This window comes from Rhodococcus sp. IEGM 1370, assembly GCF_033142325.1.
Classification (GTDB): Bacteria; Actinomycetota; Actinomycetes; order Mycobacteriales; family Mycobacteriaceae; genus Rhodococcoides.
Genome location: NZ_JAWLRY010000024.1, coordinates 1 through 57,671 on the forward strand (window position 1 = coordinate 1; position 57,671 = coordinate 57,671).

The 57,671-nt window shown below is 65.7% G+C and carries 48 protein-coding genes and 2 tRNA genes (1 of these 50 running past the window's edge); 27 read left to right on the plus strand and 23 right to left on the minus strand.

Annotation, left to right across the window (positions count from 1 at the left end; translation table 11 throughout):
* Positions 1 to 91 precede the first annotated feature (91 nt).
* From R4P47_RS21805 to R4P47_RS21860, 12 genes are all read left to right on the plus strand, one after another.
* Entirely contained in the window at positions 92 to 1,570 is a 1,479-nt protein-coding gene (locus R4P47_RS21805) for a sugar transferase (protein ID WP_317785714.1), read from the plus strand.
* 40 nt (positions 1,571 to 1,610) lie between these two features.
* Positions 1,611 to 2,984 carry an O-antigen ligase family protein gene (locus R4P47_RS21810; RefSeq protein WP_317532827.1) on the plus strand — a complete coding sequence of 458 codons (1,374 nt, stop codon included), beginning with the start codon at positions 1,611 to 1,613 and terminating at the stop codon, positions 2,982 to 2,984.
* Positions 2,894 to 3,946 (plus strand): glycosyltransferase family 4 protein, encoded by a 1,053-nt coding sequence (locus tag R4P47_RS21815; protein ID WP_269595838.1) that lies wholly within the window; start codon positions 2,894 to 2,896, stop codon positions 3,944 to 3,946. The genes R4P47_RS21810 and R4P47_RS21815 overlap by 91 nt, the downstream gene beginning before the upstream one ends.
* Positions 3,946 to 5,472, plus strand: coding sequence for a flippase (locus R4P47_RS21820; protein ID WP_317532829.1), 1,527 nt, complete (start codon positions 3,946 to 3,948; stop codon positions 5,470 to 5,472). The genes R4P47_RS21815 and R4P47_RS21820 overlap by 1 nt, the downstream gene beginning before the upstream one ends.
* 273 nt (positions 5,473 to 5,745) lie before the next feature.
* The gene (locus R4P47_RS21825; RefSeq protein ID WP_317785715.1) at positions 5,746 to 6,978 is read left to right on the plus strand and encodes a hypothetical protein; all 1,233 of its coding nucleotides are present in this window, start codon (positions 5,746 to 5,748) and stop codon (positions 6,976 to 6,978) included.
* Complete coding sequence (locus tag R4P47_RS21830) at positions 6,968 to 8,077, plus strand: glycosyltransferase (protein WP_269595842.1); 1,110 nt, start codon at positions 6,968 to 6,970, stop codon at positions 8,075 to 8,077. Before R4P47_RS21825 ends, R4P47_RS21830 begins: the two co-directional genes overlap by 11 nt.
* The gene (locus tag R4P47_RS21835) at positions 8,064 to 9,326 is read left to right on the plus strand and encodes a hypothetical protein (RefSeq protein ID WP_262498396.1); all 1,263 of its coding nucleotides are present in this window, start codon (positions 8,064 to 8,066) and stop codon (positions 9,324 to 9,326) included. The genes R4P47_RS21830 and R4P47_RS21835 overlap by 14 nt, the downstream gene beginning before the upstream one ends.
* An 18-nt stretch (positions 9,327 to 9,344) precedes the next feature.
* Complete coding sequence (locus tag R4P47_RS21840) at positions 9,345 to 10,430, plus strand: glycosyltransferase family 4 protein (protein ID WP_317785716.1); 1,086 nt, start codon at positions 9,345 to 9,347, stop codon at positions 10,428 to 10,430.
* 160 nt (positions 10,431 to 10,590) lie between these two features.
* The gene (locus tag R4P47_RS21845; RefSeq protein WP_317785744.1) at positions 10,591 to 11,121 is read left to right on the plus strand and encodes a giguanylate cyclase; all 531 of its coding nucleotides are present in this window, start codon (positions 10,591 to 10,593) and stop codon (positions 11,119 to 11,121) included.
* A 5-nt stretch (positions 11,122 to 11,126) separates the two neighbouring features.
* Entirely contained in the window at positions 11,127 to 12,056 is a 930-nt protein-coding gene (locus R4P47_RS21850) for an aldo/keto reductase (protein ID WP_317785717.1), read from the plus strand.
* A 193-nt stretch (positions 12,057 to 12,249) separates the two neighbouring features.
* On the plus strand, positions 12,250 to 12,612 hold the full coding sequence (locus R4P47_RS21855) for an STAS domain-containing protein (RefSeq protein ID WP_317785718.1): 363 nt from the start codon (positions 12,250 to 12,252) through the stop codon (positions 12,610 to 12,612).
* Positions 12,613 to 12,766: 154 nt separating this feature from the next.
* Positions 12,767 to 13,663: an SDR family oxidoreductase gene (locus R4P47_RS21860; protein ID WP_317785719.1), complete on the plus strand. Its 897-nt coding sequence runs from the start codon at positions 12,767 to 12,769 to the stop codon at positions 13,661 to 13,663.
* On the opposite strand, the gene R4P47_RS21865 is transcribed toward R4P47_RS21860, so the two are convergent.
* Positions 13,656 to 15,275, minus strand: a complete 1,620-nt coding sequence (locus R4P47_RS21865) for an MFS transporter (RefSeq protein WP_317785720.1) — start codon at positions 15,273 to 15,275, stop codon at positions 13,656 to 13,658. The two genes, R4P47_RS21860 and R4P47_RS21865, sit on opposite strands and share 8 nt — an antisense overlap.
* Positions 15,276 to 15,373: 98 nt before the next feature.
* Positions 15,374 to 15,961: a TetR/AcrR family transcriptional regulator gene (locus R4P47_RS21870; RefSeq protein WP_262498397.1), complete on the minus strand. Its 588-nt coding sequence runs from the start codon at positions 15,959 to 15,961 to the stop codon at positions 15,374 to 15,376.
* A 118-nt stretch (positions 15,962 to 16,079) separates the two neighbouring features.
* Between R4P47_RS21870 and R4P47_RS21875 the strand changes: the two genes are divergently transcribed.
* Genes R4P47_RS21875 through R4P47_RS21885 form a run of 3 tightly spaced genes read left to right on the plus strand, consistent with a single transcriptional unit; the run spans position 16,080 to position 19,269 of the window.
* Entirely contained in the window at positions 16,080 to 17,768 is a 1,689-nt protein-coding gene (locus R4P47_RS21875) for a nitroreductase family deazaflavin-dependent oxidoreductase (protein WP_317785721.1), read from the plus strand.
* Positions 17,769 to 17,809: 41 nt separating this feature from the next.
* Positions 17,810 to 18,760 carry an ABC transporter substrate-binding protein gene (locus R4P47_RS21880; protein WP_317785722.1) on the plus strand — a complete coding sequence of 317 codons (951 nt, stop codon included), beginning with the start codon at positions 17,810 to 17,812 and terminating at the stop codon, positions 18,758 to 18,760.
* Positions 18,761 to 18,780: 20 nt separating this feature from the next.
* Complete coding sequence (locus tag R4P47_RS21885; RefSeq protein ID WP_317785723.1) at positions 18,781 to 19,269, plus strand: SRPBCC domain-containing protein; 489 nt, start codon at positions 18,781 to 18,783, stop codon at positions 19,267 to 19,269.
* Between the two features lies 1 nt (position 19,270).
* Here R4P47_RS21885 and R4P47_RS21890 read toward each other — a convergent pair whose 3' ends face one another.
* A complete protein-coding gene (locus R4P47_RS21890) occupies positions 19,271 to 19,552 on the minus strand; it encodes a Rho termination factor N-terminal domain-containing protein (RefSeq protein ID WP_317785724.1) in 282 nt (93 codons plus the stop codon).
* A 116-nt stretch (positions 19,553 to 19,668) separates the two neighbouring features.
* Between R4P47_RS21890 and R4P47_RS21895 the strand changes: the two genes are divergently transcribed.
* Both R4P47_RS21895 and R4P47_RS21900 read left to right on the plus strand, forming a co-directional pair.
* The gene (locus R4P47_RS21895) at positions 19,669 to 20,787 is read left to right on the plus strand and encodes a hypothetical protein (protein ID WP_317785725.1); all 1,119 of its coding nucleotides are present in this window, start codon (positions 19,669 to 19,671) and stop codon (positions 20,785 to 20,787) included.
* A gap of 59 nt (positions 20,788 to 20,846) precedes the next feature.
* Positions 20,847 to 21,554 carry an enoyl-CoA hydratase/isomerase family protein gene (locus tag R4P47_RS21900; protein WP_283347868.1) on the plus strand — a complete coding sequence of 236 codons (708 nt, stop codon included), beginning with the start codon at positions 20,847 to 20,849 and terminating at the stop codon, positions 21,552 to 21,554.
* Between the two features lie 9 nt (positions 21,555 to 21,563).
* On the opposite strand, the gene R4P47_RS21905 is transcribed toward R4P47_RS21900, so the two are convergent.
* The 6 genes from R4P47_RS21905 to R4P47_RS21930 all read right to left on the minus strand — a co-directional run bounded on the left by R4P47_RS21905 (position 21,564) and on the right by R4P47_RS21930 (position 25,900).
* Complete coding sequence (locus R4P47_RS21905) at positions 21,564 to 22,460, minus strand: universal stress protein (protein WP_269595855.1); 897 nt, start codon at positions 22,458 to 22,460, stop codon at positions 21,564 to 21,566.
* A 114-nt stretch (positions 22,461 to 22,574) separates the two neighbouring features.
* Positions 22,575 to 23,603: an LLM class flavin-dependent oxidoreductase gene (locus tag R4P47_RS21910; protein WP_149406313.1), complete on the minus strand. Its 1,029-nt coding sequence runs from the start codon at positions 23,601 to 23,603 to the stop codon at positions 22,575 to 22,577.
* 82 nt (positions 23,604 to 23,685) lie between these two features.
* Complete coding sequence (locus R4P47_RS21915) at positions 23,686 to 23,856, minus strand: hypothetical protein (RefSeq protein WP_156516187.1); 171 nt, start codon at positions 23,854 to 23,856, stop codon at positions 23,686 to 23,688.
* Between the two features lie 340 nt (positions 23,857 to 24,196).
* Positions 24,197 to 25,378 carry a lipase family protein gene (locus R4P47_RS21920; protein ID WP_317785726.1) on the minus strand — a complete coding sequence of 394 codons (1,182 nt, stop codon included), beginning with the start codon at positions 25,376 to 25,378 and terminating at the stop codon, positions 24,197 to 24,199.
* Positions 25,379 to 25,512: 134 nt separating this feature from the next.
* A tRNA-Lys gene (locus tag R4P47_RS21925) sits at positions 25,513 to 25,586 on the minus strand.
* Between the two features lie 92 nt (positions 25,587 to 25,678).
* Positions 25,679 to 25,900 (minus strand): DUF3618 domain-containing protein, encoded by a 222-nt coding sequence (locus tag R4P47_RS21930; RefSeq protein ID WP_032375974.1) that lies wholly within the window; start codon positions 25,898 to 25,900, stop codon positions 25,679 to 25,681.
* A gap of 77 nt (positions 25,901 to 25,977) precedes the next feature.
* Between R4P47_RS21930 and bcp the strand changes: the two genes are divergently transcribed.
* Positions 25,978 to 26,451: a thioredoxin-dependent thiol peroxidase gene (gene bcp / locus R4P47_RS21935; RefSeq protein WP_317785727.1), complete on the plus strand. Its 474-nt coding sequence runs from the start codon at positions 25,978 to 25,980 to the stop codon at positions 26,449 to 26,451.
* Here bcp and R4P47_RS21940 read toward each other — a convergent pair.
* Complete coding sequence (locus tag R4P47_RS21940) at positions 26,440 to 27,804, minus strand: dipeptidase (RefSeq protein WP_317785728.1); 1,365 nt, start codon at positions 27,802 to 27,804, stop codon at positions 26,440 to 26,442. The two genes, bcp and R4P47_RS21940, sit on opposite strands and share 12 nt — an antisense overlap.
* A 74-nt stretch (positions 27,805 to 27,878) precedes the next feature.
* Positions 27,879 to 29,210 (minus strand): hypothetical protein, encoded by a 1,332-nt coding sequence (locus R4P47_RS21945; RefSeq protein ID WP_317785729.1) that lies wholly within the window; start codon positions 29,208 to 29,210, stop codon positions 27,879 to 27,881.
* Positions 29,211 to 29,626: 416 nt separating this feature from the next.
* Here R4P47_RS21945 and R4P47_RS21950 point away from each other — a divergent pair, with 416 nt between their 5' ends.
* Positions 29,627 to 30,268, plus strand: a complete 642-nt coding sequence (locus R4P47_RS21950; protein ID WP_149406378.1) for a TetR/AcrR family transcriptional regulator — start codon at positions 29,627 to 29,629, stop codon at positions 30,266 to 30,268.
* 77 nt (positions 30,269 to 30,345) lie between these two features.
* On the opposite strand, the gene R4P47_RS21955 is transcribed toward R4P47_RS21950, so the two are convergent.
* Together R4P47_RS21955 and R4P47_RS21960 are read right to left on the minus strand one after the other, a co-directional pair.
* Entirely contained in the window at positions 30,346 to 30,738 is a 393-nt protein-coding gene (locus tag R4P47_RS21955; RefSeq protein WP_008715184.1) for a holo-ACP synthase, read from the minus strand.
* On the minus strand, positions 30,738 to 40,037 hold the full coding sequence (locus tag R4P47_RS21960) for a polyketide synthase (RefSeq protein WP_317785730.1): 9,300 nt from the start codon (positions 40,035 to 40,037) through the stop codon (positions 30,738 to 30,740). The genes R4P47_RS21955 and R4P47_RS21960 overlap by 1 nt, the downstream gene beginning before the upstream one ends.
* Positions 40,038 to 40,472: 435 nt before the next feature.
* Here R4P47_RS21960 and R4P47_RS21965 point away from each other — a divergent pair, with 435 nt between their 5' ends.
* The gene (locus R4P47_RS21965) at positions 40,473 to 41,204 is read left to right on the plus strand and encodes a hypothetical protein (protein ID WP_317785731.1); all 732 of its coding nucleotides are present in this window, start codon (positions 40,473 to 40,475) and stop codon (positions 41,202 to 41,204) included.
* Here R4P47_RS21965 and R4P47_RS21970 read toward each other — a convergent pair.
* The gene (locus R4P47_RS21970; RefSeq protein WP_317785732.1) at positions 41,171 to 41,962 is read right to left on the minus strand and encodes a TetR/AcrR family transcriptional regulator; all 792 of its coding nucleotides are present in this window, start codon (positions 41,960 to 41,962) and stop codon (positions 41,171 to 41,173) included. The genes R4P47_RS21965 and R4P47_RS21970 overlap by 34 nt on opposite strands.
* A gap of 164 nt (positions 41,963 to 42,126) precedes the next feature.
* Between R4P47_RS21970 and R4P47_RS21975 the strand changes: the two genes are divergently transcribed.
* From R4P47_RS21975 to R4P47_RS21990, 4 genes are all read left to right on the plus strand, one after another.
* Positions 42,127 to 42,211 (plus strand) — tRNA-Leu (locus tag R4P47_RS21975).
* Between the two features lie 62 nt (positions 42,212 to 42,273).
* Complete coding sequence (locus tag R4P47_RS21980) at positions 42,274 to 42,930, plus strand: maleylpyruvate isomerase family mycothiol-dependent enzyme (RefSeq protein ID WP_317785733.1); 657 nt, start codon at positions 42,274 to 42,276, stop codon at positions 42,928 to 42,930.
* A gap of 89 nt (positions 42,931 to 43,019) precedes the next feature.
* Positions 43,020 to 43,421 carry a transcriptional regulator gene (locus R4P47_RS21985; protein WP_317785734.1) on the plus strand — a complete coding sequence of 134 codons (402 nt, stop codon included), beginning with the start codon at positions 43,020 to 43,022 and terminating at the stop codon, positions 43,419 to 43,421.
* On the plus strand, positions 43,418 to 43,771 hold the full coding sequence (locus R4P47_RS21990; RefSeq protein WP_317785735.1) for a DUF3817 domain-containing protein: 354 nt from the start codon (positions 43,418 to 43,420) through the stop codon (positions 43,769 to 43,771). Before R4P47_RS21985 ends, R4P47_RS21990 begins: the two co-directional genes overlap by 4 nt.
* Before the next feature lie 2 nt (positions 43,772 to 43,773).
* Here R4P47_RS21990 and R4P47_RS21995 read toward each other — a convergent pair whose 3' ends face one another.
* The 8 genes from R4P47_RS21995 to clpS form a co-directional block, all read right to left on the minus strand.
* A complete protein-coding gene (locus R4P47_RS21995; protein WP_317785736.1) occupies positions 43,774 to 44,583 on the minus strand; it encodes an esterase/lipase family protein in 810 nt (269 codons plus the stop codon).
* 3 nt (positions 44,584 to 44,586) lie between these two features.
* Complete coding sequence (gene rdgB / locus R4P47_RS22000) at positions 44,587 to 45,201, minus strand: RdgB/HAM1 family non-canonical purine NTP pyrophosphatase (RefSeq protein ID WP_317532854.1); 615 nt, start codon at positions 45,199 to 45,201, stop codon at positions 44,587 to 44,589.
* A complete protein-coding gene (gene rph, locus R4P47_RS22005; protein WP_068050410.1) occupies positions 45,194 to 45,979 on the minus strand; it encodes a ribonuclease PH in 786 nt (261 codons plus the stop codon). The genes rdgB and rph overlap by 8 nt, the downstream gene beginning before the upstream one ends.
* 21 nt (positions 45,980 to 46,000) lie before the next feature.
* Positions 46,001 to 46,759, minus strand: a complete 759-nt coding sequence (locus R4P47_RS22010) for a cyclic nucleotide-degrading phosphodiesterase (protein WP_317785737.1) — start codon at positions 46,757 to 46,759, stop codon at positions 46,001 to 46,003.
* A 112-nt stretch (positions 46,760 to 46,871) separates the two neighbouring features.
* Complete coding sequence (locus R4P47_RS22015) at positions 46,872 to 47,501, minus strand: rhomboid family intramembrane serine protease (protein ID WP_317785738.1); 630 nt, start codon at positions 47,499 to 47,501, stop codon at positions 46,872 to 46,874.
* Between the two features lie 59 nt (positions 47,502 to 47,560).
* Positions 47,561 to 48,646, minus strand: coding sequence for a P1 family peptidase (locus R4P47_RS22020; protein WP_269595869.1), 1,086 nt, complete (start codon positions 48,644 to 48,646; stop codon positions 47,561 to 47,563).
* A 9-nt stretch (positions 48,647 to 48,655) separates the two neighbouring features.
* Positions 48,656 to 49,225, minus strand: a complete 570-nt coding sequence (locus R4P47_RS22025; protein WP_068050408.1) for a DUF2017 domain-containing protein — start codon at positions 49,223 to 49,225, stop codon at positions 48,656 to 48,658.
* Positions 49,226 to 49,269: 44 nt separating this feature from the next.
* Positions 49,270 to 49,629 (minus strand): ATP-dependent Clp protease adapter ClpS, encoded by a 360-nt coding sequence (gene clpS, locus R4P47_RS22030; RefSeq protein WP_269595871.1) that lies wholly within the window; start codon positions 49,627 to 49,629, stop codon positions 49,270 to 49,272.
* 58 nt (positions 49,630 to 49,687) lie between these two features.
* Here clpS and R4P47_RS22035 point away from each other — a divergent pair, with 58 nt between their 5' ends.
* Both R4P47_RS22035 and R4P47_RS22040 read left to right on the plus strand, forming a co-directional pair.
* Complete coding sequence (locus tag R4P47_RS22035) at positions 49,688 to 51,037, plus strand: nicotinate phosphoribosyltransferase (RefSeq protein ID WP_317785739.1); 1,350 nt, start codon at positions 49,688 to 49,690, stop codon at positions 51,035 to 51,037.
* Between the two features lie 50 nt (positions 51,038 to 51,087).
* A complete protein-coding gene (locus tag R4P47_RS22040) occupies positions 51,088 to 53,136 on the plus strand; it encodes an ATP-dependent DNA helicase (RefSeq protein ID WP_317785740.1) in 2,049 nt (682 codons plus the stop codon).
* 7 nt (positions 53,137 to 53,143) lie between these two features.
* Here the strand turns inward: R4P47_RS22040 and glgP are convergent, their stop codons facing one another.
* Positions 53,144 to 55,666 (minus strand): alpha-glucan family phosphorylase, encoded by a 2,523-nt coding sequence (gene glgP, locus R4P47_RS22045; RefSeq protein ID WP_317785741.1) that lies wholly within the window; start codon positions 55,664 to 55,666, stop codon positions 53,144 to 53,146.
* Between the two features lie 205 nt (positions 55,667 to 55,871).
* On the opposite strand from glgP, the gene R4P47_RS22050 reads away from it, so the two are divergent.
* Positions 55,872 to 57,671, plus strand: the 5' portion of a protein-coding gene (locus tag R4P47_RS22050; protein WP_149406329.1) for an alpha-1,4-glucan--maltose-1-phosphate maltosyltransferase. Its footprint extends 207 nt past the window's final position; the window shows 1,800 of its 2,007 coding nt (coding positions 1–1,800); it begins with the start codon at positions 55,872 to 55,874; the stop codon falls past the right edge of the window.

Here is a 57,671-nt window from a genome sequence, read left to right on the forward strand (position 1 = left end):
ATTCTCCCAGCTCAGAGCAACATTCTTTCTATCTGACACGCCTCGCCTACACGCCAGCGTGAAAGCCCGAGGCTAGCCACCGGAAGTAGCTGTGCCGAAAACACTGGAATCACCGCGCACTCGCCCGCGGGCCGCCGAGGCCGACACCGTTGCAACCGGTCGCCCCCTTGTGGATCGGCTTCGAGTCGATCCCCTCAACACCGCGATCAGCGTCGCGGTGGATGTGCTCGCTGCAGCCGTCGCTCTGATCGGAGCCTTGCTCTGGCACTCGGGCAGTCTCACCGACACCGGTTGGCTCCCATGGCTGTTCCTGCCACTGCTGATCGGAATCCTCGCCGGAAAGTCGATGTACCGACGCAGTCTCCGGCGCAACTTCCTCGACGAGATCGGTCCTGCCGAAACCGCTGTCGCCTTCGCGGCGCTCGCTCTGCTGGTCGTGATGTTCCTGGCAGACACCGACTACCGTCCCAGTGAGGTCGTGCTGCGACTGTGGTTGCTGAGCGCCTTGACGATCGCGATCGCTCGATTGACACGAGTCGTTCTCCAGCGCACGCTGCGCACCAGGTTCGGATCCGCAGCGCCGACCATCGTGCTGGGAAACGACCCGATCGCGCACCAACTCGTCTCGCGCACAAAGCAGTTCCCGGAGTACGGTCTCGAACCCATCGGTTATGTGGGCGAGGCTCCGGTTGCCGACGTCTCCTCGAACGGCGAGGTGCCCCACCTGCCGCACCTCGGACTCCCCAGCAATTTCGAAACGGTTGCCCGCAAGACCGGTGCCGAGGAGTTGATCGTCACGTTCGCACCGACCGAGGATCGGGAGTTGATCGCCGCCATCAGGATTGCGCATCGGCTCGGTATGCGGGTGTGGGTGGTACCCAGGTTGTACGACGCAGTCGGGGTCAACACGCGCGTCGAGCACATCGGCGGCCTGCCGTTGATGGTGCTCCCGCATGTGAACCCCAAGGGATGGCAGTTCGCTCTCAAAGGACTTCTCGATCGGGTTCTCACCGCGTTCGGGCTTCTGTTGCTCTCCCCCGTCTTTCTGACGCTGATGCTGCTCGTGCGCCTGAGCTCACCTGGCCCGATCTTCTTCAAGCAGGAGAGAATCGGCCGCGACGGATTGCCGTTCGATTGTCTGAAGTTTCGCTCCATGCGGCCTCCACGTGCGTCCGACGCCGAGTTCGAGCGAAAGGCCGGGGACGCACCCGGCGGTGTCGAGGGTGTCGACCGACGAACGCGCATCGGAAAGATCATGCGGCAGACCTCGATGGACGAACTTCCGCAGCTACTCAACGTACTTCGCGGCGATATGAGTCTGGTCGGTCCGCGCCCGGAACGACCCGAATACGTCGACCTGTTCGAGATGCAGATCCGTAGGTACGGGGAGCGGCACCGCGTCAAGGCAGGCGTGACGGGATGGGCTCAGGTGCACGGCCTCCGCGGCCAGACGTCCATCGCGGACCGCGCCGAGTGGGACAACTACTACATCGAGAACTGGTCGGTGTGGCTCGATGTCAAGATACTGTTCCTCACCGTCCTGGCCGTGCTGAAGCGCGCCGAGGACTGATCGTGGTCTCCGCCGAACACGGCCACGTTCTGGTCACCCCGTGATCACGTACGTTGCGCTCGCTTTCGGCGCAGCGGTCGTCCTCGCGCTCGGCTGCGCGGTGGCATCGGCGATCTACCGCCGCCCGCAGCGCGGCGTGCTGTTGCTCGCAGCATTCGTTCCGCTGCACGGCCTTCTGGTTCTGGTGCCCCTGCCAGGGGTGGTGTCGGGCTGGAAGGAAGGCCTGGTCGTCTTCACGGTTCTGTGCGCGTGGTTACGCCGACCGCGACACGTCCGTGGCTCGATGCCTCGGGTCTTCATGCCGTGGTGGCCCGCCGCTGCTGTCTTCGTCGTGTTCGGCAGCGTGTCTGCGTTCGCCACCTTCGGAATTGTCGGCGTGTTCGGCATCAAGGTGACCTTCTTCTACATTCTGCTGGTGGTCGTCATGTGGCTCGCGCCGTTCGACGCCACGGACCGAGACCACCTCGTCTCCGTTCTCATGGGCATGGGCGTGTTCACGTCGGCGGTCGGCATCGCGCAACTTCTGGCCGGGCCAGCCGCACTGGTGTCGCTGGGTTACGAATACGGCACTCAGGTCCGCACATCGGGCGGGCTACTGCGCACGTTCAGTACGTTCAACCTGCCGTTCCCGTTCGGGTTGTACGTGATGTTGGCGTTGCTGGTCGGCGGTGCGGTGGCGCTGGCCGATCCGCGTCGACGGCGAAACATGTTGTTTCTGTGGGCGACTCCGATGATGGTGGTCGCCATGTCGAGTTCGATCGTGCGCGGAGCCATTCTGGGACTCGGAGTGGGGGCGATATACCTGATCGCGGTCCGCTTCCGCTATCTCGCCGCCCCCCTGGCGGTGGCCGCGGTCGCGGTGGCCGCGGCTGTTCCGTTCGTCCCCAACATCACATCGGTGTTCTTCTCGTCGAGCAGCCTCGGTCAGCGCGGTGACGGATGGGCCAACATCATCGCCAGCATCCTGATTCACCCGTTCGGGACGGGGCTGGGATCGAGTGGGTCTGCGGCAGACCGCATTTCCACCGCCGAGGGTGTCGCGTTCACGCAATCGGGGCTCTCGACCAACTACCAGCCCGACAACTACTACGTGAAGGCACTGCTCGAACTCGGACCGATCGGCCTGTGGGCAGTGGTCGCCTTGCTCGTGACGTCGCTGCTGTGGTGCACCCGCCTGTCCCGGGCGCTACCGGGCAACGACGGTGCGCTCGCCCTGGGCGTCGGCGCTTCCATCGTCGCAGCGATGTTCGCCAGCCTCGTCTCGACGTATTTCGAGATCTTTCCGATCGATGTCTATTTCTGGCTCTTGTTAGGAGTGGTGGGATGCGCAGCAGCGCAACACGAATCGTCTTCGGGGCGCTCGCCCTCAGGCCGGGAGGAAGCGGAGTACAGACCTACATTCGCGAGCTCCTGAACGAGCTCCCCCAGTGCCTACCCGATGCCGATCTCGCCGCGTCCGTGCAGCGCGACGCCGTGGGTGAGCTCCCGCCCTCGGTCACGGCGTTGGAACGGCCTGTCACCAGCGGTGCGGCTCGTGCAGTGCTCGGTGCCCTCCCCGTCGGTCGTTGCGATGTGGTGCACGGCCTGGACGTCGACCTACCGTTTCTGACCAAGGCCTTCACGGTTGCCACGGTGCACGACCTGTCGGTCATCGACATGCCGTCGGCCTCCAGTCGGTTTCGCGCGTTGGGCGAACAGAGACTGGTACGGCGCGCACTGCGCCGCGCAGATCTGCTCATTGCGGTCTCACAGTTCACCGCCGATCGAATCAAGGCGGTCAGCGGCCGCGACGCCACGGTGGTCGGTTTGGCACCCGCAGCGTGGGCCGCTGTCCCCACCGACAGCCGGATAGATCTGGTTCGGCGCAAGTACGACTTGCCGGACCGTTTCGTGATGCAGGTCGGAACGGTGGAGCCCCGCAAGAACGTTCAGCTCGTGGCCGACGCGGCGGAGAGTCTCGGAATACCGTGTCTGCTGGCCGGGGCCGGCTCCACCGGTCCCCACGCCCCTCGCAATTCCCGGGGGCTCGGGTACGTCGATGTCGAGGATCTGCCCGGCCTCTACGCTGCCGCGACAGTCACTGCGTACGCCTCTCGGTACGAGGGCTACGGGCTCCCGCCCGTCGAGGCGATGGCGTCGGGCGGCGCGGTCGTCGCCAGTGCCGTCGGTGCCCTCCCCGACGTCGTCGGCGACGGCGCCGTTCTCGTCGAGTCCGAGAACGTGGACGACTGGGTACAGGCGATGAAACCACTCGCTTTCGACGGGGACGCGCGCGCAGCTCTTCTCGACGCGGCAGCCGTAGCCACCCGCGAGATCAGCTGGCGTAGAACGGCGGAGCTCACCGCCGACGCGTATCGAGCCGCGGGCATCGTCTGATGGCCGAGGAGCTCGCGCTCGACGGCACCGAGCAGCCACCGGACTACCGCGCGATCGCAGCGGATCCGAAAGCCGCGGCCAGAGCGACGATTGCCGTTCTGATCAGCAGAGTGATCATCGCGACGCTGGGGTGGGTGGGCAGCGTCGTCGTCGCGAGGTCCCTCGGACCGGACGAGTGGGGCCAGTTCAGCTTCGTCTTCGCGCTGCTGGGCTTGATGTCCGTCGTGACCGATCTGGGGGTCGGACGCGTCGTGCTGGCGAAATTGATGGACGACGATTCCGAGGAAATCGGTCGAACGGCGTCGGCGTTCCTGGCGCTCCGAACCGTGCTCGGTTTGGTGGGGTACGTACTGGCCGTCGCATACGTTCTGCTGCTGCAATATCCGAGCGAGGTGGTCCTCGCGACGGTGGTCGGCGGACTGGTGGTCGTGTTCGCAACCCCGGGTCACGCACTGAGCGTGCTCTTTCAGAGCCGTCACCGCCTGGTACTCGTGGCCGTTGCCGAAAGCGCCGGGCAAGCAATCCAATTGGCGTTGACCGTGCTGGCCGCCGTGCTGGCCCCCACCCTGCTGATCTTCGTTCTCCCGGCCGTGGCCAACGAAGTGTTCAAGTTGGTGACCAAGGGTTTCGGCATCGGCAACCGTTCGATGGGCCTGCGACCGTCGCGGCACATCGACATTCGTCGCTGGGGGCCCTACCTGAAAGAGGCCGTGCCACTCGCGATCGGCTTCGCCCTCACCATCGCCATGCTCAAGATCGACATGCTGATGCTCAGCCTGCTCGACACGTTCGAAGCCGTGGGACTGTATTCCATCGGCTACAAATTCTCGGACATGATCGACACCTTCGTGTTGGCGGCAGTCGCACCGATCAGCACCTTGCTCGTCGCGTCGTGGCCCCACGACACCACCGCATTTCGCGCACGCTCGCGTTCGGCCGCACTGCTGTTCGCACTCTTCGGCGCAATGGCTGTCGCGGCGTTCGTACCGTCGGCCGAGCCGTTGATCGGGCTGCTGTACGGCGAACGGTTCGTCGACGGAGCTCACGCAGCCCGATTACTCGTCATAGGCGCGGCGCTGATGTCGTTGGTGATGCTGGGAATCTTCCTGCTCGCGTCGGCCGGAATGCAGCGACACTACCCCGTGGTGGCACTGGTCGGTCTGGCCCTGAACGTCGGGTTGAATCTGTTCCTGATCCCGCGGATGTCGTACGACGGAGCCGCTGTTTCCACCGTCGTGACGATCGGCACCACTCTCGTTCTGCTGTGGATCGTGATCGCGCGAAGCATGCCCATATCCGGACTGCTTCCCGTGCAATCCATTTCGGTGATACTGGTGGTCACCGCAGCCACTACGGTCGGCGGCTGGTTCCTGGTGCAGCACTATCCGGGCCTGTGGCTGCTCGTCTCGGTTGCGGCAGCCTTGCTGGTCGCACTCTTGCTATACGTGTTCGTCGCCATCGGACTCGTCGAGTCACCACTTCCGGGACCGGCCGAGAAAGGACGTCACCGTGCGCGTTCCGAATGACCATCGACACAACGGACACATCGCCCGATTCGGACCCCGCCCTGCGGAGTCGAAGTCGGGTTTCACGAAGGTAGAAGACCGTTGTGCCCGTTCTTCGAATGTTGTTGATGTGCAGTTTCATTCACGAGCGGCACGGCTACGCGAACGGCATACGAGCCCGGCTATCATCGAGCCTGTCGGCTCCACGAATCTCCGAAGCGGTACGTCCGCTCGCATCGACGACGGAAGGGTACACGGTTGATGTCCGTCCACGATGCCGTACACCGGGGCGACGTGCCCCCACCTATCGACCTCGCGGGACACATGCGAGAACTCGGCCGGGCACTGCTGCCCGCCGTGATCGTTGCTGTGCTGGTGGGTGCGGGCGTGTTCTACCTCAGGAGCGAACTCACCGACAAGCAGTACGCCGCGTCGGTCATTGCCGAGATCGAACCGGCCCAAAGCCTCGTTCCCGGTGACGCGTTCATCGAGCAGATGCGCGCACCGTTCGTGGAATTGGCGACCGATCGCAGCGTGCTCGATCAGGTCCTCACACAGGTCGACTCCGGACTGAACGCTGCCGAGCTGGCGTCGAGCGTAGAACTCTCCCCCGGTACTTCACCTGCACTGCTGACCGTCACGGTGACGACCCGTTCTCCTGAGCTCGCCGCAGATCTGGCTCGCGCGATGGTGTCGACGATGGCAAGTACCAGCACTGCCAACGCGATTCGTGACTCGCGAGAGCGAACCGACGAAGCGCAGTCCGCGATCGACGCGCAACAGGCGCGAGTGGACGCTCTGCCCGCCGACGACCCGAGCCGGCCCGCATCCGTGTCGGAACTGGCCGAACTGCGCACCCGCCTGAGCGAGCTGGAGGCCACTGCGGGCGGAGACCGACTGGTCGTGCTGTCGAACCCCGACCAGAGCACCACACCGGTGTCACCCAAACCGGTCTCGGAGGCACTCGTCGCCGGGCTCGCCGCACTGATCGTTGCAGCCGAACTGATCGTGTTGCTGCGAGGACGTCTCGGACGCAAGCCCTCTCGGTCCTGGGCTCGTCGGGTGTCTCGCAAACACGGAGCGAAATTCGACCCGACGGCGAGCGACACCATGCCGCCCGCCGTGGCCGCGCGGATCGCAGCACTCGAACGCGGCGATAGACCCGTCTCCAGGGGTGCTCGGCACGCTGCGCCCAAGGGCGACAACGTGATCGTCCTGTTGGTCGGCGAGGGCGCTGTGACGGCCTCGACTCATGATCCGGATCGGACAGGCGAACGTCCTCGGGTCACCGAAGAATTCGGGTTGTCGGAGCAGTGGTGGCAGCACACCGACGTGGGCGACGTCGAGACCGTCGTGGTGTTGGTGTCGACACGTGGGCGCGACAAGAAGGCGGCAACTGCCGCGCTGCGGCAGCTCGACGAGTTCGACATTCCCGTGCATCTGGTCCTGCAGAGCAAGAACTCGATCCGACGGGTGGAACAGACCGCGCAGACGATCGCACCGGAAGGCCAACGCCATGCCAGCTGACAGAATTGCCGTCGTACACGAAAGATTCACCGAGATCGCCGGATCCGAGCACGTCATCGAACAGCTCGCGCTGCACTGGCCTGCGGCCGAGGTGTTCGCGCCCATCTCTCGGCCCGCCGGGGTTCCGTCGGGAATCGGCCGGGAGCCGCACACGACCGCCCTCAATCGTGTGTACAACGCGTTGGGCCAACGGTCGTACGCACCCGTTCTGCCGATGATGCCGCTCGCCTTTCGGCGCATGCCGCTCGACGGTTTCGATGCAGTCGTGGTGAGTCACCACGCATTCGCCACTCAAGCCGTGTTCGCCACCGACTCCCCGGTGATCGCCTACGTACACAGCCCGGCACGATGGGCCTGGGACCCCGAACTACGCGCAGGCGAAGGTGGCGGACGAGCAGGAGCAGCGATACTGACGGCACTGTCGGCCGTTGCCCGTCGATGCGAGATCGCTGCCGCCCCGAAACTGAACACCGTGGTGGCCAATTCGACTGCAGTCGCACGTCGCATCGAGGATTGGTGGGGCCGTGACGACGCAGTGGTGGTCCATCCGCCCGTCGACACCGAGGGCTTCGTTCCCGATCCGTCCGTCGAGCGAGAGAACTTCTTCCTCCTCGCCGGACGCCTCGTTCCCTACAAGCGGCCCGATATCGCAGTCCGGGCCGCTGCCGAGGCCGACGTTCCGCTCGTGGTGGCCGGAGACGGACGAGCAATGGACGCCTGCCGTGCACTCGCCGGTCCGAAAACGACCTTCCTGGGCCGAGTTTCACACGAGAAACTCCTCGAACTGCACCGAACGACGCGGGCCCTGTTGATGCCGGGAGTGGAGGACTTCGGCATCGTCCCCGTCGAGTCCATGGCCTGCGGGACTCCCGTGATTGCGCTGGGCGACGGCGGTGCCATGGACTCGGTCGTACCGGGAAAGACAGGAGTGCATGTGCCACCGGGGTCGGACGAGGAAGTCGTCGCCGGATTCGCCGACGCCATGCGCTCGTTCGCTCCCGGAGACTTCGACCGCAGAGAGATTCGCACGTGGGCAGAGGGTTTCTCGAGGGCCCAGTTCCGCAGTCGTATGCAGGAGGTAGTCGATGCGGTCCGCTGAACGCCGATATCGTTCGACCGCACTGGACCGAGTCTTCGCCGACACCCGGATAGTGACTGCCGTCGGCCCCGTTCGTGGCCTGGACATCGAGCGCACACGCGCAACGCTGCGCGCCGCCGAACGTGTCGCCCGGACACCCCACGTTGCGCTCGAACCGCGGTCGGATACACGACAATGGCGCTACCGCAGCGACATCGCCGGAGACAATGTCACGGCCGGCACCGGAGCCACCGACGATCTGGGCCGTATGCTCACCGACATTCGACGGCGAGACGGTGCGAGAGGACCGCTCGAGGTGATCGTGTTCGAGGACCATCTCGCTGTCGACTACTCGCACGGAATCGGCGACGGCCAGATCGGCGTCATGATGCTGGCGGCTTTCTCCGACGACGCCGATGGGACCCTGGTTCCCGCGCTCGCGACAGGATTACCGGCCAGCGCAACGTGGAAAGCGCTGTGGCGTCACTATTCTCGACATCCGAAGACATTGGCGGACTTCTGGAAGTTGCGCGGTCGCCACCGAGCCGAGGCCGACGGCGATTCTGCTCCACGTCGCAGAATCGAGAACTGGGAGTCCGCGAAAGTCAGCCGCGCCGGGTACATGAACCGAACCCGAGTGGACGAACTCAAGCACTGGACGGCCGAGTACATGCCGGGAGCGACCGCCGCGTCGATCTCGACGGCGCTGTGGAGCGCAGCGCTGCGGGCCGAGGGCGTCGACATCGACGATCACATCATGGTGTTGTTCAACAGCAGGCGTTATCTCGATCCGGCGCAGCAGAGTTCGCACGGGAACTTTGCCGTCGGCATTCCGCTTCACCTCCCGTCGGGCACGACACCCGTCGGTATCACTGCGGCAATGCGCGAGGTGATCGAATCGGGATGGCCGATAGCGGTGTTGGGAATGTCGCTACTGCGCGATGCTGCGACGCGATTTCGGTCTTCCGCTCGCGCGCAGACCGATTCGGTCGTCGAGGTTCCCGAGACCTTGAGGTTGGCCGTCAGCGACCTCGGGCGACTGCGCGTCTTCGACCACCTCGATTGGGCCGACGACGGCAGGCCGCCGCAGATGGCGGCATCACTCGAGCCCGACGGCCCGGATGGCTGCACCATGCTCATTGCCGAGATTGCGGGTGGGCGGACCTACACGGCATCGTTCTGCAGCAAGATGATCGACGTCGGTGTGGTGGACGCAGCACTGCGGCGCATGTGCGATGACCCCGTCTTGTTACTCCGAGATGCATTCTGACAGGAACGGGGCTCGATCATGACCGCTGGATCGACGGTGTTGTTCCTGGCCCACACCGGGCAGGTCTCCGGTGCCGAAAAGGTGCTTCTGGATCTGATCGACGAGGCCGAGCGCCGCGGCTACGACACTGTGATCGCATGTCCCTCCGGCCCCCTGACCGACCGAGTGCCCACGGCGACGCGACACATCCCCATCGGCGAACTGGGGCTCGGTGGTGAACGAGGAGCCGCCCGAGGCGTCGCAGCGGCACGCATGTCGGCGCGGTGGGTCACCGCAGCACGCGCGGTGCGTACGGTTGCCCGGGCACCGGGCACCGTCACCGTCGTGAACTCACTCTTCGCGCTCCCGGTCGCACGGCTGGCCCGGCCCCCTCGCGGTGCGTCGTGGCTCGTCCACGACACCATGACCTCTGCCAAACAGCGCGTGGTGGTGCGGTTCGCACGGTCGGCCGTTCGCGTCGCAGTCTCGGTATCGGAAGCCACCGCTGTACCCCTGCGCGCGGCCGGACTCCCGGTCGTGGTGTCACACAACGGAGTTCCATGGCCGGTTCCGCGTTTCGGCGGTGAGCTGCACGCCCCGCCGGTCGTCGGCATACTTGCCCTCCTCACGCCGTGGAAGGGCCATCGAGTTCTGCTCGACGCCGTGGCCACACTCCCCGAGATCCGTGTCGAACTCGCCGGCGGCAGCTTCCCCGGTGATCGTGACTACGTCGCAGAACTTCACGAGCGAGCGTCTCGATCGGACCTCGCGGGTCGTGTCGAGTTCCTCGGGCACACGGACGCGAAATCGGCGCTACAGAGGTGGGACGTGGTCGTTTCCTCGAGTACGTCGCCGGAGGCGGGTCCGTTGTCGGTGCTCGAAGCGATGTCACACGGGCTGCCGGTGATCGGAACCGACCACGGCGGCACCCACGAGTTCCTCGCCGACGGTGCAGGAATTCTCGTCGAACCCGGCAACGTAGCAGCCCTCGCCGCAGCCATTTCCACGGTCATCGGCGATTCGAACCGACGACGCGCACTCGGGGACACTGCGAGACACCGTGTTGCCAGCCGCCACGACATCGGCCGGACACTGCCCGAACTTCTGCACCGTCTCACCGACTGACAGACCGCCCGACCGCGCGTATTCGGTTAGGAAATCGAACGAAGCCGACCCCAGGCCCCGACGGCTGTGTTTGAATCGGGGCCCGATGGGAACGATGGGGGCTGATATGACTCGCGCCGTGACGAGATCCAACGAGCATTATCAATGGTGTATCGGCGTGATGACCAGCCTCGCGTTGACCACCGCCGTCAAACGCATCGTCTCTGCGGCAGCCCTGGCCATGGCTGTGGTCGTGACCCTCGAGCTCGCATTCGGCTACGGAGCCACGACGTCGATCCCCTCGATCGTGCAGTGGACGTGCATGATCGCCGCGTACATCATGGGCGCGTTCTGGTGGTTCGGTCCATGGCCGACGCTCGGGCAGGCGTTCGCCTTCGTCGTCATCGCCAACTTCGCAATTTTCGGTGCCACCATCACGGCAGATTTCGCACCCGAGGTCACGCTCGGAAAATGCGCGTTCCTCATCCCGATCGGCATGCTTGCCGGCTTCTTCTTCGACAAGTGGCGGCTGGCCACCCACATCGCTCTCTGCCTGCTCGGCACCACTGTCGTCGCGGTCTACATCGTCGTCGAGCGCGGTGTGGATACGTTCGTGGCGGTGGTTCTGTGGGCTCCGATCGTCGTCTCCTTCACCGGCTTCGCCCTGCTGCTGCAGGCAACCACCCAATCCATGCGTCTGGAGTTCGAGTAACCGACATGCGAACCTTCCCCCTCCCCCACACCGGGACAGACGTCTCGAGCATCGTGCTGGGGTTCATGCGCATCACCGATCTGGACGACGACCGGATCAGGAGATTGGTGGCCACCGCGCTCGACGTGGGCGTGACGGTGTTCGACCACGCCGACATCTACGGCGGGTCACCGCACACGTGCGAGAAACGATTCGGCGATGCGGTGACGTTGACCCCGTCGCAGCGCGAGCGCATCAGCATCCAGAGCAAGGTGGGCATTCGCGAGGGCTGGTTCGACTTCTCCAAGGACCACATCGTCACCACGGTCGAGGCGTCACTCGGAGCCCTCGGCGTCGATCACCTGGACACCCTTCTGTTGCATCGGCCGGACACCCTCGTCGAGCCGGAGGAGGTCGCAGCAGCGTTCGACGACCTGCACGCGTCGGGCAAGGTTTTGGGCTTCGGCGTCTCCAATCACACACCCGGACAGATCGAGTTGCTGAAAACGGCTGTCGATCAACCGATTCTGTTCGATCAAGTTCAGCTGAGCATCGTGCACTCGCCGTTGATCGCGGCGGGCCTGACCGCCAACATGGGCGCCGAGGACCAGTCGATCGACCGCGACAACGGTCTACTGGACTACGCAAGAACGCGCGGCATCACCTTGCAGGCGTGGTCACCGTTCCAGAGCGGGACGCCGTCCGGCGTGTTCGTGGGCGACCGCGAGAACTACCCGGATCTGAACGTGGCACTGGACGAGATCGCCGACGTGTACGGGTCGACGCCGTCGGCGGTGGCAACGGCCTGGATCACCAGGCACCCGGCCGATATCCAGGTCGTGCTCGGTACCACCAGTCCTGATCGAGTCGTCGAAGCCGCCGGGGGTTCGGACCTACGCCTGACCAGGCAGGAGTGGTACCGCCTGTTCCGGACGGCGGGCCACACACTGCCCTGAACGACGCTCAGCTGCGTCATATCCGCCGTTACCTAATCGTTACCGACAAGCTATCGGTCCGTGATGATCAGGCCTCGATTCGGTGACGTTGCGCTGTCAGGATTGCCGCACGGCTTGCACTGGAACCTGTAGCCCTCGGGTTCCACCCCGTGCACGTCGGTCGTTAGGCCATCCGAACTGAGAGGTTCGCACCGTGACTGTCACCGACCACTTCGATTCTCGCCTCGCACGTGTCGGGCGCGGCAATGCTCATTACTTCATCGGCACCGAGCTCTACTCCCCTCGTCTGACTGTCGTTCGCGCGACGGGCGATCTCGACCATGGGTCTCGTGCCGATCTGGCGCGGGCGATCGATGAGGCCCTGCACGGCGAATCGGTTGTGCTGCTCGACTTGTCGGCAGTGACGTTCATGTATTCGGGGTCTGCGTGCGTGGTCCTCGACGCTGTCACCCGCAGCGCGGGCCGCCTCGAGGTCTTCGCTCCGACGCGGCCCGCGCGCATCGTTCTCGACGCACTGGGCGCGGTGACGATCGGGGCGGATCCGCGCGCCGCCTGACCGGTGGAGGTTTGCGGTCCGGCCGATTCGGCAAACCCGAGGAGGACAGCGACTCGGGACGGCACATGTGCCGCGAGTCGTCTCCACGGAATCGAAGCGGCTCGTTCGACTTGCCGCGTGGAGCATTTCACGCACACCGAGGCAAGGATCGACAATGTCCGACCAGTTCAGCAAATCCGACCCCACCACCGCGTTTCCGATGCCCGATCGGGCCGAACAGGGTCGTCTCGAGCACCCCGGACTGACCCGCGACATGGTCACCGCTCCCGATCACGGCGAGGATTCCTACCGTGGATCGGATCGCCTGCACGGCCGTAAAGCATTGATCACCGGCGGCGACTCGGGTATCGGCCGTGCCGTTGCACTGGCATTCGCGCGCGAGGGTGCCGACGTCGTCATCGCACACCTCGAATCCGAAGGTCCGGACGCGCAGACCACCGTCGACCTCATCGAGGGAGCGGGCCGCGCCGGTAGAGCCATCGCCTGTGATCTGACCGACGAGTCGCAGTGCGTGCGATTGGTCGACACCGCGTCCGAGGTTCTCGGCGGGCTCGACATCGTCGTCAACAACGCCGCGTTTCAGATGGCGCAGATGGGCGGCATCGCAGACATCACCACCGAGCAGTTCGACCGCGTACTCAAGACCAACTTGTACGCCCTCTTCTGGATCTCGAAACGCGCTGCCGAAATCATGGACGCGGGTTCCACCATCATCAACACCACCTCGATCCAGGCATCGAATCCCTCTCCCGAGTTGATGGACTACGCCACCACCAAGGCCGGAATCGTAGCGTTCACCAAGGGTCTCGCCGGCGATCTCGCCGAACGCGGAATTCGCGTCAATGCCGTTGCACCCGGGCCTATTTGGACGCCGCTGATCCCGGCCACGATGCCGGCGGAGAAGTACGAGAAGTTCGGCGAGACCGTCCCGCTGGGACGACCGGGTCAACCTGCAGAGCTGGCACCGGCTTATGTCTTCCTGGCATCGAACGAATCGAGCTACATCACCGGCGAGACCATCGCGGTCACCGGCGGCACGCCGTTCAACTGATCTTGTCGCCCTCTGCGGTGTCGCGCCACGCAAGTAGCACACCGTTTCCCTCGGGTCGTCGCCACGGTAGGAACAATGCGACGGCAAGCGCACATGCCACAGCGGCACCGACGGTCACGAACGACGCGAGCTGAAAGCCCTCCAGCGAGGCCGCTTTCATCGCGTGGATCAGGTCAGCCTTCTGCGTCGCGAAGATCGGGTCGGTGGGCGCTTTCCCGATTTCGATGACGCTGACGACCGTTTCGCGAGCGAACGCCTTTTGGTAAGGCTCCATTATCGCGTCGGGTATCGCGTCGATCTTCGGACTCACCTGTGAGGTGTAGATCGACGCGACGATCGATCCGAGCACGGCAACTCCGAGCGTTCCGCCGACCTCTCGGGTGGTGTCGTTCACCGCGGAGCCCGCACCTGCTTCGTCGAGCGTCACCGAGGACATGATCGACTCGGTGGCAGGGCCCTGCACGATCGCCAAGCCGAGGCCCATCAGCACCATCGAGACGAGAACCGGCCCCAGATAGGGCGTTTCGACCTCCACCTGACCTGCGATGAACATCCCGATGCTCATCACCATCAGCCCGAAAACGATCACCGCCGTGGTTCCGATGCGTTGCGCAATGATCGTCGCCAGCGGCGCACCGATGGCGATGGATACTGCGAAGGGCAGTGAGTGAACGCCGAACTGCAGTGGGGTCAACTCCATCACACCCTGGAAGTACTGGGTGATCATGAACAGGAAGCCGAACATACCGAAGTACGCCACGGCAATGGCCAAGGCGGGCAGTGAGAATCGCCGGTTCCGAAACAGGTTCAGGTCCAGTACCGGAGACGGTGTCCGCAGCTCCCACCACACGAACGCGACGATGGCTGCCGATCCTGCCAGGTAGGCTCCGATGCTCGTTGCAGACAGCCAACCGTTGTGTGGCGCTTCGATGATCGCCCAGACCAGCACGGTGATGCCGGCCAACGACAGCGCAATACCCAGGGGGTCGTACTTCCCGACGTGCTCTGCTCTGGACTCCGGTACGCAGGCCAGCGCGGCCACCAGAACGAGCAGTGCCACAGGAACATTGATCCAGAACACCGAGTGCCACGAGAAGTGCTCGAGCAGAAACCCACCGGCAGTCGGGCCGATTGCGATGGCAAAGCCCGCCATGGCAGTCCAGGCCGCGATGGCCAGCGCTCGCTCCTTGGCATCGGTGAAGATGTTGATGATCAGGGCAAGGGTCGCCGGAAACACTGCGGCCGCACACACTCCCATGGCCGCTCGCGCCGCGATCACCTGTCCCAGATCGGCGGCGACAGCGCCGCCGATCGACATCACAGCGATGCCCGCCAGCCCGAAAATCATGACCTTCTTGCGGCCGTAGCGATCGCCGAGGTGACCGAACGCCAACAGCAGTCCGGCGAACGTCAATGTGTATGCGTCGACGACCCACTGCAGGCCGCTCATATCGGCACGTAGCTGCAGTCCCATCGAGGGCAGCGCGACGTTGACGACGGTGTTGTCCAGCACGACGAGCAGCTCGGCTGCGCAGATCACGATCAGCGCGAGGCATCGCCGACGGAACTGCGGCAACTTCACTGGCTGACTGGAGGTGGTGGGTGACGACATCGGAATCCCTTCGACTATGACGGTCGGCATAGTTCCTGAAGGGAATTTAGATGTAACTGATAGTTATAGCAACATCGCCCGACTCTTTCTGGTCGACGTCAGCGGCCCGCCGAGGCCTCCAGAACCGCCTCGAGCAGCGCCGACAACTCCCCCTCGGTCCGATCCAGAGCCGTGGTCGAGCGCTGCGCCTTGGCCATGATCAGCGCACCTTCGATGGCCGCGATCGCAAAGGTCGCCAACGCGTACGACCGCTCGCGAGTCAATCCGCGCTGCCACAGGGACGCCGCGATCACGTCCTCCCAGGACGAGAAGGACTCACCCGCCGCGGCAACGGCCTGCGGCGCATGCAGCCCCTCGAGCGCGGCCGGCGCGACGGGACACCCCGCCACGAAATCCGTGGCCAGCAGTTCGCTGCGGAATCCCTCGAGAATGGCCCGTACGGTCGCCGACGGACCGGCCGACGCCAGGCCGGCCGAGATCATCGCGCTCATCTCGGCTCCCGCAGTACGCGTCGCCTCTTCCACCAGCTGAGGCTTGCCGCGGGGAAAGTGGTGATAGATCGAGCCGCGGGGAGCGCCCGCGTGATCGATGACGTCGGCCAGCGAGGTGGCGTCGACGCCGCGTCGACGAAACAGCTGGGCAGCGCTGCGCAGCATGTCGTCCCGAGCACTGCTTCGATTCGTCATCCGAACCCCTCCCACGGACGCCACAATGATTGACGTGACGTCTCGTTACACCTACAGTCGTTCTGTAGCTATGTTGTCCATCATAGCTGGAGCCGCAGTCCCGGAACCGGAGCAACGCATGTCCCCTGACACCGACGTGATCGACCTGAGCAGCCCGCTCACCCTCGCCTGCGGGCAGATCCTGCCGAATCGTGTGATGAAGGCAGCGCTCAGCGAAGGACTGTCCACCGCCGAGCACGGCCCGGACTCCCGCCTCGAAACGCTGTACCGCCAGTGGGGCGCGGGCGGCTACGGCCTGGTGGTGACCGGCAACGTGATGGTCGATCGGTCCCATCTCGGCGAACCGGGCAATGTCGTCATCGAGGACGACCGAGACCGTGAAGCGCTTGCCCGTTGGGCGAAAGCGACGTCCGACGGCGGTGCCCCCATCTGGATGCAACTCAATCACCCTGGCCGGCAGGCCAATCCGATCGTCACCCGCACCAAGCCCGTTGCACCGTCCGCCATCGCCCCCAACATTCCGGGCATCCCGGCACCTCGCGCGTTGAGCGAGAACGAGATTCACGACATCATCGGCCGATTCGCCACTGCGGCGGCCGTGGCCGAGACGGCCGGTTTCGACGGCGTCCAGATCCACGGCGCGCACGGCTACCTGGTTTCGCAGTTCCTCTCCCCTCTGTCGAACAGGCGCGACGACGCCTGGGGCGGCGACCTCGACGGACGCATGCGGTTCGTGATCGAAGTCGTCCGCGCAATCAGAGCGGCGGTGTCGCCGAGTTTCGCGGTGGGAATCAAGCTGAACTCGGCGGACTTCCAACGCGGCGGGTTCAGCGAGGAAGAATCACGCATCACCGTCGAGCATCTCGTTCGGGAATCGATAGATCTGATCGAAATCAGCGGTGGCAGTTACGAATCACCCGCGATGATGGGCACCGCGAGCACCCGCGATCGGGAGGCGTACTTCCTGGAGTACGCGCGGACCGTGCGCGACGCGGCCGGAACAGTGCCATTGGCGGTCACCGGCGGCTTCCGTACCCGCTCGGTCATGAGCACGGCAGTGCAATCGGGTGAGTGCGACATGGTCGGTCTCGGCCGTCCGACTGCCCTCGCCCCGGCCGTCGCGACATCACTGGTCGACGGCACAGTGGATCGAGTCGAATCGCCGCGCGTGGCTCTGCGCGTCCCGTCGAAGTCGAGCGCGTTCAAGCAGATCAACGGCGCTCTCGATCTGCAGTGGCACACCGACCAGTTGCAGCTCATCGGCGCTGGGCGGCAGCCGAATTCGAGCCGCCCGGCGTGGAAGACTGCGGCCACGATGCTGCAGCGCAACGGCTGGGACGCGTTCCGTAATCGTCGAGGCTCCGCTCGGGTGGACACCTCTGCTGCCGTGACGAAGTTTCGCCGCGAGCGCTTGATCGGAAAGTATGTCGCCAATCCCATCGTGAACGGATTGACGTCGCTGGGAGTGACGACCTCCCTGGTGACCGACCTCGAGACCATAGGACGCAAGACCGGGCTCGCCCGTCGCGTGCCGGTGTCGGCGGCATTCGACGATTCCGGTGCGTGGCTGGTGTCGCAGCACGGCACCAGGTCCGGTTGGGGCGCAAACATCACAGACGAGCCCAGAATCCGAATTCGCGTGGGCAACCGATGGCGCACTGGCACAGCCACATTCGTTCCCGATGACGATGTCGTCGTCAGAGCGCGGTCGTTCTCCGGCAATCCCGTCCTCGGACGCATCATCGGAGCCGGCTTCCGAGCGCTCCAGACCGATCCGATCTCGGTCCGCATCGAGTTCGACGACTGACCGGTTCTTCACTTCCGACTTAGGTTTGCTTTACTTAACTAGTGAAGACTCTCCCCCTCGCGCCCGTAACCGTTGCCGCATTTGTTGCCGTATCGCTGATCACGTCGTGCAGTTCCGCTGCCGAACCGGCGGACGACGCGGCAGGCCGACCGGTCGCCACACAGTTCGGGACGATCGTGGTGCCGGAACGGATCGACTCGGTGGTCGTTATCGACGGCCGACGCGATCTCGACATCGCGCTGGCCTTCGACCTACCCATAGTCGGGATGCCGGTGGAAACCGAGGCTCCGCCGGAGATGGCCGGGCCGCTGACCGAACCGACTCGGATGTTGCTCGCCGACGGCGTGCCGGAGCTGTATCCCCGCAACACGGTCGACCTCGAGGCGGTCGCGCGAGTCGCGCCGGATCTGATCATCGGGCGCGACGAAGTGGTCGAGGAGATATACGGCCAGCTCAGCGACATCGCACCGGTGCTGCCGGTGGGGTCCACCGGCAGCGGTGTCAGCTGGCAACAGGACGTGACCACGGTAGGTGATGCACTGAACCTGCAGGACCGAGCGGCAACGATCGTGGCCGAGTACGACTCTCGCGTCGACGAGCTCATCGTGCGGCATGCCGACGCGATCGCGAACACCGCGGTCCTGCCGATCAGTACGTCCGAGGAAGGTGGAATTTCGGTGGGCAGGCAACGAGTGCCGTCCATCGTGCTCGGAGACGTGGGAGCCCGGTTCGCCTCCGCTTGGAACGACGCCGATCCCGAAATCGAGTACGGCCCCGAGAATGTCACTGCCGCATCCGACGCGGTGGCCATGATTGCCGCCATCACGTCCGAGCAGGATCTGCAGGCGATGAACGCCAACCCGCTCTGGACCGGATTGCCGGCGGTGCGCACCGACCGCATCGTCCGGACCGACAAGTTCACCAACGACGGCGGCCCGCTGACCGCGCTGTGGACCCTCGGCCTGGTGGACAAGCTCTACGCCCCGAGCTGACCGAGATGCATAATCGGTCGATGGCACCTACCCCCACAGGAACGTTGCGCAGCACCGACACAGGCGTCGCTCTCGAGCTGACCAGAACCATCTCGGCTCCGCGTGAGGACGTGTGGGCACGCCTCACCGAATCGTCCTGGACGGCACAGTGGTTCGGTCCGTGGGAGCGGATCTCGCACAACACCATTCGCGTCACGATGGCATTCGAGGAGGACGCGCCGGCATCGGACATGATCATCGACGCGTGTGAGCCGCCGGGCCTTCTGGCAGTGCGGATGACCGGCGAAGTCGAATGGCCACTCGAGGTCCGTCTGACCGAGACAGGCCCTGCGACCGTTCTCGTGCTCGTACACAGCTGCACGAGCACGGACGGCCTGGGCGACATCGGACCGGGGTGGGAGTACTACCTCGACATGTTCGTCGCCGCCGGAAACGGCGACCCGCACCCGAGTTTCGACGATTACTACCCATCACAGCAGGAGTACTACTCGTCTCTTCGCCCGCGGTGAATCAGTGCTTGCGTAACGCGTCGATCAGCTCTTCCTTGTTCAGCTTGGAATAGCCCTCGAGACCCAATTCCTTGGCTCGCTCGGTCAATTCGTCGACCGTCCAGTCCTCGTAGGATCCGGATTCTCCACCCTTCCTACCGATCTGATCTCGCCCTTTCTTCGCGGCGGCGTTCGAGATGCGGGCGGCCTTCTCCTTCGAGTTGCCCTCCTCGCGGAGCTTGTCGTACAGGCCCTGGTCCTTCAGCTGTGGTTGGTCTTCGGCTTCGCTCTTCTTCGCCGGCATCGGAACTTCCTTTCACTGGGTCGTGTCGAAGCGCTACCCGGTCTGCACGGCGACAAACCTCGCTCGACGTCGCGGATCGGGTGTGTGTTTCGAGTTCCATCGGGTAAGCGATCGGGATGCATTCGGATCGACCGCAATCGGTAAACCGAGACACCACCGGCAACGACGACACCACCGACGCAGACGACGCGCCGCTCTCGGTGGGGGTGGTCAGCGACGACGGCTTCGCGACGACGGTGGCGTCTGCCATTGTCGCCAAGTTGCCCGATCACGCGAGGATCGACGGGCAGCGGCGAGAGATCCGCGTGTCCCGAGCATCGGTGCCGCTCCCGCCCACCGCGACCGGAGCGGCCCCGCTGGGACAGTGGCTCGCGTCGGTGAAGGCCGACGCCGACTACGACATCGTGTTGTGCGTGTCGGAGGTTCCTCGCCGTCTCGGGTCGCGTCCGGTGATCGCCGAGACCCGTGACGGTACGACCGGCGCGCTGTACGTGCCCTCCTTCGGAACGCTGGCGGTTCGACGACGTGCTGTCTCGGCTGCACTGGCCGTGTTGCACGAGTTGATCGAAGCCGACGATTCGTCTCGACCACCGCGGAGGTACTTCGAGTCTCGCTGGGCTTCCAGCGACTCCGAGGAGGGCGACGAGGTGCTGCTGACGTCGAGCATCTTCGGTCGAATCAGGTTGGTGTCGGGGATGATTCGATGCAATCGTCCGTGGCGATTGGTTCCGACGTTGTCGGGCGCACTCGCTGCCGCGAGCGCGGCGTCCGCCTTCGGCGTGTTCTATGCCAGCATCTGGCAGATGGCAGCGTCGATGAGCCTCGGCCGACTGGCCATGATCGGGCTCACCGCAGTGATCGCCATGACCGTCTGGGTCATCTTTCCCAACGGCCTGTGGGAGAGGCGATCGTTCCGAAGTTCCACGATCGACCGCTGGATGTACAACGCAGCCACCGTGGGAACCGTTCTGACCGGCGCTCTCTGTATGTACGCGCTGTTGTTCGCCGTGGTGCTGGGCTCGGCGGCAGTCGTGATCTCACCGGAATTCCTGGCAATGCAGATCGGTCGTACCGCGACTCTGGGCGACTACTTTTCCCTCGCGTGGCTCGCTGCGTCGCTGGGCACGGTGGCCGGTGCAGTCGGCTCGTCGGTGGCAGATCGCGAGGACATTCTCGGTGCCACCTACGGTCATCGCGAGTTGATTCGTCGTCGGTCGGCCACCTCCTCGTCCTGAAAATCGCCACGTGGTTCGCGTTGTGAGCTAGAACAAGAAAAACTGGGTACGTTCGGGATATGCCATATCTGGATCGCGTTGCGGACGTGTTCGTGCTGAACCTCGGGACTCGGGGCGTCGAAGACAGCGAAAATCGCATGAGCCCCGATTGGGTTGCCGAGATCAATGCACTGCTCGACGAGGTGGAGTCCTCCTCCGGCCCGGCTGCCCTGGTCACGACGGCAACCGGCAAGTTCTTCTCCACCGGCGTGGATCTGTCGTGGGGTGCCGACAACCTCGATCAGATCAATCGGTTCATCGGCACCGTGCAGGAGATGCTGGTGCGCTTCCTGACGTTCCCGATGCAGACCGTCGCCGCCATGCAGGGTCACACCTACGGCGGTGCCGCGTTCTTCGTGATGGCACACGACCACCGCATCATGCGTTCCGATCGCGGCTTCCTGTGCTTTCCCGGCGTCAACATCGGTGCGACCTACAGCCCCGGAACCGTCGACATGGTGCGAGCGAGGTTGGCCCCGCACGCCTTTCACGAGGCGCTCACCACCGGACGTCGCTACGGCGGTGGCGACGCCATGGCGCTCGGTCTGGTCGACGCCGTCTCGACGCAGGAGCGTGTGCGCGACGACGCCATCGCCCGCGCAGCCGCGTTGGCCGGCACCCGCGGTGAGGTACTGGGCGAGATCAAACGCACCATGTACGCCGGTGAAGTCCGTTCCCTGCTGACGCCTGTCGCAGGCGTCGACGAAATGGAATGGGTCTCGAACTAGGCGGAGTTGTCAGTGCACCACCAGAACCGGGCATTCGGAGTGATGCACCAAGTTCTGGCTCACTGATCCCAATATCGCTGCGGTGAAACGATTTCGGCCGCGGCTTCCCACTACCAACACCTGGGACGTCGCGGAGATCGACCGAAGTTCGTGTGCCGCCGAGGCACCGACGGACACCGCCCGAACCGGCACCGTCGGATACTTGTCCCGGTAGGTGTCGACGTTGGCCTGCAACCACTTTCGTTCTGCCTCACGAAGGTGCTGCCAGTCGACCGAGGGGCCGTAGTCAAGTTGATCGGTTTCGTGCACGGCACCCACGTGGACGGCGAGCAGTTCCGCACCCAGGATGCTCGCCATCTCGAACGCTGCCGACAGTGCGCGCTTCGATGGCTCCGATCCATCGACCCCCACCGCGACAGGGGCCGGCTCGGCTCCGGAGTCGTCGCGACGCTCGTGCCATACCAGCACCGGGCAGGTCGCGGCGTTGACGATTGCCGTCGTCGAGTACCCGAAGACGATGTCGCGCAACGGCCCCGACTCGCACGCGCCCACGACGAGCATCGCCGCGTCCGCGGAGAGTGCCTTCGCCATACGTGCAGCCGGCAGTTCGGACACCTCCGATTCCACCGTCACCTGGGGATCGACTCCGTGCACGACGTCGACGGCGCGGGCGAGTACGCCTTCACCCTCTTGCCGCAGCCGCGTCGGGAAGTCGGTGGTGTTCAGCTCGGCGGCGACGGCCGCACTCCACTCGTCCTTCGGTGCACCGTGGACGAGGTGCACCGATGTCGATGCCGCCCGGGCGAAATGCGCCGCCCATTCGGCCACCCCCTTGTCCGTGGGCGAGCCGTCGACCACGACCGCGAGCGGTCCGTCGAATGTGGTTGCCGCGATCGTGTGGTCCATCGTTCCTCCGTTGGCCGAAGACGGTTTCTACGTCGTCTCCCACGATCGCTGCCCTGGCGACGCGCCACTAGGGCATTTGGCCACCGGTGTGACGGGTATTTCGGGTCGAGGCCGCTACGCCCCGGCAACCAGGGGCGCCACTTCGGTGCCGAGTAGCTCGATGCCGCGCAGAAGGTCGCTGTGTGCCAGCCGCGGATTGGTCATCTGCAACGACAGTCGATCCACTCCGCCCAGTTGTTCGCTCACTCGCTGAATCTTGTCGGCCACCGTCTTCGGATCTCCCATGAAGAACGCACCGTTGGGACCGGCGGTGGCGTCGAACTGCTGCCGACTGGGCCGCGCGAATCCGCGCTCCCGAGAGATCTTGGTGAACATCTCGTTCCAGCCGGGGTAGATGGTGTCTGCTGCGGCCGTCGTGGTCTCGGCAACGAAGCCGAACACGTGCAGGCCCACCTTCAGCTGCTCCGGCGGATGGCCCGCCTGCGCTCCGGCGCGACGGTAGAGGTCGACGAGCGGGGCGAACTGTCGTGGTTCTCCGCCGATGATGGCGATCATCAGTGGGAGCCCCAGAAGCCCTGCGCGAGCGAAGGACTCGGGCGTCCCACCGACCCCGACCCAGATCGGCAGCGGATCCTGCAGCGGACGTGGGTAGATGCCCTGACGGTTCAGCGCCGGGCGGTGCCGACCGGACCAGGTCACCTCGACGTTGTCACGGATCTGCAGCAGGAGGTCGAGCTTCTCGGCGAACAGCGAGTCGTAATCGGCCAGGTCGAGACCGAACAGCGGGAACGACTCGGTGAAGGATCCGCGTCCCACGACGAGATCGATCCGGCCCTTGGAGATCAGATCGAGGGTGGCGAACTCCTGGAAGACCCGGACCGGATCGTCGGCGCTGAGCACTTTGACTGCGCTGCCGAGCCGAATGTTCTCGGTCCGCGCGGCTGCTGCAGCGAGAATGATCGACGGAGCCGAGTCGTAGTACTCGCTGCGGTGGTGCTCGCCGATACCGAACGAGTAGAGCCCGACCTGATCTGCGAGGGCGATCTCTTCCAGTAGGTGACCCATTCGCTCCTCGGGAGCGATCACCCGACCGTCGGTCGGGTCGGTCACGGAAGAGACGAAACTGTCTACGCCCAGATGCATGGTGGGACCTTTCGATTCGGGATGGTCGACTCCAACAGCATCGGTGAAGATTCAATTATTCCGATGGGTGTCGAGTTGGCAGCTACTCGCCCCATCGTTTCAGCTCGTCCGCCGCGTAGTACATCTGCTGTGATGCGCCGAAACGAACGAGCAACTGCTGCTTGTCCTCGTAGAACCAGACCACGGTTCCGTACATACCTGCCATGGGCCCACTCAGCGGTGTGACTCCGTCGCCCACCTCGAATCCATACATACGGGCACCGTACCGATCGAGGGTGCCGAAATCGGACACCCAGCGTTCGGCTTATCGGCGTCCGCGTTTGCGTGCGCGACGCTCGTCGAGCTTCCGCTTGCCGTAGCCCCACGTGACGCGGCCCAGACCCTCGAAGAGTCGGCTGGAGAGACTTCTGCGGCCACTCATACGGCGGCCCCGTTTCCGATGACGGTCATTCTCGGTCCCTTTCTCTGAGGCAGTAGAACCCTGCGACTGGCCGGTGAAGTGATCCGGCACGATCGATAAGTCGAATCGGAACGGAGCAACCACACATCGGACCCGCGTGATCTACATCACGTACGACGTCTCGATCGTCGAGCTACGCCCGTGTGACAAGTCGATCCATCCACCCGATCAGCTCGGGGTAGGCAGCGACGTTCGCGGCCGTGTGGTCGACTGCGGACACCCAACCGGTTCCGAAGTCGAACTCCCGGACGGTGATGTCGGTGGCGCCTGCGGCACGCCAACGCTGCACCAGGATTCGGCTCTGCTCGATCTCGACGGAGGTGTCGTGGACGCCGTGCACGATCATCACGGGTGCGACGGGCGCAGTGAACCCGATGGTGTTCTCCTGCGTCATCGGACCCAGCACGGGCCCGGTCATGAGCGTTCCGAGGGAAGAGCCGTCAGCAGTGAGGTCCTCGGATCGCGACGGTCCGTAGGTGAGAGCGTCGACCGTGCAGAAATCCTGTGCCGCATCGAGCGCTGCCCGTCCTCGATCGTTGAACAGAGCCCGAATCTGTTCGGCCCGGTCGGGGTTAGCGCCGATCAGACCGCCGATCGTGTACAGCATCGTCGCGGCGGACTCGGAGCCGTCCTGGCCCACGACGCGCAGCACAGGATCGGTAGGTGCGGCACCGACGAATGCACCGACCACGGACACATCGGGCGCGTAGGTGGACGCGAGTTCCGCAGCAGCGGCCGACGCGACGCCGCCCGCCGAGTATCCGTAGAGCACGACAGGCGCGTCGGTCTCCCCTGCCGCAGCCCGTGCCGAGTCCAGCACGGCGCGGGCACTGGCGACCCGACCCAGAAACTCGTATTCGCCGGGGGTTCCCAGCCCTTGATAGTCCGTCGTGACCACCTGGTACCCCTGCGCCAGTAGTGGCAGCAGTGCCGGCATCGTGGTTGTCAGTCCCAGCTCCGACGAGCCCGAGCAACGATCGGCAACCCCGTAACTGCCTGGCGCATAAGCGATCACGGGCCGGGGCCCGGGACCGGACCACGCACGCGTCGGCGTGACCAGCAGCCCCGACACAGCCACCGCACGATCGCGGGGATCGGCCGACCGGTACAGAATGCGCTCGGTGTGCGATCCCAGAACGTCCAGCTGTGGCACGGATTCTCGGCGCAGGATGAACCCGGGTGCGTATGCCTCCAGGCCTACGACGGGCTCACTGTAGAAATCGGCACCGCCGGGAGCCGCCGAGGCGGGTGCGGTCGAGAGAGCGAGGCACCCGACAAGAACGGACAGGGCGAGGGTGACGAAAGGCAGTCTCATGTCGCGAGCCAGTATGCGGTCCGAAGTGCGGGTCCGCATTCTGTATTCGCGGATTTGCGACACCCACGTCTTGGTCGGTGATGCACCACAAAAAATGCCCTTGCCAGCGTTTCCACTGGCAAGGGCATTCGTTGTGCGCCATCAGGGATTCGAACCCCGGACCCGCTGATTAAGAGTCAGCTGCTCTAACCAACTGAGCTAATGGCGCCGATCCGCACCGCGTGTTCTCTGCGGTGCGGGAGAAACATTAACAGCAGATGCCGCCAGATGTGAAATCGGCTGGTCGGAGCACCTGTCGCGTCAGTTGAAGATCCTGCGAACCACGAGAACTGCCACCACTGCGCCCACTCCGAGGAGGGTGAACTTCACTGCCGGCTCGTTGAGCTTGGCCACCACGGACTGCTTGGTGTTGGCGACGATGTTCTTGGGGCTGGCACGGACGCTCAGCTCGTCCAGGGTGCTGGCGAGCTGATTGCGAGCGGCCTCGATCTCGCGCTCGATTCGGTCGGTGTCCTTGGCCACGTGTCCTCCAACTTGTTGCAAATAGTCTCGGTCGCAGTCGAGCCTAGAGCACGGCGATATTTCGATACTCTCGTGCGGTGACCGAATACAGCAAGCTCGAGCCGGGCGACACCGCTCCGGCGTTCACCCTGCCCGATGCCGACGGCAACGACGTCTCTCTCGCCGACTACGCAGGCAAGAAGGTGATCGTGTACTTCTACCCCGCCGCGAGCACCCCGGGCTGCACCAAGCAGGCCTGCGACTTCCGCGACAGTCTCGCCGAGCTCAACGGTGAAGGCCTCGAAGTCATCGGTATCTCCCCCGACAAGCCGGCCAAGCTCGCCAAGTTCCGCGACAAGGAAGAGCTGACGTTCCCGCTGCTCTCCGACGAGGAGAAGACGACCCTGCAGGCGTGGGGCGCGTTCGGGGAGAAGAAGAACTACGGCAAGGTCTACGAGGGCGTCATTCGCTCCACGTTCCTCGTCGACGAGGAAGGCAAGATCGAGGTGGCGCAGTACAACGTCTGCGCCACCGGCCACGTCGCCAAGCTCCGCCGCGATCTAGCTGTCTGACCCTGCGAGCCGCTGCAGGAACAACGCCTCGGCGACGGCCATCTTCTCGATTTCCGTCGGGTCCACGCTCTCGTTGGGAGCGTGGATCCGGCACCGAGGCTCCTCGACGCCCATCAGCACGATCTCGGCGTCCGGCAGCACCTGAGCCAACGCGTTGCACAGCGGAATCGAACCGCCCTGACCTGCCGTTCCCATGGGATGCCCGAAGGCCTCCTCCAACGCTTCGGACAGCGCCGCGTAACCCGGCCCATCGGTTCTGGCCCGAAACGGCGACCCGATGGCCTCACACTCGACGGTGACCCGCGCATTCCAGGGCGTACGCGCCTCCAGATGAGCCACCAACGCATCCTGAGCCCGCTGCGGATCCATCCCGGGCGGCACCCGCAAATTGAGCCGTGCCGACGCACGAGGCGAGATCGCCGCAGCCGACCCCACGACCGGCGGGCAGTCGATCCCCAGGATCGTCAGAGCGGGCCGCGCCCACACCGCCTCGGCCACCGAACCCGAACCCGCCAGCCCGACGCCATCGAGCACGCCGGCATCGGCACGGAACTGCTCGGCGTCGTACTCGACCCCGTCCCAGGTCTGCGTTCCGTCGAGTCCGTCGACCACGGTGTCGCCGTGCTCGTTGCGCAACGTCGAGAGCACCTGCACCAGTGCGGCGAGCGCATCGGGTGCTGGCCCGCCGTACATGCCCGAGTGCACCTCTCCGGCAAGGGTTTCCACATGCACCACCACGTTGGCGATACCGCGGAGCGTGGTGGTGACCGTCGGCCAGCCCACCTGTGCGTTGCCGGTATCGGCGATGACCACCATGTCTGCCGAGAACAGTTCGGGGCGCTGTTCCACGAGCGCTTCCAACCCGCCGGTGCCCATCTCTTCCGAACCCTCGCAGACGATCCGCACGCCGACCTCGAGCGACTCCCCCAGCGCCCGTAGCGCCAGCAGATGCATGATCACGTTGCCCTTGCAGTCGGCCGAACCCCGTCCGTACCAACGACCGTCCCGCTCGGTCAGCTCGAAAGGCTCACTGTCCCAGAGCCTTCCGTCACCCGGAGGTTGAACGTCGTAGTGCGAGTAAAGCAGAACGGTCGGTGCTCCTGCCCGAGCCGGCCGTGAACCGACGACGGCCAGTGAGCCGTCGATCGTCTCGATCAGCTGCACGTCCGGAATGCCAGCGTCGACGAAGGCCCGTTGCACCCACTGCGCCGCACCGGTGCATTCCTCGACCGGAAACTGCCGTGGATCGTGCACCGAGGTGAAGCGGACCAACTCTGCCAACTCGGATTTCGCTCGGGGCATCTGCGATGCGATCGCAGATCGAACGTCGACGGGGCGCGCATCGGCGGGCATGAATCCTCCAAACGAGAAAATGACAGACGGGCCGTAGCCAGTCTGTCATCACTCGCCACAGGAACGATTCAGCGTCAGCGGCCGGAGAACTCCTGATGAATCCACTCACCGGTCTGCTGCCAGTGCCGATCCCACGCTTCCTGCTCGAGCTGTTCGGGCGACTTGCCCGGCTCCGGAACGGGAACAGGAACGGTGAACTGCGGAGGGGCCACCTCGGTCGGCGACGGCAGAGGTCCCGGCTGCGGGGCCGCCACAGCCTGACGTGGCGGATCCTGCGTCGCCCACGTCCGAGATGTCGGTGCAGGCTCGACAACTGTCGATGGGTCCACCGCCGGGGGAATCGTCTCGGGCGGCGGCGCAATCGCCGGCACCGGCGCAACCACGACCGCACCCGGATCGGACGTCGTCGGATCCACCTGCCTGGTTGCCCCCGCCAGATCCGCACCGGCATCGCGTCGATCGACTACCTGCTCGGCGGTCGTCTCGGATTCACCCGGCAACGTCGCAGCGACCGCGACACCAGCGGAGAGCACACCGGCCAGCAGCACTGCGGCGAACACGAGTTTGCGCCCTGAGCCTCCCGACCGGGCCGGCTTCGCGTCGACAACCGACAGCACTGCGGGTGCAGGCAGCGGCGCTGCCGCCCTGTCCTTCACCACCGCGGGGGACGCCTCGGGCCCGGACTCGGCAATCTCGGCGTCGGCTTGGTCGGACTCATCGGCTGCTACGACCTCGGAATCGGCGGCCTCGTCCGGCTCCGAGTTCTCGGTCGCCGCCTGCGTAGCGGCAACCACAGCCGGCTCGTCCCGATATGCCAGCAGCGCAGCTCCTCGGGCTGCGACCTGATCCGCGTCACCGACGCGCACCACGGGGACACCGAGTCCGAGCGACAGGATGTCGACCAGGTCTCGATTACTCGAAGAATCACCGAAGAGGGCCACGAACTCGGGCTTCTTGCCGGACTGATCCACCACTTCCCACGCCAGTGGGATGGTGCTGCCGATGCGCTCGGGCGACATCGAGTCCAGCGTCGCAGTCTTCACCGGGGTGATCGAGGCATCTGCGGCATCGGCGAGCGAGATGGAGACGCCCGCGTCGCCCATGTAGTACAGCAGGACAGTCTTCGCGTCGGCGAAGTCCTTCGACGTGGCGAGCCAGCCGAGGAACGATTCGGATGCGGACGACAGGACTGCGGGATCGTCGCCGAGAGCGGCTGCGAAGTCGGCGCGCTCGCCCTCGGTTCGGTACACCACACCCACTGCGTCCACGCTTGCATGAAGCTCTGCCGCCTCGGCGAGCATCGTCTCGATCGCTGTTGTCAGAACCGAGGCCGCATCGGGATCGAGCGGGGTAGTCCGATCGGCGAGTATCTCGCCGGACGTCGGCTCGACAAGAATTGTCTGCATCGAGCCAGATTCGATCGCTATACCGATAGTTGCCATGGCAGTCTCCCTGTGCTCAGGGTGGAGGCACCCGACCATGAACGTCATCCAGCGGATCCGAACGACGATCACCCTGCACGGAATTTGATTCTGTTACCTGAACCATACCTGTTGACGGTTAAATTGGTCCGAATCGGTCTTGGAGTTTGTCACAGTATGAGGAACCAGCAGTTGTCGTCGCCCCCAGGTTTCCTCGATACCTCCAGCTGAAACACGCGTGTCCGACCCAGAACCGAAACCGGTGGGAGTGACCTACCGGACCGTTGTGGATAACGAGCACCCGCGCCGGATAGCCTGACCGGGTGGAATCCTCTGCTCGTGCCCAGTCCTCGCGCCGTCTCGACGCCGCGCTCGAGTCGACGGCACAGACACAGGAACTGATGCCACGACGACGACCCACCCAGGAACGCAGCCAACGGAAGTTCGACGCACTGCTGCAGGCCTCACGCGAGTTGCTCAGCGATGTGGGATTCGAGTCGTTCACCTGCGAGGAAGTCGCGTCACGCGCCGAACTCCCGATCGGCACGCTGTACCAGTTCTTCGCCAACAAGTACGTCATCGTCTGCGAGCTCAACCGCCAGGACCTCGTGGGGGTCCAACAGGAACTCGCCGAGTTCGACGGCGAAGTCCCGTCCCTGGACTGGGTGCGGTTCCTGAACAACTTCGTCGACCACATGGCCGGCATGTGGATGACCGATCCGTCGCGACGCGAAGTGTGGCTCGCCATGCAATCGACACCGTCGACGCGCGCAACCGGGGTGATTCACGAGCGGGAGTTCGCCGAGCAGGTCTCGCGCATGCTCGGACCGCTCACTCCGCGCACGCCTCGGCATCGCCGCAACCTCATGGCTCAGGTGTTGGTGCACATCGTCTACTCGATGCTGAACTTCTCCGTGCAGGACGGCCAGAGCCACGAGGACGCCGTCGCCGAGCTCAAACGCATCATGATGGCGTATCTGCTCGTCGCCGAGAAGGAGAGCAGGCGTTCCGGCGGCTCGACGAACGAGAGCGAACCAGCCTGAGCAACCCGAGCCCGCGCAGACGAAAGGCCCGCCCGATCACGTGGATCGGACGGGCCTGACTCGTTCTCGGAGCGAATTCACTCCTCCAGAATCGCCACCGCGGCGGCGATGTCGCCGTCATGTGTCAGCGACAGATGAATCTTCACCGTCGGCAGGAACTCCTGTGCCATCCCGTGCAACTTGATGGACGGCCGACCCCACGCATCATTGACGACCTCGATCAACGGATACGGGTTGTCACCGATCTGCGGCGGGCGCGCGAATCGCGATGTCGCCCAGGCCTTCAGCACCGCTTCCTTGGCGGCCCACCGAGCCGCGTAGTGGCGGGTCGGGTCGGAACTCTTCGTTGCGGCATGACGCCGCTCGCCCGCGGTGAAGCTGTCGCGGATCATCGTCGTGCCGACCTTCTCCATCTGCTCGGCGAAGTCGGACACCGTCACCAGGTCGAAACCCACTCCCAGGATCGCCATCAGATGGCACCCGGCAGACCGGAGGAGTAGACATCGTCCGCGCCGAGGCGAGCGGACTCGTTGAGCAACACGTTTGCCTCCAGTTCGCGTGACGCCTTGGCCGGCGTCCCGTCATGTCCGAGCCGTCGATCGTCCGGCCGCTCGTAGAGGGAGTCTCCTCCCACCATCGCGGAGATCAGCCTGCGCTGACCGGCGATGCGGCGCTCGTTCGCCTTCGCGATGTACTGCGCACGTCGGTCCGCCGGAACGGCCTCGAGGAACGCCTGCGGGTGCACCAGAGCGATGAGTCCGGACACGTGGCCGAATCCGAGCGAGGTGAGCAGACCTGCCTTGAGCGGCACCGAGTCACCGAAGCGCAACGGCTCCCGTGCCCACACCAGATGCTCGAACGCGGTCATCTTGTCGTCGACGCAGTCGAGGCTGCGGTTCGGCGGGATGACGCCGTTGGCCAGCACCTGGCACAGGCCGATCAGCTGCCAGGCAGCCGCTCCACCCTTCGAGTGTCCGGTGAGGCTCTTCTGCGAGACGACGAACAGCGGAGCGCCGTCCGAACGGCCGATGGCCTTGGCGAGGCGGGTGTGCAGTTCCGCCTCGTTCGGGTCGTTCGCTGCGGTGGAGGTGTCGTGCTTGGAGATCACGGCCACGTCGTCTGCACTGACGCCCAGGGCGTTCAGCGAGAGCGCGAGCGCCGAATCCTTGCCTCCGCGACCGGCACTGAGCGCGCCGAGTCCCGGAGCCGGGATGGACGTGTGCACTCCGTCGCCGTACGACTGTGCGTAGGCCACCACTCCGAGGACCGGCAGGCCCATCTCGAGTGCCAGGTCTCCGCGAGCGAGCAGAATCGTTCCGCCGCCGTGGGATTCGACGAATCCACCGCGCCTGCGGTCGTTGGCCCGCGAGAACCGTCGATCGCTGATGCCCTTGGCGGTCATCGCTGCCGAGTCCGCGGTGGCCGACATGTCGCCGAAGCCGATGATGCCCTCGGTGCTCAGGTCGTCGAAGCCGCCGGCGACCACGAGCTGCGCCTTGCCCAGCTTGATCTTGTCGACGCCTTCTTCGACGGAGACGGCCGCGGTGGCACAGGCGGCGACGGGGTGAACCATCGCGCCGTAGCTACCGATGTACGACTGGACCACATGCGCGGCAACGACGTTCGGCAGAGCCTCCTGCAGGATGTCGTTCGCACGAGCATCACCGAGCAGGGTGTCGATGTACAGCGAGCGCATGGACTCCATGCCGCCCATGCCGGTGCCCTGGGTGTTGGCCACCAGCGTGGGGTGCACCCAGCGCATCAGTTCCGACGGGTTGAAGCCCGAGGAGATGAACGCGTCGACCGTGGTGACGATGTTCCACAGTGCGACACGGTCGACCGAGCTGGCCATGTCGGGCGAGATGCCCCACTTGGTGGGATCGAATCCGGTCGGAATCTGTCCACCCACGGTGCGAGTGAGCTTCATCTTGCGCGGAACGCGAATCTCGGTGCCCGCCTTGCGGGTGACCTGCCAGTCGCTCGAATCCGGGACCGGCGTGATCAGCGTGTGCTCGGGGTCCGCTGCGGCGAAGGACCGGGCATCGATCTCGGTTCCGACCACGAACGTCAGGTCGTTGTCGAGGAAGATCGAGGTCATCAGCGGCGCGGTGTTGCCGACCATCGCGCCGTCGTCGCCGTAGGTCCGGATACCGCACTTCTCGACCACGATGTCGTGGTACTTGTCGGCGATGTCCTCCTCGGGCACGAGGTCACCGGACTCGATGTCGTACCAACCCGGCTTGGGATCGTTCTCCCAAGCAATCAGGCCGGTGTTCCATGCGAGTTCGAGAACGCCTGCGGCAGAAAGCTGCTCGTCGACCTCCATCTCGAAGCGGGTACGCGCCGAACCGTACGGTCCGAGCTCACCTGCACCGACGATGACGACCAGATCCTTCGGGTCGACGTCCAGTGTCGGCCAGGCCGGAGCCGTGGTCGACGTCGACAGCCGCGGCGGTGCGGGCAGCGCCGCGATGACCGAGTTGTCCTCTGCCTCTTCGGTCTTCTCGGCAGCGGCCGCAGCTGCATCCCGAGCGAGCTCGACGAGGTTGAGCTTGGTGTTGGCCAAGCCGCCCGTGAGATCGACGACGATCGGCTCCTGCGCAGCCTGACGGCGAGCGGTAGGTGTGCACAGTTCGAGCAGTTCGGTCGCCATCTCGTCGGTGGACCAGGTGCGAACGCCTTCGGCCTCGACGGCCTCGACGATGGGATCGTTGCCACCCATCAGGCCGGTGCCGCGCACCCACCCGATGTGAGCGTGGGCGATGGACACCCGCTCGGCCCAGTTCTTCTCCGAGCCCCACTTGGCGACGACTGCGTCGAGTGCGGCCTTCGATTCGCCGTAGGCACCGTCGCCACCGAACATTCCGCGATTCGGCGATCCCGGCAGCACCACGTGCAGGTGAGTGTCGATGTCGGTGTCGTAACCGACCTTCGACAGTCCGGTGATCAGACGCTCGACCGACCAGAGCAGCACGCGCATTTCCATCTCGGCGCGAGCTCCGGCGTCGGACATCTCGCCCATGACCCGCGGCGCTGCGAACGGGAACAGCATCGTCGGAGTAGTTGCGGCCTTGACGAGAGTCTTTGCGCCACCGGCAGTGTCGACGTAGTCGCTGCCGATCCACTCGATGAGTGCATCGACGTCGGTGTACGACGCGATGTTGGCCGGAACCACCCAGAGCGACGCTCCGCTGCGTGCGCTGTCGCGGTAGAGGCTGCGGTAGAAGCCGAGTCGCTCGTCGTCGAGCCTGGAGGTGGTGACGAAGACCGTCGCTCCCCCGGCCAGCAGCTTGGCCGTCACCGCAGCTGCGATGGAGCCCTTACTGCCGCCGGTGACCACTGCGACCTCGTCGGCCCATGGACCCTTGTCCTCGGATGCGACCGCGATGTCCGCGATGCGTCCGAAGGTTTCGGCCAGCACTGCCTTGTTCTCGTAGTCGGCCTTGGCCTTCCACCACTGTGCTTGAGCTGCAACGGCATTGCCGGCACCGGCGAAGGACTCGACGGCGACGTCGCCTGCGGTACCGAGCCACAACCGGGCCAGGTCCTCACGGGCGGTGGCCCAGCGGTCGTCGATCAGGACGGCGCGCTTGGCGTCGAACGCCGGCGCGACGAGGCGAGGCCAGTCGGATCCCAACTCGGCCGAGACCAGCTCGACCAGAGCGGCGTCGGGATCCTCGGCCAGCAGTGCGTTGGGCGCATCGGCCAGTCCGAGCTGTTCGAGCACCAACCGGGCTGCGGAGGCGAGGACGCCGTCGCGGCCGGTGATGTGCTCGGTGAACTCACCGAGAGCAGCAGCGTCGACGGTTCCGCCGGCTCCGCCCCCTGCCTGCGGCATCGAGACTGCGACGCCGCGGCGTGCGGCCACCGCGGCCACGGCCGCGTCGATGACGTTGTCGACTGCGTTGCCGTCGGCGAGAGCGCCGTCGGCCAGGCCACCGAGTGCGCCACCACGAACCGAGGCACCGTCACGGGTACCGAGGGCGACCTCGGCGGTGACGTGGTGCGCCCAGCCGTCGCCCAGTTCCCAGGTCTTCTTGACGCGATCGGCGATCGAGGCCGGGCGTCGACCCGAGGGGCCGAAGACCTTGCGGAGATGGTCGTTGATGGAGTCGCTGAGCACCGGACCGAACGGCTTGTACGTACGAGCCAGCTTGTTCACCGTGCCCGAGAGCGCACCCATGTCGGCATCGGCTGCACCGTCGATGGCACCGAGCGAGAGCTCGGAACCGAGGTCGACGAGCAGCTGATTACGACGCGAGGACACACCGTCGCACAGAGCCTCGATGGTGTCGGCAGGCCCGATCTGATCGAGCTGCAACTTGGTCCACAGGCCGATGAGGATCTTGGTCGCATCGGCCGCGACGAACGCGATGTCGTCCGGACGAGGTCCGCCGGACGGTGCTGCTGCCGGCGCGGGAGCTGCGGCCGGAGCTGCAGCTGCCGCCGGAGCAGCGGCCTCCACGGGTGTCGACTCTTCCTCGTCGGCCGGAGCCGGGTCGGTGTCGGTGCCGTAGATGATCGCAGCCTCGCGCTCGAGGTTGAGTACCTCGACCGGGTGGCCGAAGCGGCCCGGGAGCTTGAGGGTCTGCGACGCGAGGTTCGCCACGGTCGGGGTTGCCCCCAGGCCGATCTCGACGAAGCGCTCGACGCCCATGCCGCCGTCGGACTCGTCTGCGAACAGCAGGTCCTGGGTCTCGATCCAGCGCACCGGGCTGGCGAACTGCCATGCCAGCAGCTCGGTCAGGATCACCCGGCACAGAGCGCTCGGCCGTGCGGCCCACGAATCGAACTCTGCGAGAACGGTGTTCAGCGGCTCGGACGGAACCAGATCGGCGATCTCCTGAACGAACTCGCGATTCAGCGAGAACGGCTTGGGCACCAGGTTCGGGATGTAGCGCCCCACCAGGATCGCCGGATCGATCTGCTCGGGGAGCAGAGTCTCGAGGCGGTTGCGGAAGTCGTCGACTCCGCCGCGCAGCACCGTGGAGTGGAACGGCACGTCGATGCCGGGAACCATGATGTAGGCGGCCTTGCCACCGAACTCCGCTCGGCGGATCGCGATCTTCTTCTCCAGCTCGCCGAGGCCGGCAACCGTGCCTGCGATGGCGTACTGCGAACCGCGCAGGTTGAGGTTGACGATCTCGAGGAACTCACCGGATTCTTCTGCGACACCGGCGACGAAGCCCTGCACGTCCTGATCGGCCAAGCCGATCTGCGACGGGCGGATAGCTGCCATGCGGTAGTCACTGCGGCCGCTGGCATCACGCGGAACCAGCGCGTGCATGGCCGAACCACGCTGGAAGACGACCTCGAGGACGGCTTCGAGCGGGAGCACACCGGCAACGGCTGCGAGTGCGTTGTACTCACCGACCGAGTGGCCCGCGAGAATCGAGTTCTCCACGAACGCACCGGATTCACGCAGTTCGGCAACCTGCGCGACGCCGAGAACGGCCATCGCAACCTGGGTGAACTGCGTCAGGTGCAGCACACCGTCGGGGTGCTTGTGGGTGACGCCGCGCGCCTTCAGCGAAGTCGGATTGTCGCGCACCACAGCGAGAATGGAGAAGCCCAGTGCGCTGCGGGTGTGCTTGTCGGCACGCTCCCACACCTCACGTGCGGCCTTCGAGCGAGACCGAGCGTCCAGGCCCATGCCCGCCCGCTGGATGCCCTGGCCCGGGAACGCGTAGACGGTCTTCGGCGGCGCGGTGCGAGCGGTGGCGACCATGACCAGTTCGCCGGCGACACGGCAGGAAACCTCGATCAGTTCGGCACCCTGGTCGAATCCGGTGCGGTCGACGCGAACATCGATCTCCGCTCCGGGTCGAACCATGCCGAGGAAGCGTGCGGTCCATGCGGTGAGGCGACGCGGCGGAGTCTTGGTGTCCGCGTGGTCGACTGCGGTGACCGTCTGCTGGGCGGCGGCCGAGAGCCACATGCCGTGCACGATCGGGCTGCCGAGGCCGGCGAGCAGCGCCGCGGCGTCCGAGGTGTGAATGGGGTTGTGATCGCCCGAGACCTGCGCGAACGCGGCCATGTTGCGCGGGGCCACGATGGTGGCCTGACGGCGGCGACGACGCGGGGTGTCCTTGGCGTCGGCGCTCACCGAGCCGCCGGCGCGGGCCGGATCGGTCAGCTCACCCTTGCCGGTGCGTCCGCGAATGGCGAAGCGCTCCACGAGAGTTGCGACGGCGGGAGCGTCGAGCCCCTCGCCGAGCATGGCACCGATCTCGACGGTGACCTCGACGACGCGGCCGAGGTCGGTGTCGAGCACCTCTCCGGCCGCAGCCTTGACCACGAGAATCGAGGTGTCGGTGGGCAATTCGCCGACCAGGTTGACGCTGTGGTCGAGGTGCACCAGGTCGAGCATGCCTTCGATGACGTCGATTCCCTCGTCGTTGCGGGTGGCACCCAGCACTGCGAAGACGGCGGGCCAGCAGGCACCGACCAGAACGTCGGGAACGGCCTTGCCGCTGACGGTCAGCGAGTCCGGCAGGCCGGAGCCGGTGACGCCTGCGTGATCGGCGATCAGATCGGGGATCCATGCGATGTTCAGCCGGGCGACGCCGCCCTTGACGGCCGGAAGGTCCTGGCCTGCAGCAACTCCGAGCAGAGCCGACATGGCCTGCTGTGCGTCCTGCGCGGTGACGACGGGAGCGCCGCCGTCGATCGTGGAGGCGGGAACCGTCAGGCGGATACGTACTTCCTTGCCCGGGGCGAGCGGAACCAGCAGCTCCACGTGCTCGGAATCGAGCACGGTCAGCGTCGAGCCGGTCTGCGGGTGCGCCGCGACCGTCTCGGATTCCACGGTCCAGTCGGCCGGATCACCCAGGCGTGCAACGGGGTTCTGCGTCATCCGCGAGGCCCAGGTGACGTCGGGAGCAGCCAGCACGATGCCGAGCAGTCCGGGTGCGATCTCGGCGTGGCGACGGCTCGCGATGGCCGTGGGCTCGACGCCCTCGGCGAGAAGCTGATCCGCGGTGGCCTTCTCGAAGCGATCGAGCAGCTCGCCCACGGGCTCGTCGACGCGAGTGATGCCCGCGACGGCGACGGTACCGGGGATGATGCAGACCTGATCGGCCGAGTAGCGAGCGTCGTGTGCCTGCCACAGCGAGTCACTGCGCCACCAGCGGCGCACGTCGCCGTCGACGACGGGGACGAAGTTGACCGGCTTGCCGGGCATGCGGCACAGCGAGGTGAAGAAGGTGATGTCGGCCGGGTGCAGAACCACGTCGGCGGCGTCCGGGAACTGTGCGAGCAGCGACTTCAGAGCTGCACGCGGGCGTTCGAGAACCTCGGCATCGGCGAACAAGGTGGGGATGGGTCCGCGATCGACGGGGTGCAGCCGAGCCTCGGCGCGCTGCAGCATCTCCAGGAAGCGGGTACGCCAGGTGACGTCGAGCCACACCGACTCGCTTGCCTCGGACACGGCATCGGTGAACTCGCCGCCGCAATCGAAGTCGCTGCGCGAGTCGGTTCCGATGGCCAGATCGAGGTAGCGAACGAGCCACTGCTGATACGTCATCTCGGCGACGTCACCGAAGAAGGGCTTGGCGGTGCCGTCGAGTGCGGCGATGATCTCGTCGCGACGCTCGGCCACGGCGTCGGCGTTGCCTGCGACCTCGTCGAGCAGTCGGCCGCACCGCGATGCCGCATTGTCGATCTCGTGGATGTCGGCACCGAGCTGGCTACGGCCCGAGGCCATTCCGCCGTTCGCGGTACCGGCACCGACCCAGTCGGGGGTTCCGGGTGTGTCGACCAGAAGCTGCTTGACCTCGGGAGCCGTCGTGGCCTCCAGGGTTGCCATCGCGGCAGTGCCGACGAGGATGCCGTCGAGCGGCATCTTCGGGTAGCCGTGCACAGCCGACCAGGTTCCGGTGAGGTACTCCGCTGCCCGCTCGGGTGTGCCGATGCCGCCGCCGACACAGACGACGAGGTTGGGCCGTGACCGCAGCTCCGCGTAGGTGGTCAGCAGCAGGTCGTCGAGGTCCTCCCACGAGTGGTGTCCGCCTGCGCGGCCACCCTCGATGTGGACGTTGACCTGGTACGAGGGAACCTCGTTGGCGATACGGATGACGGCGCGAATCTGCGCGACGGTGCCGGGCTTGAACGAGACGTAGCTGATGCCTGCCTCGGACAGCTCTTCGATGAGGGCCACTGCCTCTTCGAGTTCCGGGATGCCTGCGGTGACGACGACGCCGTCGATGGCCGCGCCTGCCGCGCGAGCGCGCTGCACGATGCGGCGTCCGCCGAGCTGCAGCTTCCACAGGTACGGATCGAGGAAGAGCGAGTTGAACTGGATTGCGCGGCCGGGCTCGAGAAGCGTGGAGAGCTCGGCGACACGATCGGTGAAGATGTCCTCGGTGACCTGGCCGCCACCGGCGAGCTCGGCCCAGTGGCCTGCATTGGCAGCTGCGGCAACGATTTTGGCGTCGACCGTCGTCGGCGTCATGCCGGCGAGCAGGATCGGCGAACGTCCGGTCATCTTGGTGAACGAGGTCTCGACGACGACGCGGCCGTCGGGCAACGTGACCGGAGTGGGGGCGTAGGCGGACCATGCAGGCTGGACCTCGGGAGCAGCTCCCGGAGTGAGCAGGTTGCGGTGGCCACCGCGCGAGGACGCGGCGATGATGCCAACGCCCTGTCCACGCAACGCCGGAGTGGTCATGCGGGTGAGCAGGTCGCCCGGACCGAGATCGAGAATCCAGTCGGCACCGGCGTCGACGACACCGTCGATGGCGTCGACCCAATCCACGGAGTCGACGAGGATCTTCTGTGCGAGCTCACGTGCGAGGTCGACGTCGAGCCCACAACGCTGCGCCCAGGCGCTGACTAGTTCGACGGCATCTGCCAGGGCGGGGTGATGGAAGCCGATCTCGACGGGAAGCTGCTCGAAGACCGGGGCGAACACTGCACCGCCACGCTTCTTGGCGTCGCGGTCACGCTCTTCCTCGGCAGCGATCTGCTCGCACTTCTCCTGCACGCGAGCCAGCTGGGCCGGCGGTCCCGAGAGTACGACGCGACGACGGCCGTTGCGGATGGCCAGAGCTGCGGATCGCTCCGGCGCTCCGTCGATCGCAAGTTCGGCGATGATCGCCTGCAGTCGTGCGGGTTCGACGTTGGCAACCGAGACCATCGGCGCGCGGTCTCCGGCACCGATGATGCCGCGGCGGCGGCCGACGAGACCTGCGGCAGCACCCACGAGCTGGGCGATAGCCAGGAAGTTCGCATCCTGTGCGCCGTCGGCTGCGACCGATTCGGCGGCGATGAGTCCCTGCGAGTGTCCGACGACCTTGACGGGCGGAGTCTGGGCCGGATCGAGCCCCTGCAACTTCAACGCACGCAGCGCTGCGACCTGGGTGAGAAACACTCCGGGAAGCGAGACGGCAGCGGAGGTCAGTGCCGCCTCGGACGGTCCGTACGAGCCGACGGTGTCGTCGTCGGCGAGGTCCTGTTCGAGCATCCAGCCGATCGGGTCGAAGCCGACCGAGCGCACGACCAGCAGCTCGTCTGCCACGGGCGCGAGAGTGACTGCTGCCTCGTTGACGAGATCGGTCAGTTCGGGTTCGAGCGCGGAGTCGCGAGCCAATTCCTCGAGGGAGCTGAGCCATGGTGCGCCCTGGCCGCCGAAGGCCAACGCGTACGGCTCGCCCGCGGCGAAACGATCTGCCAGAGTCCGAGAGCCGCCATTGCTTCTAGGGGATTTGTCTGCGTTGCCGGTGCTTCGCGAGCCTCGTCCGTGTGATGGTGTGCTCTCGTTGATCGTCAAGGCTGAAGATTCCTCTCGTGGACGCCTCGGGGGTCGGGGCGTTCGCTGTGATGACTGCCCCATGGCGTCGTGGGCTACAGGGTCGAAGCGGTGAGCCGGTCTTCGTCGACAGGTCTCCTCCGCGCTGCTCAAGGTTGACACAAAATCATGAGGAAATCCTCAGGTTTGCTCGGACGTCCGAGTGCTACCAGCGAGTACGTCACTCGAAGCGGCTTTACCTTCTGTTTACCCGACTCGTCGGTAACCCGTATCCACGCTGGCGAGAGCGTCGAGCGGAACACCAGAACATGAGGAGAGCCTCGCATTTTTCGTTATCTTTTCGTGATGTGATCTCGAGCACAGGCAAGCGCCTCCCGACCTTGTCGGTGCGGTCCTCTACCTTGTGCGAACGAGCCGCTCGCCGGGAGAGCGGTCGACGAAATCCGGGGGGAATTCATGTATTCATCGGTAACGGATATCTGCACCGAGGACGAGCTCGACGCGATGCTTGTCCACATCGAATCGCATGCGCCGCAATCCCGTTCGCCACACTGGACACCGGGGTGGCGGGGCGAGAGCGAGGTGGCGTTGCTGGATGCGATCTTCTCGGCGCGCGCTCCCTACGGCGGCCCTACGAGCGGGGTCCGTGCGGTCGTCCAACGATGGAGATCGCATCGCGGGGATAACCGACTCGACGACTTGACAACCCTCGCCGAACTGACCACCAGTCCGGATCTACTCGTCGAGATTCTCTCCAACCGTCAACTGGTTCCGGGAAACAGTCGAACCAAGGGTGCTGCCGCTGCCGTGGCCGCTCGGACGTTGATCTCGGTGGGCCTGAGTCGTTCGAGCGACTTCGAGCAGCACACCGAGCACCAATTCGAGGCGTTCTGCGCGATTCCCGGTCTCGGCGAGACCACCTGGGAGTGCATGCTCATGCATCTGGGAGTGCGTACCGACAAGGCGACCGAACATCTGAACTCGTTCGTCGCCGACGCACTCGAACCGCTCCACCAGAACCTGTCCGTCGGCATTGCCGAGGACCGCGCGTCCGTGATCCTTGCAACGACGGCGGACGCACTCGGCACCGAACTCGCCTCACTCGAGCACGCAATCTGGCGATATCAACACAAGTTACGTAGGCCGAAGAAGCGTCACTCCGAGGCGGCACTTCGACCGACGGGCTGACTTCGCGAGATCATCGCCTCCACACCGTCGAGAATGCACTCCAACCCGAACCGGTAGGCGTGCACGGGGTCGCTGGCGGCGTCGTACGACGTCGCCGCGGCCGTCCCGACCCGAGACGACACCGGAAAGCGCTCGCGGCCCATCACCCGTTCGAGGATCGGCGCGGTAGCCGCCCACCACTGGGCGTCGGACATGCCCGACTGCTCCTTGACACGGGTCACGCCGGCCAGGGATCGCGCGGTACCGGAGACGTGAGTGAGAACCAGCGTCAGAACGGAGTCGATCTCGACGTCGCCCAGGCCGATGCCCTCGAGAGGGCGCAACTCGGCCTCGTACTTGTCGTTGGTGTGCGGACCGAGCACGGGCCGTGCCCCCTCCGCCTCGAGAAGCCACGAATGTTGTTGATACAGAGACCAATTGCGCTCGGCAACGAAGCGCATCGCGGGACGCCATCCGCCGGCGACGGAGGCCGGCTCGTCGACGTGCGAGTAGAGACCTGCAAGCGCTCGATCGATCATCAGATCGGCCAGCTCTTCCCGGCCCGGCACATGTGTGTACAGCGACATCGCGCCGACACCGAGATGCTGTGCCACGTTCCGCATCGACACCGACTCCAGACCGGTCGCATCGGCCAGTTCGATGGCGGCATCGACGATCGCATCCACGCTCAATCCGGTCCGACTCGGCTTGGCACCGACTCGCCACAGAAGCCCGAGTGTCCGGGCCGGGTCGAAGGGGAGGTCCTTTTTCGATGCCACTCGGCGAGTGTATCGACACCGTACGGTGTACACCGCATGACGTGTGCCCACCGATTGTCCAGATGCCTACCTGTACAGGTGAGCATCCGAACAATTCGTGGGCACACAGTCGAGCAGACCGCGCCACTGACAACAACCATCCAGGTTGTAGACTTCACCGGCACGCGCGAGTGGCGGAATTGGCAGACGCGCTGGATTTAGGTTCCAGTGTCTCAGGACGTGGGGGTTCAAGTCCCCCCTCGCGCACCACGGTCGTTCGGCCCGGCTTTTCTCGAGACTTCTGCAGGTTCCGACGTGTGAAGGCGGTTCGAATGCCAGAGGAATCCGACGACACGATCTTCGCCGAGATCGCAGACGAGAGACGTTCTCTCGCAAGAACTCTCGAGACTCTCACCCCCGAGCAATGGGACACCCCCTCGCTGTGCGAGGCCTGGACCGTCCGAGACGTCGCCGCCCATCTGGTGGTGCCACTGATCGTCCCGCTCTGGCAGTTCGGACTCGTCATGGTGCGCACCCGAGGCAACTTCGACCGAGCCAATCAACTGATGACCACGCGCGTTCGTCGCGAGCACGAAGACGAATTGCCCGCCTTGCTCACCGCCCACGCCGACAAGCAATTCACCCCGCCGGGCCACGGTCCGCTGGCCCCCTTGTCCGACGTCATCGTGCACGGATTGGACCTGTGCACGCCGCTGGGAATCGAACACCACGTCCCCGACCACCGCATGATCACGATGCTCGACTTCCTGGTGCCCGCGAGCGGTGCCGCACCGTTCAAAGGCCCCGAGCTTCGACTGCAGTGGCGCGCGACCGATCTCGACTGGAGCCGCGGCGAGGGCCCCATCATCGAAGGATCGGCCGGCACCCTGGCACTGGTTCTGACCGGACGCAGCAGCGCCCTGGCGGACGTGACCGGGACCGGTGCCGAGCAACTCGCCCAGGCACGGGCCAACCGTCGGCGGGCATGAGCCGAACTCGAACCGTCCATGGTGAGAATCACCACCGGGCCGCAGCACGCGACTACCTGCAGTAGTAGTACCTCCGGTACCGTCGAGGGGTGACTTCATCCCGCCCGAACCGTCGGCCAGCACTGATCGCGCTGGTCATCGTGTCCGCGGCGGTATGCCTGGGCCTCGGCTGGTGGCAGTGGGAGCGCTTCGAGGCAGTGGGCGGAAACGGCCAGAACCTCGGATATGCCTTTCAATGGCCTCTGTTCGCAGTGTTCGTGGTCTACGCCTACCGCAAGTTCGTCCGCCTCGAAGACGAGGACCCGGACGAGTCGGCAGCAGCGCGACCCGACGGACCCACAGAGGTGCCCCTCGACCTGCTCCCCCAGCGCAGCGCGCCTGCGACAGACGCCCGCGACCTCGACGATCCCGAGGCTCGGCAACTACTCGAATACAACAGCTACCTCGCGGAGCTGAACGAATCCCGCGGGACCGACAGGAGCACCACGTGAGTTCGGCACCGGAGAAGACGCAGGCGTCTGCGAACAAGACTCAGAAGATCGCGTCCGCGTTGCTGCGCTACCGCGTTCTTGCGTACGCCACGGGAATCTGGCTGCTCGTTCTCGTGACCGAGATGGTCGCCAAGTACATTTTCAAGGTCGAGAACGTGCCCAATTGGATTGCCGTCGTACACGGTTGGGTCTATCTCGTGTATCTCGTGCTCACCGTCGATCTGGCGATCAAGGTGCGGTGGCCTGCCGCCCGCACCATCGGCACACTGTTGGCCGGAACCGTGCCGTTCCTGTCGTTCTACGTCGAGCACAAGCGCACCAAGCAGGTCAAAGCCGACTTCGGCGTCTGACCTCAGCAGTTGATCGGCTGTGCGTGCTCCGGATCCAGTGCGTTCTGCACCAGCCGCTGAGCAAGCGGATCGTACGAGATTCCGGTGTGCTCGACGGTGTTGGCCGGGCACACGTCCTGCAACACCACATTCGTGTTTCCTGCGCCGCTGAGCAGCGAGGCAGTGTACGGAACGACGATCTGGTCGTAACGGGTGACGATCGTCGTGTATTCGATGCCCGAGACGGTGTCGCCGCCCTCGTTCAGTCGCTCGAGCACGTCGTCCTGCACCGGCGGTCCCGCCGTCGGGTAGTTCGGCGGAGACAACGCCACGATGCGTGCCACCGTTCGGTCTCCACCGAGGAAGCGGGCGTAGTACCGCGGCACCGCGCCACCCTTCGAGTGGCCGACGATCGACACCTTCTGCGCACCTGTTGCCTCGAGCACGGAATCGACGAACGTCGACAGTTCCGCGGCACTCTCCGGGATGGGCTCGAGCGCACCGAACGCCCGAACCGGCCCGGTGTTGCCGTAGTCGATCGCGAATACGCAGTATCCGGCGTCGGCCAGCTTCGGCGACAGCGATGCCCAGTTGTCGTACGAGTTCTCCAGGAAGCCGTGCACCAGCACCACCGGCTCCGGGTGTTGCGCGCTCGGAACACACGAGAAGTCGTTCGAGCCCGGAGGAGTCACGCCCGGGTGCGCGATCGAGTACGCGAACGCCTCGGCGAAGGAGCCCGCGGCCGGTGCCGCGGAGGCCGGGGCACCTGCCAGGCACAGCGCAGCGGCGGCGAACACAACCGACGTCCGCGTCAGAACGGTTCGGATCGCCACGAGCTACCGCCCCGTCAGTTCTTCGAGCGCCGGAACGAGCTTGCGCAGTGCATGACCGCGATGTGAGGCGGCGTCCTTCTCGTCCGGGCTCAGTTGCGCGGCACTGCGGCCGTCGCCCTCGGGCACGAAAATGGGGTCGTAGCCGAAGCCGTTCTCCCCCAACGGCTCTCGGCCCACTACTCCGCGCCATTCACCGCGGACCACCGTCTCGGTGCCGCCGGGAATCACCAACGCACACGCCGAGACGAATGCGGCTCCGCGACGCTCGTCGGGGGTGTCCGTCAACTGCGCCAGCACCAGTGCGGTGTTGGCCTCGTCCTGCCCGTGCGCACCGGACCAGCGAGCCGAGAGCACCCCTGGCATGGCGTTCAGGGCATCGATTTCTATTCCGGAATCGTCTGCCACACATGGCAATCCGGTGGCCGCAGCTCCGTCACGCGCCTTGGCGAGTGCATTCTCCTCGAAGGTCGCTCCGGTCTCGGGGGCCTCCGGGAACGGCGGGACCTCGTCGAGGCCGACCAGTTCGATTCCGGCCACTCCGGCGGCGTCGAGCACCCGCCGGAGTTCGCGCAACTTCTTCGCGTTTCGGCTCGCTACCAGCAGCTTGGTGTCAGCCACCGAACTTCTTCTTCGATTCCGCGGCCGCAGGCTCGGGCAGATCGCCCGGGTACGGCAACGCCAATGCTTCCTTCTGCACCTCGAACAACTTCTCGATGCCGACAAATGCGGAGTCGAGCAGCTTGTCGAGTGTGGTTCGGGGGAAGGTCGCACCCTCTCCGGTTCCCTGGATCTCCACCAGCGTGCCGGTGTCGGTAGCGACGACGTTCATGTCGACCTCGGCGCGCGAATCTTCCTCGTAGGGCAGATCGAGGCGCACTCGGCCGTCGACGACGCCGACACTGACGGCGGCGATCATGCACGAGATGGGCTGCGGATCGGCGAGGCGTCCCGCTGCTCGCAGGTAGGTGACGGCGTCGTTGAGAGCCACGAACGCTCCGGTGACAGCTGCAGTTCTGGTGCCGCCGTCGGCCTGCAGCACGTCGCAGTCGAGGGCGATGGTGTTCTCGCCGATGGCGGCCAAATCGATGCAGGCACGCAGTGAACGCCCGACCAAGCGTGAAATTTCCTGGGTACGCCCGCCGACCTTGCCCTTGACGGACTCACGGCCGTTGCGAGTGTGCGTCGCGGCCGGGAGCATCGCGTACTCGGCGGTGAGCCAACCGAGGCCGGATCCCTTCCGCCAGCGCGGCACGCCCTCCTCGACGCTGGCCGTGCACATCACCCTGGTGTTGCCGAACTCGACCAGCACCGACCCTGCCGGGTGGCTGGTGAAGCCGCGGGTGATCTTGATGTTGCGGAGCTCGTCGTCCGCCCTGCCGTCTTCTCGTCTGGACACGACTCGAAGCCTAGCGCGTCCTCAGACGGTGAAGACGTCCCCTGGGAGAACGGCATGCACCGGTCCACTGAACTCCGCTTTGGCCTCGGCGATGACGTCCTCGCGGGACGTCCACGGCGGAATATGGGTGAGCAGCAGCTCCCCCACCCCGGCCTCACGAGCGATGCGGCCGGCCTCGGTTCCGGACAGGTGCACTCCCTCGGGCCGCTCCGGACTGTCGGTCCACGACGCCTCGCACAGGAACATGTCGGCCCCGTGCGCCAGGTCCCGGACGGCCTGACACATTCCGGTGTCTCCGCTGTAGGCGAAGGTGCGGCCTTGCGCCGTGGTGACGCGCATGCCGTACGACTCGGGGGGATGGAACACCTGCCGAGCGAGAATCGACAACTTGCCGAACTCCACGGTGCGTCCGTCCACCCAGCGACGCAGGTCGATGGTGTCGGACATGTCGTCGATCTGCCCGCCGCACTCGGCCGAGGCGACTCCGAGCCGGAACGCCGTGTCCTTGGGTCCGTAGACGATCGCTCGTCCCTCCGGCGGGCTGGGATGGTAGCGACGCCACACCAGCAGTCCGGGAACGTCGAGGCAGTGATCGGCGTGCAGATGCGAGAGCAGAACGCTCACATCTCCGGGATCGGCGTAGCGCTGCAACGCCCCGAGGATGCCGGGACCGAAGTCGAGGACGACCGGCGCGGTCTCCTCTTCTTCCAACAAGTAGCCCGACGCGGGTGAATCGGGTCCGGACACACTGCCCGAACATCCCAGGACGGAAATTCGCATGAAAGCCATGCTGCCACGCCGAGCGCATCACTCGAAACGTTCGGGCAGTATTCACAGCGCGAGTCGGCGAAATTCACCACCGACCACGGGTGTGTCTGCAGTTACCTCGAACCTACGAAGTGGGCCGATCGAGCGATTTCGCGCGTGCCCTCTCGGCTCGCGCGTCGGCGGACAGCAGTCGAGCGGCAACCACTCCGCCGACCGCGCCGAACAGATGGCCCTGCCAGGACACGTTGGGCTCGCTCGGCAGCACGCCCCACAGTGCGCTGCCGTACAGCACGAACACCACGACTCCGATCGCGAGTTGACCGAGCTTGCGGGTGAAGAAGCCACGCACCAACAGATATGCGATGAAACCGAAGATCAGGATCGACGCGCCGATCGTGTTCGTGTAGGAACCGGCAGTCAGCCAGGTACCGAACCCGCCGACCACCCAGATGATCCCGGTGGCAGCCAGACCACGCGTCAAACCGGAGAGCAACACCAGAAATCCGAGTACGACGATCGGCACGGTGTTCGCGATCAGATGCTGCCAGTCGTCGTGCAGCACGGGCGCGAACAGAATGCCCCACAAACCCTCGACCGAGCGGGCCTGTATCCCGTTGCGTTCGAGCCTCGACCCGCTGGCCACATCGATGAACTCGATGACCCACAGCAACACGGTGAATGCTCCCACCAGGACGGCGGCCTGCATCCAGACCGGCCGCGCACGCTCGGCGGGACGGTTACTGATATCGCTCATGATCGCCTCCGGAACAGTTCCCTCCACGATACCGGGCAGAGGTATCGCGCGAGCTGAGCTCAGGCTCCCGATCCACCGAACGCGGACGTGAAGATCTGGCGATACGTGGGGATGCCGGCCACCGAGGTGGCGTCGAGCAGGGCCGCGACGATGGCTCGCTCGACGACGATCGCCGCGGCCTCGGTGACCGCGGCCAGTACCGGGAGTTCCGCGGAGAACGCGGCGGGCACCGAGGACTCCGCGGTGACGGGTCTGGTGCCGGTCGACACGGCGAAGATCGTGTCGCCGTCGAGCGGCGAGTGTGCCGGTCGCACGGCCCGCGCCAACCCGTCGTGACCGGCGACGGCAATCCGCTTGCACGACGCGGACGACAACGCTGCATCGGTGGCGACGACACCGATCGTGGTGTTGAGCGCAGTGCCCTTCGGTTCGAGGGCGAGCGCGGACCACAGCTGGTTCACGTCGGGCTTGCGCATCCCGAACGCCGCGGGCCCGAGCGTGCCGACGCCCCACAGCAGGCCGGTGCGCGGGTCGAACACCGCGCCCACCGGATTGGCGACCATCAGCGCCGCGACGGTGACCCCGTCCGCCGGACCGCCCGCGATCACCGTGCTCGCGGTACCGACACCGCCCTTGAGAACTCCGGCGCGGGCACCGACACCGGCCCCGACCGATCCCGTCGCGAAATCGGTTGCCGCTGCGGCTGCGGCGAGATAGCCGAATTCCGCCGTCGGCCGAGAAGCCCAGTCGCCGACCGGAAGATCGAAGATGACCGCGGCGGGGACGATCGGTACGACGTGATCGGGACTGCCCATCGGGATGCCCTGACCGTGCTCTTCGAGCCACCGCATCACACCGTCGGCCGCGGCGAGCCCGTAGGCACTGCCCGCGGTCAACAGGATCGCGTTGACGTGCTGCACGGAATGGCTCGGATCGAGCAGATCGGTCTCGCGAGTCCCCGGCCCACCGCCGCGAACATCGACGGCCGCCGTCGCACCACCCAGCGCGCGCACCACGGTGCAGCCGGTGGCCGAACCGGAGCCCATCGCGGCGTCGTCGTCGAGTTCGTGATGATGACCGACCAGCAGACCGGCCACGTCGGTCAGGGAGTCCCGCGGTCCGGGAGTCTGGAATGCAGCGGTCACGCGTGCGTCCTAGGGGATGAGGACCTGTACGAGTGAATCCTGCATCCAGGTCAGCCAGTGGTAGACGTCGAGATGTGGAGCGCGAGGATCACCCTCGTCGAGAACGTCGGGTGTGTCCGCGCTGATCCCCAGCGTCGTGCCGAGCGCCAGCCTCACGTCGTTGAGGCCGGTCAGCCAAGCATCCGCTTGCTCCTGGGTCAGCACGATCTTGCCACCGGACTCAGGAAGCGTGGCCAGGATCATCGATCCGGCAGCCAACTTCTCGTCGATGATCTCGGGCTCGTGCAGTCCGCGCAGAGCACCGTTGAGGTCGGTCGGGTCCTCCTCGTCGCGGCCGGGGTCGGCGCGGTGGAAGTCGGGCAACAGCCGCGCCAGTGCGGCGTCCTCGGGCGGACTGTTGTGGCCGGTGCGCAGACCGGTCAGCGCTGCGAGTTCGTCGGTGGGGGCAGCGGCGGAACGGTCGCGCAGCAAACCGAGAACCGAGCCGACCAGCGAACGGAGTACGGCGGCCTCACGAGCATCGATCTCGGACTTGATCTTGACCCCGGACAGCGAATTCCGTCTCGTCCACGTGCGCACTGTTGCTGATGTCCTTCTCTGATGAAGAGGTGATGAGCGGTTGACTACTTGTCCTGCTGCATGGTGGCCCACAGACCCGCCGCGTGCAGCCGTCGAACATCGTTCTCCATCGCGTCGCGCTCGCCGCTCGACACCACGGCCTTGCCTTCGGAGTGCACCTGCATCATCAGCTCGGTCGCCTTGGCCTTGCTGTACCCGAACAGCTTCTGGAACACGTAGGTGACGTAGTGCATCAGGTTGACCGGGTCGTCCCACACGATGGTGACCCAGGGGGTGTCGTGAGATTCGTCGGCCGCAACGGCCTCGGTCTGGGCCGGGACCGCTTGCGGTGACGCAGCGACGACCTCACGTGCCGAGAACCCGTCCACGGGCAGAAGCGAGCCGTCCACCGTCAACCAAGGCATGCCCAACAGGGTACGGCGTGTCGGGCCAGCGTCCCACGCTCGCCCCTTCGCTCGTAGTGTGGGCGAGGTGAGCAACGACGCGACCACAGATCACGCGAATCACAGCGACGGTGCCAGCACCGCGCTGCTGACCGATCAGTACGAATACACGATGCTCTCGGCCGCCCTAGCCAGCGGCTACGCCGATCGCATCTGCAGCTTCGAGGTCTTCGCGCGCAGGTTGCCCGGTGGCCGTCGATACGGAGTTCTCGCCGGCACCGGACGCATTCTCGACGCGACCGCGCGCTTCCGATTCGGGCCGGACGAGTTGCGGATCGTCGCCGAATTCCTCGACGCCGACACCGTCGAGTGGTTACGCCACTACCGGTTCACCGGCGACATCGACGGCTATCGCGAGGGTGAGCTGTACTTCCCCGGCTCACCCGTTCTTACCGTCCGCGGCACCTTCGCCGAGTGCGTGGTCCTCGAGACCGTTGTGCTCTCGATCCTCAATCACGACAGCGCCATCGCGTCCGCTGCAGCGCGGATGGTGGCGGCCGCGAAGTCCCGTCCGATCATCGAGATGGGGTCGCGTCGAACCCACGAGGAAGCCGCTGTCGCCGCATCACGCGCGGCATATCTCGCCGGATTCACCGCGACGTCCAATCTCGAAGCCGTCCGACGCCACGGCGTCCCCGGCGCGGGCACGTCGGCGCACGCCTTCACTCTGCTGCACACCACAGCCGACGGCCCGGACGAACGGTCCGCATTCGCGGCTCAGGTGCGCGCGCTCGGCGTGGGCACCACACTGCTCGTCGACACCTACGACATCACCCAGGGCGTTGCCAACGCCATCGAGGTGGCCGGGCCCGAACTCGGCGGTGTGCGCATCGACTCCGGCGACCTCGGTGTGCTCGCCCGGCAGGTGCGCGACCAACTCGACGCCCTGGGTGCGCCGAAAACCAAGATCGTCGTCTCGGGTGACCTCGACGAATACGCCATCGCGGCATTGCGAGCCGAGCCGGTCGACTCCTACGGCGTCGGCACGTCGCTGGTCACCGGGTCCGGTGCCCCGACGGCCGGCATGGTCTACAAACTCGTCACCGTCGACGGCATTCCCGTCGCCAAGCGCAGCAGTCACAAGGAGTCGCGCGGTGGCACCAAGGCGGCGCTGCGTACCGCGCGCCGGACCGGCACCGCAGTCGAGGAGATCGTGTACCCGTTCGACGCTCCCCCGACCGTCGACGACGATCTGACGGCGGAGACGTTGACCACGCCGTTGGTTCGCGGCGGAGAACGAGTCGCCGACCTACCGACGCTCGCCGACGGCCGCGACCTGCTGGCCAGGCGCCTCGTCAGCCTCCCGTGGGAGGGCCTGAAACTGTCTCAGGGCGAGCCGGCGATACCCACCCGCTTCGTGGAGGGGTGAGAGCGGTGTCGGTACCGAACCGGGTGGGCGATCGGCAGTAGTCTGCTTCGGTGCCGTCGAAGACCGAGTTGCCAACCGTTCCCGCTCTCCTGCAGGTCGCGGTGCACTCGCTCGGCGGCAAGGAACGCAGCAATCAGCTGACGATGGCCTCGGCGGTGGCGCACTCCATCGACACCGGCGAACATCTCGCGGTGCAGGCGGGCACCGGAACCGGTAAGTCCCTCGCCTACCTCGTCCCCAGCATCAGGCACGCGGTGGAATCGGGCAAGACCGTCGTCGTCTCCACGGCCACCATCGCGCTGCAGCGGCAGCTGGTCGACCGCGATCTCCCCCGCCTGTCCGACGCCCTGACCGAGGCCGTCGGCCGTCGCCCCAAGTTCGCAATCCTCAAGGGCCGCAACAACTATCTGTGCATGAACAAGATCCACACCGGTGCCGCGCAAGAGGCACCGGATGCGGAACTGTTCGACCCCTTCGCCGTCTCGCGGATGGGACGCGAGGTGGTACGGCTGACCAAGTGGTCGTCCGAGACCGAAACCGGCGACCGCGACGACGTCGTGCCCGGGGTCAGCGATCAGGCCTGGCGTCAGGTCAGCGTCACCGCGCGTGAATGCCTGGGCAAATCCCGCTGCCCCGTCGGCGAGGACTGCTTCGCCGAGCGCGCCCGTACCGAGGCCGCCCAGGTCGACGTCGTCGTGACCAACCACGCCCTGCTCGCGATCGACGCGATCACCGGAATCCAGATCCTGCCCGAACACGACGTCGTGGTCGTCGACGAGGCCCACGAATTGGTCGACCGAGTGACCGGCGTGGCCACCGAGGAACTGTCGGCCGCGACCGTCACCGCAGCAGCGCGTCGTAGCGCGAAGCTCATCGAGGAGGAGACGGTCGACCAGCTCGAGGGAGCTGCCGAGAACTGGGCCGCGATTCTGGACGAGCTGCCCCCGAGCCGGTGGCAGTCCCTACCCGACGGCGTCGGCCCCGCGCTCGCGTCCATTCGCGACGCGGCCTGGGCGGTCCGCACCGCGATCGGCCCCAACAAGCAGGGCATGGCCACCAGTGACCCCGAGGCCGCCGCGGCTCGCAGCGCCGCACTCGTCGCGGTCGACGAGGTCCACGACAGCGCGGTCCGTGTTCTCACGGCATTCGACGAACCCGATCCGGCCAAACGCAAGGACGTCGTCTGGCATGCCGTCGACGATTTCCGCGGCAACGTCAAACGCACCGTCCGCATCGCCCCGCTGTCGGTGGGCGGGCTGCTGCGAGCGCGCCTGTTCGCCGAGTCCACCGTGGTCCTCACCTCCGCGACCTTGACCGTCGGCGGATCGTTCGACGGGTTGGCCGTCAACTGGGGCCTGCCTGCGGAGAAGCCGTCGCGCAGTGACACCGCGATGGCGTCGGGTGTGGAACCGCCGTCCGATACCGGGTCGATCAGGTGGAATTCGCTCGACGTCGGGTCGCCGTTCGATCACGCTCGGGCCGGGATCATGTACATCGCCAAGCATCTGTCGCCGCCCGGACGCGACGGCCTCTCCAAGTCCTACCTCGACGAGATCGAGTCGCTGGTCAGAGCCGCCGGTGGCCGTACGCTCGGACTCTTCTCGTCCATGCGCGCCGCCAAGGCCGCCGCCGAGGAGATGCGGGAGCGCCTCGACACGCCGATCCTGTGCCAGGGCGACGACTCCACCGGTGCCCTGGTGCAGAAGTTCGCCGACGACGAGGCCACCTCCCTGTTCGGGACACTGTCACTGTGGCAGGGCGTCGACGTCCCGGGCCCGTCGCTGAGCCTGGTGATCCTGGACCGCATTCCGTTCCCGCGGCCCGACGATCCGCTGCTGGTGGCCAGGCAGCAGGCCGTCGAATCACGTGGCGGCAACGGCTTTCTCGCGGTCGCCGCCAACCATGCAGCCCTGCTGCTGGCGCAGGGCGTCGGTCGACTGCTCCGTAGCGTCGACGACAAAGGTGTTGTCGCCGTTCTCGATTCGCGCCTCGCGACCGCCCGCTACGGCGGCTACCTACGTGCCTCGCTGCCGCCGTTCTGGGAGACCTCGGACCCGGAGGTGGTCCGCAAGGCCCTCACCCGCCTGGCCGGAAAGTAGCTGCCCCTCAGGCAGTCGCCACCAAACCGAGCTCGGCATCCGAGGCCAGACCGCGGTGATGAGGAAGCACCCGCACCGTGTATCCCACCGTGCCGCTGTGCGGTAGCCGCGTCTCGCCCGCGTACACGTGCTCGCCGCCGTCGGTTCCCACGTGCGTCATGGCCGTCGTGCGAATGTCGGTGAGGTTCTCGTCCTCGTCGACGCGTCCCACGACCGCCTGCACCACGACGTCCGACGCGTCCAGTCCACCGAGATCGACGTTCGCGCGCAGTGAGAGCTCCGCACCGATCACCGGTGTGTCGGGCAGACCCTCACTGTCGACGCGGGTGACTTTCACTACGCCCCATGCCTGTTCGACGCGGCGGCGGTACAACGCGACGTCCGTGGCACCGCGGTGGCTCTCCGCCGAGGCCGCGCGGGCGGATTCGGCTGCGGGCGCGTAGTAGCCGAGTGTGTAGTCCTGAACCATTCTCGACGCCAGCACTTTCGGGCCCAGCTGCTCGAGGGTGTGCCGCACCATTTCGATCCAGCGGCTCGGCACGCCGTCGTCCCCGCGGTCGTAGAACTTCGGCAGTACTGCCTGTTCGAGCAGTTCGTAAAGCGCAGCGGCTTCCAGATCGTCACGGCGATTGTCGTCGGTGACGCCGTCGGCCGTCGGGATGGCCCAGCCGTTCTCCCCGTCGTACATCTCGTCCCACCACCCGTCGCGAATCGACAGGTTCAAGCCGCCGTTGAGCGCGGACTTCATGCCCGAGGTACCGCACGCTTCGAGCGGGCGCAGCGGATTGTTCAGCCACACATCGCATCCCCAGTACAGGAATCGCGCCATGGACATGTCGTAGTCGGGCAGGAACACGATGCGGTGCCGTACGTCGGCCTGATCGGCGAACCTGACGATCTGCTGGATGAGCGCCTTTCCGCCGTCGTCGGCGGGGTGCGATTTGCCCGCGACCACCAGCTGGACCGGACGAACCGGGTCCAGCAACATGGCGCGCAGTCGCTCGGGTTCGCGCAGCATGAGCGTCAGTCGCTTGTACGTCGGTACCCGTCGAGCAAACCCGACGGTGAGTACGTTGGGATCGAAAACGTTTGCTGTCCAACTGATCTCGGCCTCGGTGGAGCCACGTTCGAGCGCCGAGCGCCGCACCCGACGCCGCACCTCGTCCACCAGTTGCGCGCGAAGGGTGTTGCGCGTGGACCACACGCGCTCCGAGGACAGCTCCCCCTCCAGCGCCCATTCGCGGGCAGACCACGTCGGAGCGTGAACCCCGTTGGTGACCGACCCGATCGGCACCTCGGAGGCGTCGAATCCCCGCCACAGGTCGTTGAACATCTCGCGGCTGACGATTCCGTGCAGCTTCGACACCCCGTTGGCGCGTTGTCCCAGACGCAGCCCCATGTGCGCCATGTTGAACACCGAGGCGTCGCTCTCGCCGCCGAGGGCGAGGATTCGGTCCATCGGCAGACCCGGCAGCAGCGCCGACTCCGCGCCCCCGTCCGCACTTCCGAAGTAGTGCCGCACCAGATCGGCCGGAAACCGGTCGATTCCGGCGGGGACAGGAGTGTGAGTGGTGAAGACGGTGCCGGCTCGCACCGCAGCCAGTGCCGCGTCGAAGTCCAGGGTTCCCGAGGTGACGAGTTCGCGGATGCGTTCGACGCCCAGGAAGCCGGCATGGCCCTCGTTCATGTGGAACACCTCGGGATCGGGCAGTCCGTGTGCACGGGTGTAGGCCCGGATCGCTCGAACTCCGCCGATGCCGGCGAGTATCTCCTGCTTGATGCGGTGATCCTGGTCGCCGCCGTACAACCGGTCGGTGACTCCTCTGAGCTCGGGGTCGTTGTCGGCGATGTCGGAATCGAGCAGCAGCAGCGGGACACGTCCCACCTGGGCGATCCACACCCGTGCCCGCAGAACCCGAGATCCGGGCATGGACACGTGGATCAGCACCGGAGAGTCGCCGTCGTCGGTGAGCAACCGCAGCGGCAGACCGTGCGGGTCGAGGGACGGATAGCGTTCGGCCTGCCAACCGTCGGCCGTCAGCGACTGGCGAAAGTATCCCGAGCGGTAGAGCAACCCGACACCGATCAACGGCAACCCCAGGTCGGAGGCCGCCTTGAGGTGGTCACCGGCCAGGATGCCTAGCCCGCCCGAGTAATTCGGCAGCACCTCGGTGACGCCGAACTCCATCGAGAAATACCCGATGCCCGACGGCAGAGCACGTCCCTCGGCCAGTTCGTTCTGGTACCAGAGCGGACGGGCGAGGTAGTCGTGCAGATCCGCCTCGGCGGCGTCCAGCTCGGCCAGAAAGCGCTCGTCGGCCGCGAGCTCCTCGAGACGCGCCGGTGCGACGGCTCCCAGTACGGCCACGGGATCGCGCTCGAGTTCCGTCCACAACAGTGGATCGATGTGCTCGAACAGATCCTGCGTCGACGAGTGCCACGACCACCTGAGGTTTGTCGAGAGCTCGGCGAGGGCACTCAAGCGGGCGGGAAGATGGGCTCGGACGGTGAATCGGCGCAAAGCTTTCACAGAGTCGAACCCTACCCACGGACACCTGTGTCGATGGGCGGCTTGCACGAAATCTGCTCCACGGTGCCCGTCGCGGGCAGTATGCGTCGGCGCACGCGCCATCTGCATTGCTGCACTACGGTTGACGAGTAGAAGCACACCGAGATCGGTTCGATCAGAGGTTGCGCCCGCGCAGCCATACCTCTAGCGAAGAATGGAGTGTGAAGTGACAGGTCGACTTGGTATCGACAATGTCCTTCCAGATACGACGACCGGGAAGTACCCCGCGAAAGCGGTGGTGGGCGAGACGTTTCCAGTCTCCGCCGACGTCTGGCGCGAGGGTCACGACGCGGTGGCCGCGACACTGTCGGTGCGCGGACCGGGAGGCAAACTCGAACGCATCCCGATGACACCGGGCCGCGAACCCGACACGTTCGACGCGGTGTTCGTCCCCTCTCGGCCGGGTTACTGGATCTGCCGCATCGAAGCGTGGAGCGATCCGATCAGCACCTGGCGCCATGCCGTCGAAGCCAAGCTCGGAGTGGGCCAGAGTGCCCACGAACTCGCGAACGATCTCGAGATCGGCGCACGGCTGTTCCTGCGGGCTGCCACCGGTGTTCCTGCCGAGAGCAGGCAGATGCTGGCCGATGTCGCCGCCGCGCTGCGCGACACCGACCGCCCGCTGCCGGCCCGGGTCTCCTCCGCGTTCGCATCGTCGGTCGCCGAGTTGTTGTTCGTACACCCGCTGCGCGAACTGGTGACTCGATCGCGCGCGGTCAACGTGTGGGTCGATCGCAATCTCGCACTCAACGGTGCCTGGTACGAGTTCTTCCCGCGGTCGACCGGCGGATGGAACGAGGACGGCACTCCGCGGCACGGCACGTTCGCGACGTCGATCGAGCAGTTGCCCCGCATCGAGCGGATGGGATTCGACATCGTCTACCTGCCGCCGATCCACCCCATCGGCACCATCAACCGCAAGGGCCCGAACAACACGTTGACCCCGGGACCGGAGGACGTCGGGTCGCCGTGGGCCATCGGCTCCAAGGACGGCGGACACGACGCGATCCACCCCGAACTGGGCACCGAGGACGACTTCCGCGCGTTCGTCGCCGCTGCACACGAACACAACCTCGAAGTGGCACTCGATCTCGCCCTTCAGGCCGCTCCCGACCATCCCTGGGCTGCAACACATTCCGAGTGGTTCACCGTGCTGCCGGACGGCACGATCGCCTACGCCGAGAACCCTCCGAAGAAGTACCAGGACATCTACCCGGTCAACTTCGACAACGACCGACGCGGCATCTACGAAGAGGTGCTGCGCGTGGTCCGATACTGGATCTCGCTGGGAGTCAAGGTCTTCCGAGTCGACAACCCACACACCAAGCCGCCGGACTTCTGGGAATGGCTCATCGCCGAGGTCAAGAAGACCGACCCGGACGTGCTGTTCCTCGCCGAGGCGTTCACCCGCCCGGTGCGCATGTACGGACTGGCGCAGCGCGGCTTCACGCAGTCGTACACGTACTTCACCTGGCGTACCGCGAAGTGGGAGCTGACCGAGTTCGCCGAGGAACATGCCCGACGCGCCGACGACGCGCGTCCGAACCTGTTCGTCAACACTCCGGACATCCTGCACGAGAGTCTGCAGCACGGCGGGCCCGGAATGTTCGCTCTCCGAGCAGCTCTCGCGGCGACGATGGCCCCCACCTGGGGCGTCTACTCCGGCTACGAGCTGTTCGAGCACCAAGCCGTGCGAGAGGGCAGCGAGGAGTACCTGGATTCGGAGAAGTACCAGTTGCGTCCACGCGACTTCGAGGGTGCGCTGGCCCGCGGCGAGTCGCTCGAGCCCTGGATCACCACGCTGAACGCAATCCGGCGTGCGCATCCGGCGCTGCAGCAGCTCCGCAACATCCACTTCCACACCATCGACAACGAGGCGCTGATCGGGTACTCCAAGTTCGACCCGCAGACCGGTGATTCGATCCTGGTGGTGATCAACCTCAATCCCTTCGGAGCCGAAGAAGGC

What these genes read in the sequence shown, in the direction of transcription:
- R4P47_RS21815 (WP_269595838.1), top strand. Translation starts at nt 2,894, where the DNA reads ATGCGCAGCAGCGCAACACGAATCGTCTTCGGGGCGCTCGCCCTCAGG.
- R4P47_RS21820 (WP_317532829.1), top strand. Translation starts at nt 3,946, where the DNA reads ATGGCCGAGGAGCTCGCGCTCGACGGCACCGAGCAGCCACCGGACTAC.
- R4P47_RS21830 (WP_269595842.1), top strand. Translation starts at nt 6,968, where the DNA reads ATGCCAGCTGACAGAATTGCCGTCGTACACGAAAGATTCACCGAGATC.
- R4P47_RS21835 (WP_262498396.1), top strand. Translation starts at nt 8,064, where the DNA reads ATGCGGTCCGCTGAACGCCGATATCGTTCGACCGCACTGGACCGAGTC.
- R4P47_RS21840 (WP_317785716.1), top strand. Translation starts at nt 9,345, where the DNA reads ATGACCGCTGGATCGACGGTGTTGTTCCTGGCCCACACCGGGCAGGTC.
- R4P47_RS21845 (WP_317785744.1), top strand. Translation starts at nt 10,591, where the DNA reads ATGACCAGCCTCGCGTTGACCACCGCCGTCAAACGCATCGTCTCTGCG.
- R4P47_RS21850 (WP_317785717.1), top strand. Translation starts at nt 11,127, where the DNA reads ATGCGAACCTTCCCCCTCCCCCACACCGGGACAGACGTCTCGAGCATC.
- R4P47_RS21860 (WP_317785719.1), top strand. Translation starts at nt 12,767, where the DNA reads ATGTCCGACCAGTTCAGCAAATCCGACCCCACCACCGCGTTTCCGATG.
- R4P47_RS21865 (WP_317785720.1), bottom strand. Translation starts at nt 15,275, where the DNA reads ATGTCGTCACCCACCACCTCCAGTCAGCCAGTGAAGTTGCCGCAGTTC.
- R4P47_RS21870 (WP_262498397.1), bottom strand. Translation starts at nt 15,961, where the DNA reads ATGACGAATCGAAGCAGTGCTCGGGACGACATGCTGCGCAGCGCTGCC.
- R4P47_RS21875 (WP_317785721.1), top strand. Translation starts at nt 16,080, where the DNA reads ATGTCCCCTGACACCGACGTGATCGACCTGAGCAGCCCGCTCACCCTC.
- R4P47_RS21885 (WP_317785723.1), top strand. Translation starts at nt 18,781, where the DNA reads ATGGCACCTACCCCCACAGGAACGTTGCGCAGCACCGACACAGGCGTC.
- R4P47_RS21890 (WP_317785724.1), bottom strand. Translation starts at nt 19,552, where the DNA reads ATGCCGGCGAAGAAGAGCGAAGCCGAAGACCAACCACAGCTGAAGGAC.
- R4P47_RS21895 (WP_317785725.1), top strand. Translation starts at nt 19,669, where the DNA reads ATGCATTCGGATCGACCGCAATCGGTAAACCGAGACACCACCGGCAAC.
- R4P47_RS21900 (WP_283347868.1), top strand. Translation starts at nt 20,847, where the DNA reads ATGCCATATCTGGATCGCGTTGCGGACGTGTTCGTGCTGAACCTCGGG.
- R4P47_RS21905 (WP_269595855.1), bottom strand. Translation starts at nt 22,460, where the DNA reads ATGGACCACACGATCGCGGCAACCACATTCGACGGACCGCTCGCGGTC.
- R4P47_RS21910 (WP_149406313.1), bottom strand. Translation starts at nt 23,603, where the DNA reads ATGCATCTGGGCGTAGACAGTTTCGTCTCTTCCGTGACCGACCCGACC.
- R4P47_RS21915 (WP_156516187.1), bottom strand. Translation starts at nt 23,856, where the DNA reads ATGTATGGATTCGAGGTGGGCGACGGAGTCACACCGCTGAGTGGGCCC.
- R4P47_RS21920 (WP_317785726.1), bottom strand. Translation starts at nt 25,378, where the DNA reads ATGAGACTGCCTTTCGTCACCCTCGCCCTGTCCGTTCTTGTCGGGTGC.
- R4P47_RS21940 (WP_317785728.1), bottom strand. Translation starts at nt 27,804, where the DNA reads ATGCCCGCCGATGCGCGCCCCGTCGACGTTCGATCTGCGATCGCATCG.
- R4P47_RS21945 (WP_317785729.1), bottom strand. Translation starts at nt 29,210, where the DNA reads ATGCAGACAATTCTTGTCGAGCCGACGTCCGGCGAGATACTCGCCGAT.
- R4P47_RS21950 (WP_149406378.1), top strand. Translation starts at nt 29,627, where the DNA reads ATGCCACGACGACGACCCACCCAGGAACGCAGCCAACGGAAGTTCGAC.
- R4P47_RS21955 (WP_008715184.1), bottom strand. Translation starts at nt 30,738, where the DNA reads ATGGCGATCCTGGGAGTGGGTTTCGACCTGGTGACGGTGTCCGACTTC.
- R4P47_RS21965 (WP_317785731.1), top strand. Translation starts at nt 40,473, where the DNA reads ATGTATTCATCGGTAACGGATATCTGCACCGAGGACGAGCTCGACGCG.
- R4P47_RS21980 (WP_317785733.1), top strand. Translation starts at nt 42,274, where the DNA reads ATGCCAGAGGAATCCGACGACACGATCTTCGCCGAGATCGCAGACGAG.
- R4P47_RS22010 (WP_317785737.1), bottom strand. Translation starts at nt 46,759, where the DNA reads ATGCGAATTTCCGTCCTGGGATGTTCGGGCAGTGTGTCCGGACCCGAT.
- R4P47_RS22015 (WP_317785738.1), bottom strand. Translation starts at nt 47,501, where the DNA reads ATGAGCGATATCAGTAACCGTCCCGCCGAGCGTGCGCGGCCGGTCTGG.
- clpS (WP_269595871.1), bottom strand. Translation starts at nt 49,629, where the DNA reads ATGCCTTGGTTGACGGTGGACGGCTCGCTTCTGCCCGTGGACGGGTTC.